49 protein-coding genes, 4 tRNA genes, 1 pseudogene and 1 riboswitch (2 of these 55 cut by a window edge) are annotated in these 57,671 nt (G+C 57.5%); of the genes and pseudogenes, 20 read left to right on the top strand and 34 right to left on the bottom strand.

All coding sequences use genetic code 11. The features are described 5' to 3' along the window. Positions 1 to 913, bottom strand: partial view of a magnesium transporter gene (gene mgtE / locus VLA07_RS07325; protein WP_027612263.1) — the 5' portion only. 530 nt of this gene lie to the left of the window's left edge; the window shows 913 of its 1,443 coding nt (coding positions 1-913); the start codon lies at positions 911 to 913; the stop codon falls past the left edge of the window. Positions 914 to 1,234: 321 nt separating this feature from the next. Here mgtE and VLA07_RS07320 point away from each other — a divergent pair, with 321 nt between their 5' ends. Next, on the top strand, positions 1,235 to 1,753 hold the full coding sequence (locus VLA07_RS07320; protein ID WP_247267113.1) for a cell envelope protein SmpA: 519 nt from the start codon (positions 1,235 to 1,237) through the stop codon (positions 1,751 to 1,753). 18 nt (positions 1,754 to 1,771) lie between these two features. On the opposite strand, the gene VLA07_RS07315 is transcribed toward VLA07_RS07320, so the two are convergent. The 8 genes from VLA07_RS07315 to ltaE form a co-directional block, all read right to left on the bottom strand. Further along, positions 1,772 to 1,848, bottom strand: a tRNA-Arg gene (locus VLA07_RS07315). Positions 1,849 to 1,920: 72 nt separating this feature from the next. After that, positions 1,921 to 1,997 (bottom strand) — tRNA-Arg (locus VLA07_RS07310). Between the two features lie 71 nt (positions 1,998 to 2,068). After that, a tRNA-Arg gene (locus tag VLA07_RS07305) sits at positions 2,069 to 2,145 on the bottom strand. Between the two features lie 107 nt (positions 2,146 to 2,252). Beyond that, positions 2,253 to 2,343: transfer RNA gene (locus VLA07_RS07300), tRNA-Ser, on the bottom strand. 62 nt (positions 2,344 to 2,405) lie between these two features. Beyond that, entirely contained in the window at positions 2,406 to 2,594 is a 189-nt protein-coding gene (gene csrA / locus VLA07_RS07295) for a carbon storage regulator CsrA (protein WP_002554426.1), read from the bottom strand. A 188-nt stretch (positions 2,595 to 2,782) separates the two neighbouring features. After that, on the bottom strand, positions 2,783 to 4,024 hold the full coding sequence (locus tag VLA07_RS07290) for an aspartate kinase (protein WP_025112914.1): 1,242 nt from the start codon (positions 4,022 to 4,024) through the stop codon (positions 2,783 to 2,785). A gap of 90 nt (positions 4,025 to 4,114) precedes the next feature. Beyond that, positions 4,115 to 6,733, bottom strand: a complete 2,619-nt coding sequence (gene alaS, locus VLA07_RS07285; RefSeq protein ID WP_333988777.1) for an alanine--tRNA ligase — start codon at positions 6,731 to 6,733, stop codon at positions 4,115 to 4,117. Between the two features lie 146 nt (positions 6,734 to 6,879). After that, positions 6,880 to 7,884 (bottom strand): low-specificity L-threonine aldolase, encoded by a 1,005-nt coding sequence (gene ltaE, locus VLA07_RS07280; protein ID WP_333988776.1) that lies wholly within the window; start codon positions 7,882 to 7,884, stop codon positions 6,880 to 6,882. A gap of 290 nt (positions 7,885 to 8,174) precedes the next feature. After that, a riboswitch (FMN riboswitch) is annotated at positions 8,175 to 8,346 on the top strand. Between the two features lie 101 nt (positions 8,347 to 8,447). On the opposite strand from ltaE, the gene VLA07_RS07275 reads away from it, so the two are divergent. Beyond that, positions 8,448 to 8,957, top strand: coding sequence for a 6,7-dimethyl-8-ribityllumazine synthase (locus tag VLA07_RS07275; RefSeq protein ID WP_047599675.1), 510 nt, complete (start codon positions 8,448 to 8,450; stop codon positions 8,955 to 8,957). Positions 8,958 to 9,107: 150 nt separating this feature from the next. Here VLA07_RS07275 and astE read toward each other — a convergent pair whose 3' ends face one another. The 7 genes from astE to VLA07_RS07240 all read right to left on the bottom strand — a co-directional run bounded on the left by astE (position 9,108) and on the right by VLA07_RS07240 (position 16,973). Continuing rightward, positions 9,108 to 10,118, bottom strand: a complete 1,011-nt coding sequence (gene astE / locus VLA07_RS07270; RefSeq protein ID WP_333988773.1) for a succinylglutamate desuccinylase — start codon at positions 10,116 to 10,118, stop codon at positions 9,108 to 9,110. Between the two features lie 12 nt (positions 10,119 to 10,130). Then, positions 10,131 to 10,421 carry a topoisomerase II gene (locus VLA07_RS07265; RefSeq protein WP_134787124.1) on the bottom strand — a complete coding sequence of 97 codons (291 nt, stop codon included), beginning with the start codon at positions 10,419 to 10,421 and terminating at the stop codon, positions 10,131 to 10,133. Between the two features lie 57 nt (positions 10,422 to 10,478). Next, on the bottom strand, positions 10,479 to 11,825 hold the full coding sequence (gene astB / locus VLA07_RS07260; protein ID WP_096795019.1) for an N-succinylarginine dihydrolase: 1,347 nt from the start codon (positions 11,823 to 11,825) through the stop codon (positions 10,479 to 10,481). A 163-nt stretch (positions 11,826 to 11,988) separates the two neighbouring features. After that, a complete protein-coding gene (astD, locus tag VLA07_RS07255) occupies positions 11,989 to 13,458 on the bottom strand; it encodes a succinylglutamate-semialdehyde dehydrogenase (protein WP_333989076.1) in 1,470 nt (489 codons plus the stop codon). Continuing rightward, positions 13,455 to 14,480, bottom strand: a complete 1,026-nt coding sequence (gene astA, locus VLA07_RS07250) for an arginine N-succinyltransferase (RefSeq protein WP_027612638.1) — start codon at positions 14,478 to 14,480, stop codon at positions 13,455 to 13,457. The genes astD and astA overlap by 4 nt, the downstream gene beginning before the upstream one ends. A 51-nt stretch (positions 14,481 to 14,531) precedes the next feature. Beyond that, entirely contained in the window at positions 14,532 to 15,551 is a 1,020-nt protein-coding gene (gene aruF, locus VLA07_RS07245; RefSeq protein WP_025112905.1) for an arginine/ornithine succinyltransferase subunit alpha, read from the bottom strand. A gap of 201 nt (positions 15,552 to 15,752) precedes the next feature. Then, positions 15,753 to 16,973 (bottom strand): aspartate aminotransferase family protein, encoded by a 1,221-nt coding sequence (locus VLA07_RS07240; protein ID WP_027612637.1) that lies wholly within the window; start codon positions 16,971 to 16,973, stop codon positions 15,753 to 15,755. Positions 16,974 to 17,283: 310 nt separating this feature from the next. Here VLA07_RS07240 and VLA07_RS07235 point away from each other — a divergent pair, with 310 nt between their 5' ends. Beyond that, entirely contained in the window at positions 17,284 to 22,329 is a 5,046-nt protein-coding gene (locus VLA07_RS07235; RefSeq protein WP_333988770.1) for a dermonecrotic toxin domain-containing protein, read from the top strand. A gap of 26 nt (positions 22,330 to 22,355) precedes the next feature. Here VLA07_RS07235 and argR read toward each other — a convergent pair whose 3' ends face one another. The 7 genes from argR to acs form a co-directional block, all read right to left on the bottom strand. Continuing rightward, entirely contained in the window at positions 22,356 to 23,348 is a 993-nt protein-coding gene (argR, locus tag VLA07_RS07230) for a transcriptional regulator ArgR (RefSeq protein ID WP_027612635.1), read from the bottom strand. 232 nt (positions 23,349 to 23,580) lie between these two features. Continuing rightward, on the bottom strand, positions 23,581 to 24,345 hold the full coding sequence (locus VLA07_RS07225) for an ABC transporter ATP-binding protein (RefSeq protein ID WP_003227281.1): 765 nt from the start codon (positions 24,343 to 24,345) through the stop codon (positions 23,581 to 23,583). 27 nt (positions 24,346 to 24,372) lie between these two features. Then, a complete protein-coding gene (locus VLA07_RS07220) occupies positions 24,373 to 25,485 on the bottom strand; it encodes a M14 family metallopeptidase (protein ID WP_333988763.1) in 1,113 nt (370 codons plus the stop codon). A gap of 1 nt (position 25,486) precedes the next feature. Then, positions 25,487 to 26,185, bottom strand: a complete 699-nt coding sequence (locus VLA07_RS07215) for an ABC transporter permease (protein ID WP_097085837.1) — start codon at positions 26,183 to 26,185, stop codon at positions 25,487 to 25,489. Beyond that, complete coding sequence (locus VLA07_RS07210; RefSeq protein ID WP_003227287.1) at positions 26,182 to 26,871, bottom strand: ABC transporter permease; 690 nt, start codon at positions 26,869 to 26,871, stop codon at positions 26,182 to 26,184. The genes VLA07_RS07215 and VLA07_RS07210 overlap by 4 nt, the downstream gene beginning before the upstream one ends. A 91-nt stretch (positions 26,872 to 26,962) precedes the next feature. Continuing rightward, positions 26,963 to 27,736, bottom strand: a complete 774-nt coding sequence (locus VLA07_RS07205) for an ABC transporter substrate-binding protein (RefSeq protein ID WP_027612633.1) — start codon at positions 27,734 to 27,736, stop codon at positions 26,963 to 26,965. Positions 27,737 to 28,671: 935 nt separating this feature from the next. Then, entirely contained in the window at positions 28,672 to 30,627 is a 1,956-nt protein-coding gene (acs, locus tag VLA07_RS07200) for an acetate--CoA ligase (protein WP_096795023.1), read from the bottom strand. Between the two features lie 475 nt (positions 30,628 to 31,102). Between acs and VLA07_RS07195 the strand changes: the two genes are divergently transcribed. Both VLA07_RS07195 and VLA07_RS07190 read left to right on the top strand, forming a co-directional pair. Beyond that, a complete protein-coding gene (locus VLA07_RS07195; protein ID WP_047599663.1) occupies positions 31,103 to 31,363 on the top strand; it encodes a DUF2790 domain-containing protein in 261 nt (86 codons plus the stop codon). 565 nt (positions 31,364 to 31,928) lie between these two features. Beyond that, positions 31,929 to 33,179: a ribonucleotide-diphosphate reductase subunit beta gene (locus VLA07_RS07190; protein WP_003227292.1), complete on the top strand. Its 1,251-nt coding sequence runs from the start codon at positions 31,929 to 31,931 to the stop codon at positions 33,177 to 33,179. A gap of 63 nt (positions 33,180 to 33,242) precedes the next feature. On the opposite strand, the gene VLA07_RS07185 is transcribed toward VLA07_RS07190, so the two are convergent. From VLA07_RS07185 to VLA07_RS07175, 3 genes are read right to left on the bottom strand one after another with little or no spacing between them, the layout of a single operon-like run. Further along, a complete protein-coding gene (locus VLA07_RS07185; RefSeq protein WP_333988753.1) occupies positions 33,243 to 34,310 on the bottom strand; it encodes a DUF262 domain-containing protein in 1,068 nt (355 codons plus the stop codon). Continuing rightward, entirely contained in the window at positions 34,310 to 34,894 is a 585-nt protein-coding gene (locus VLA07_RS07180) for a hypothetical protein (protein WP_333988750.1), read from the bottom strand. Before VLA07_RS07180 ends, VLA07_RS07185 begins: the two co-directional genes overlap by 1 nt. Positions 34,895 to 34,951: 57 nt before the next feature. Continuing rightward, positions 34,952 to 36,544: a DNA cytosine methyltransferase gene (locus tag VLA07_RS07175; RefSeq protein ID WP_333988748.1), complete on the bottom strand. Its 1,593-nt coding sequence runs from the start codon at positions 36,542 to 36,544 to the stop codon at positions 34,952 to 34,954. A 21-nt stretch (positions 36,545 to 36,565) separates the two neighbouring features. Here VLA07_RS07175 and VLA07_RS07170 point away from each other — a divergent pair, with 21 nt between their 5' ends. Continuing rightward, complete coding sequence (locus VLA07_RS07170; protein ID WP_333988746.1) at positions 36,566 to 37,000, top strand: very short patch repair endonuclease; 435 nt, start codon at positions 36,566 to 36,568, stop codon at positions 36,998 to 37,000. A gap of 80 nt (positions 37,001 to 37,080) precedes the next feature. Here VLA07_RS07170 and VLA07_RS07165 read toward each other — a convergent pair whose 3' ends face one another. Together VLA07_RS07165 and VLA07_RS07160 are read right to left on the bottom strand one after the other, a co-directional pair. Next, complete coding sequence (locus tag VLA07_RS07165; RefSeq protein WP_333988743.1) at positions 37,081 to 38,157, bottom strand: histidine kinase; 1,077 nt, start codon at positions 38,155 to 38,157, stop codon at positions 37,081 to 37,083. Continuing rightward, positions 38,154 to 40,358 (bottom strand): sensor histidine kinase, encoded by a 2,205-nt coding sequence (locus VLA07_RS07160; RefSeq protein WP_333988741.1) that lies wholly within the window; start codon positions 40,356 to 40,358, stop codon positions 38,154 to 38,156. Before VLA07_RS07160 ends, VLA07_RS07165 begins: the two co-directional genes overlap by 4 nt. Before the next feature lie 492 nt (positions 40,359 to 40,850). Between VLA07_RS07160 and VLA07_RS07155 the strand changes: the two genes are divergently transcribed. Both VLA07_RS07155 and VLA07_RS07150 read left to right on the top strand, forming a co-directional pair. Further along, on the top strand, positions 40,851 to 41,360 hold the full coding sequence (locus tag VLA07_RS07155) for a BRO-N domain-containing protein (protein ID WP_330206620.1): 510 nt from the start codon (positions 40,851 to 40,853) through the stop codon (positions 41,358 to 41,360). Between the two features lie 275 nt (positions 41,361 to 41,635). Next, positions 41,636 to 42,619, top strand: coding sequence for a hypothetical protein (locus VLA07_RS07150; protein ID WP_333988737.1), 984 nt, complete (start codon positions 41,636 to 41,638; stop codon positions 42,617 to 42,619). A 3-nt stretch (positions 42,620 to 42,622) separates the two neighbouring features. Here the strand turns inward: VLA07_RS07150 and VLA07_RS07145 are convergent, their stop codons facing one another. Both VLA07_RS07145 and VLA07_RS07140 read right to left on the bottom strand, forming a co-directional pair. Beyond that, positions 42,623 to 43,759, bottom strand: a complete 1,137-nt coding sequence (locus VLA07_RS07145) for a hypothetical protein (RefSeq protein WP_333988735.1) — start codon at positions 43,757 to 43,759, stop codon at positions 42,623 to 42,625. A 63-nt stretch (positions 43,760 to 43,822) separates the two neighbouring features. Next, positions 43,823 to 44,638, bottom strand: a complete 816-nt coding sequence (locus VLA07_RS07140) for a sulfite exporter TauE/SafE family protein (protein ID WP_333988732.1) — start codon at positions 44,636 to 44,638, stop codon at positions 43,823 to 43,825. A gap of 112 nt (positions 44,639 to 44,750) precedes the next feature. Here VLA07_RS07140 and VLA07_RS07135 point away from each other — a divergent pair, with 112 nt between their 5' ends. Further along, on the top strand, positions 44,751 to 45,518 hold the full coding sequence (locus VLA07_RS07135; protein WP_333988730.1) for an AraC family transcriptional regulator: 768 nt from the start codon (positions 44,751 to 44,753) through the stop codon (positions 45,516 to 45,518). Positions 45,519 to 45,611: 93 nt separating this feature from the next. Further along, on the top strand, positions 45,612 to 45,920 hold the full coding sequence (locus VLA07_RS07130; protein ID WP_027612618.1) for a hypothetical protein: 309 nt from the start codon (positions 45,612 to 45,614) through the stop codon (positions 45,918 to 45,920). Positions 45,921 to 45,929: 9 nt separating this feature from the next. Here the strand turns inward: VLA07_RS07130 and VLA07_RS07125 are convergent, their stop codons facing one another. Together VLA07_RS07125 and VLA07_RS07120 are read right to left on the bottom strand one after the other, a co-directional pair. After that, positions 45,930 to 47,447 (bottom strand): amidase family protein, encoded by a 1,518-nt coding sequence (locus VLA07_RS07125; RefSeq protein ID WP_333988728.1) that lies wholly within the window; start codon positions 47,445 to 47,447, stop codon positions 45,930 to 45,932. Positions 47,448 to 47,559: 112 nt separating this feature from the next. Continuing rightward, the gene (locus VLA07_RS07120) at positions 47,560 to 48,636 is read right to left on the bottom strand and encodes an MBL fold metallo-hydrolase (protein WP_333988726.1); all 1,077 of its coding nucleotides are present in this window, start codon (positions 48,634 to 48,636) and stop codon (positions 47,560 to 47,562) included. 215 nt (positions 48,637 to 48,851) lie between these two features. Between VLA07_RS07120 and VLA07_RS07115 the strand changes: the two genes are divergently transcribed. The 5 genes and pseudogenes from VLA07_RS07115 to VLA07_RS07100 all read left to right on the top strand — a co-directional run bounded on the left by VLA07_RS07115 (position 48,852) and on the right by VLA07_RS07100 (position 52,919). After that, positions 48,852 to 49,460, top strand: a complete 609-nt coding sequence (locus tag VLA07_RS07115) for a TetR/AcrR family transcriptional regulator (protein WP_027612615.1) — start codon at positions 48,852 to 48,854, stop codon at positions 49,458 to 49,460. Positions 49,461 to 49,616: 156 nt separating this feature from the next. After that, a complete protein-coding gene (locus tag VLA07_RS07110) occupies positions 49,617 to 50,666 on the top strand; it encodes a diguanylate cyclase (RefSeq protein WP_027612614.1) in 1,050 nt (349 codons plus the stop codon). 126 nt (positions 50,667 to 50,792) lie between these two features. After that, positions 50,793 to 51,653, top strand: a pseudogene (locus VLA07_RS27180) (PAS domain-containing protein); the annotation flags it as partial. Between the two features lie 51 nt (positions 51,654 to 51,704). Beyond that, on the top strand, positions 51,705 to 52,199 hold the full coding sequence (locus VLA07_RS27175; protein ID WP_371260358.1) for a methyl-accepting chemotaxis protein: 495 nt from the start codon (positions 51,705 to 51,707) through the stop codon (positions 52,197 to 52,199). Between the two features lie 186 nt (positions 52,200 to 52,385). After that, positions 52,386 to 52,919, top strand: coding sequence for a DUF1003 domain-containing protein (locus VLA07_RS07100; RefSeq protein ID WP_027612612.1), 534 nt, complete (start codon positions 52,386 to 52,388; stop codon positions 52,917 to 52,919). Here VLA07_RS07100 and VLA07_RS07095 read toward each other — a convergent pair whose 3' ends face one another. Next, positions 52,920 to 53,861 carry a LysR family transcriptional regulator gene (locus VLA07_RS07095; protein WP_330206672.1) on the bottom strand — a complete coding sequence of 314 codons (942 nt, stop codon included), beginning with the start codon at positions 53,859 to 53,861 and terminating at the stop codon, positions 52,920 to 52,922. It lies immediately after the preceding gene. Positions 53,862 to 53,913: 52 nt separating this feature from the next. On the opposite strand from VLA07_RS07095, the gene VLA07_RS07090 reads away from it, so the two are divergent. Together VLA07_RS07090 and VLA07_RS07085 are read left to right on the top strand one after the other, a co-directional pair. Next, positions 53,914 to 54,615: a CTP synthase C-terminal region-related (seleno)protein gene (locus tag VLA07_RS07090; protein ID WP_333988723.1), complete on the top strand. Its 702-nt coding sequence runs from the start codon at positions 53,914 to 53,916 to the stop codon at positions 54,613 to 54,615. Continuing rightward, positions 54,612 to 54,926: an antibiotic biosynthesis monooxygenase family protein gene (locus VLA07_RS07085; RefSeq protein WP_333988722.1), complete on the top strand. Its 315-nt coding sequence runs from the start codon at positions 54,612 to 54,614 to the stop codon at positions 54,924 to 54,926. The genes VLA07_RS07090 and VLA07_RS07085 overlap by 4 nt, the downstream gene beginning before the upstream one ends. Positions 54,927 to 55,121: 195 nt before the next feature. Here the strand turns inward: VLA07_RS07085 and VLA07_RS07080 are convergent, their stop codons facing one another. Further along, entirely contained in the window at positions 55,122 to 55,448 is a 327-nt protein-coding gene (locus VLA07_RS07080) for a DUF2025 family protein (RefSeq protein ID WP_097085861.1), read from the bottom strand. Positions 55,449 to 55,670: 222 nt separating this feature from the next. Between VLA07_RS07080 and VLA07_RS07075 the strand changes: the two genes are divergently transcribed. The 3 genes from VLA07_RS07075 to VLA07_RS07065 all read left to right on the top strand — a co-directional run. Continuing rightward, positions 55,671 to 56,795, top strand: a complete 1,125-nt coding sequence (locus VLA07_RS07075; protein WP_333988720.1) for a glycerophosphodiester phosphodiesterase — start codon at positions 55,671 to 55,673, stop codon at positions 56,793 to 56,795. Between the two features lie 138 nt (positions 56,796 to 56,933). Beyond that, positions 56,934 to 57,239: a PepSY domain-containing protein gene (locus VLA07_RS07070; RefSeq protein WP_007917758.1), complete on the top strand. Its 306-nt coding sequence runs from the start codon at positions 56,934 to 56,936 to the stop codon at positions 57,237 to 57,239. Between the two features lie 160 nt (positions 57,240 to 57,399). Further along, positions 57,400 to 57,671, top strand: partial view of a GAF domain-containing sensor histidine kinase gene (locus VLA07_RS07065; protein ID WP_333988719.1) — the beginning only. The gene runs 904 nt beyond the window's last position; 272 of the gene's 1,176 nt are visible here — the first part of the coding sequence; its start codon is at positions 57,400 to 57,402; its stop codon lies beyond the right edge, outside the window.

Raw genomic sequence — 57,671 nt, 5'->3', positions numbered from 1 at the left:
TGTCTTCCTCTTCGCGCAGACCCGCCATGTTGAGGACTTCGCTTTCGCTCTCCTCACGAATCAGGTCGACCATTTCGTCAATGGTCAGACGGCCGATCAGCTTGCCGTTCTTGTCGACCACCGGGGCCGAGATCAAGTCGTAACGCTCGAACGCCTGAGCCGCGTCATAGGCGTCTTCGTCCGGGTGAAAACTCACCGGATCGCTGGCCATGACTTCAGAAACCTGCTTCTCCGGGTCGTTGACCAACAGACGCTTGATCGGCAGCACGCCCTTGAGCACGCCGTCGTAATCGACCACGAACAGTTTGTCGGTATGGCCCGGCAGCTCTTTGAGCCGACGCAGGTAACGCAGAACCACTTCGAGGCTGACATCCTCACGGATCGTCACCATCTCGAAGTCCATCAGCGCACCGACCTGCTCCTCGTCATAGGACAGGGCCGAACGCACGCGCTCGCGTTGCTGCTGGTCGAGCGTCTCCATCAGCTCATGGACGACGTCTCGCGGCAGCTCGGAGGCCAAGTCAGCAAGTTCGTCGGCGTCCATGTCCTTGGCCGCAGCCAGGAGCTCGTGATCGTCCATGTCGGCGATCAGCGTTTCACGAACGGAATCGGATACTTCGAGAAGAATGTCGCCGTCGCGATCAGCCTTGACCAGTTGCCAGAGCGTCAGACGGTCGTCCAGCGGCAAGGCTTCAAGGATGTAGGCAACGTCGGCGGAGTGCAGATCATCGAGTTTGCGTTGCAGCTCGACGAGGTTTTGCCGGTGAACCAGGTTCTCGACCCGGTCGTGGTGCGCGCCTTCCTGGCGATGAGTCAGGTCTTCGACGACCTTCTGGCGCTGCAGCAGCTCAACGACCTGAGCCAGGCGATCCTGCAGGCTTTCCTGGGTTTTCTTTACTTCGATTTCGGACATAGGCGAACTCCACTCCCAGCAGCGGGGCACGCCGGAAGGATCAATCAGTCAATTCATGATTGGTGAAACGGGCTACTGAGTAACTACTGGGTAAGTCCATGGAGGTTTTCCATAAGCCCCGGCGGGGCTGACGGGCGCAATGATACACCGCCTGACGGTTTTAAACGTTAAAAAATCGCGGTCGAAACAAGTGCTTGCGCGACAAAGTTGAGCGCTGTCCTGACCCGTGCAGATGCGACGACTCATCTTGAAAAGAAAACACACCGGCGTTGAAAAATGTAGCGACTACCCTTGAGCGTAGACCGTCATGGAGGACGTCGAATGCTATCCAGAACATCCCTTTTTGTAGTCGCCAGCCTGCTCTGCCTGCCACCCGCCGGAGCCGCCACCACCCTTCACCGCTGCGAGGCTGCCGACGGCGGCATCACCTTCACGACCCTGAGCTGTGCGAGCGACGAGCAGCTTTCAGAGCAACAGGTTCACCCCTACTCGCCCGGATCCGTCGTACCGATCATGCCGGAACACAACCATGAGGAAATATCCGGTATGACAATCAGAGGACGTGAACCGGGCATCGTTGGCCGCCTGGCGGACAAATGCGGCAACCTGATCGATGCCAGGCAGCGCCGCGCAGCAATCATCAATCAACGAGTGATTGCCGGCATGAGCCAACAGGATGTCGAGAGCGCGCTCGGCAAACCGGACAAGGTGAATATTCGAACGTCGACGACTAGCTATCGCTATGACCTGAAAAGAGGCCGAAGTGCTCAAGTCGATTTTGACGAGAAGGGATGCGTGAAAGGAAAAGCCAAATCGCAGACAACAAAAAGCCCGCGTTAAACGCGGGCTTCTTGAATATGGTGCACTCGACAGGATTCGAACCTGTGACCGCTCGGTTCGTAGCCGAGTACTCTATCCAGCTGAGCTACGAGTGCATTTTGTGTTTTTAGACCAGATCACAACTGGTTGAAGCCGAGTTGCCTGTATTGCTACAAACGACTCTTAAATGGTGCACTCGACAGGATTCGAACCTGTGACCGCTCGGTTCGTAGCCGAGTACTCTATCCAGCTGAGCTACGAGTGCATTTGTGTTTTTAAACCAGACCACAACTGGCTGAAGCCGAGTTCTTTATATCGCTATAAACAACTCTTAAATGGTGCACTCGACAGGATTCGAACCTGTGACCGCTCGGTTCGTAGCCGAGTACTCTATCCAGCTGAGCTACGAGTGCATTTGTTGCGCCGCATTATAGCCCGTCTAATCTCTATTCCAACCACTTTTTCTAATAAATTCAACAACTTACAGAAAAAGCCAGATTACAACGTACTAAGCAAATAATGGCGGAGAACGGGGGATTCGAACCCCCGACACCCTTTTGAGGTGTACTCCCTTAGCAGGGGAGCGCCTTCGGCCACTCGGCCAGCTCTCCGCAACACGGGGCGTATATTAACCACCTTCTTCCCCGTTTGCAAACATAAAAATCGATAAAAATTAATGGCTTGGTTCTTCGTCCTTCTCTTTCTTTATACGCAGGTAAATTTCCTCACGGTGCACGGCAACCTCTTTCGGGGCGTTGACGCCGATGCGCACTTGATTTCCTTTGACGCCGAGCACGGTCACGGTGATTTCGCCATCACCGATAATCAGGCTTTCTGCGCACCGACGAGTCAGAATCAGCATACCTTTCTCCTCACGCATTTCATTTCAGGGACAACAGTCTGCAAAAAAAAGGCACCCGACCTACAACCGGAGCGATCGTAGCCCTACATGCCTGAGTATTGACCAGCGCGAGCAAAAGAACAGTTCAGGGCTCGCGCCATTCAAAAAATAAAGGGCGCGGTCAGACCGCGCCCTTCAGGTGACCGGATTTACTCGCCCTGACGGGCCGGCGCGTCCAGTTCGAAAGCCGTGTGCAGGGCGCGCACGGCCAGCTCCAGATACTTCTCTTCGATCACCACGGAAACCTTGATTTCCGACGTCGAGATCATCTGGATGTTGATGCTTTCCTTGGCCAGGGATTCGAACATGCGGCTGGCCACGCCTGCGTGGGAACGCATGCCGACGCCGACGATCGAGACCTTGGCAATCTTGGTGTCGCCCACCACTTCCCGGGCACCGATCTCGCGAGCGGTGTTTTCCAGCACGGTCTGTGCGGCCTGGTAGTCGTTGCGGTGCACAGTGAAGGTGAAGTCGGTGGTGTTATCGTGCGCAACGTTCTGCACGATCATGTCGACTTCGATGTTCGCGGCACTGATCGGGCCGAGAATCTTGAACGCCACGCCCGGGGTGTCTGGCACGCCACGGATGGTCAGCTTGGCTTCATCGCGGTTGAAAGCGATGCCGGAAATGATCGGCTGTTCCATGGTTTCCTCTTCATCAATAGTAATGAGGGTGCCCGGACCCTCCTTGAAGCTGTGCAGTACGCGCAGCGGAACGTTGTACTTGCCGGCGAATTCCACCGCACGGATCTGCAGCACCTTGGAACCGAGGCTGGCCATTTCCAGCATCTCTTCGAAGGTGATCTTGTCCAGACGCTGAGCGACCGGCACCACACGCGGGTCAGTGGTGTAGACACCATCGACGTCGGTGTAGATCTGGCACTCGTCAGCCTTCAAGGCAGCCGCCAGTGCCACGCCTGTGGTGTCGGAACCGCCACGGCCGAGGGTGGTAATGTTGCCGTGCTCGTCGACGCCCTGGAAACCGGCGACAACCACCACGCGACCTGCTTTCAGATCACCGCGAATCTTCTGGTCATCAATCTGCAAGATACGCGCTTTATTGTGCGCACTGTCCGTCAGGATCCGCACCTGATTACCGGTGTACGACACCGCCGGCACACCGCGCTTGATCAGCGCCATGGCCAACAGGGCAATCGTCACCTGCTCACCGGTGGAAACGATCACGTCCAGCTCACGCGGAACCGGTTGCACGTCGCCACTGATTTGCTTGGCCAGATCGATCAGACGGTTGGTTTCGCCGCTCATTGCAGACAGCACAACCACCAGGTCATCGCCGGCATCGCGGAATTTCTTAACCTTGTCGGCGACCTGCTCGATTCTCTCGACAGTGCCGACCGAGGTGCCTCCAAATTTCTGTACGATCAAAGCCATTTCAAAGCCGCCTCTGCCCATGAAGGGCGCCCAATAATCACTCGAACAGCCGCCGGGCCCGCCACTAGACTGCGGGCCCGACGGGCCGTCTTATAAACCCTGCTCGACGAATGGAACGGTCAGCGCCAGTGCGCCATCCAGTGCGCCGGCGTCGACACCACCGCCCTGCGCCATGTCCGGACGACCACCGCCCTTCCCGCCCACTGCCGCAGCAGCCTGTTTCATCAAATCACCGGCTTTGAGTTGGCCAGTCAGGTCCTTGGTTACACCTGCAACCAGTACGACCTTTTCCTCATGGACACTGCCGAGCAGGATCACTGCGCGGCCGAGTTTGTTTTTCAGCTGATCGACCAGCGCCAGCAGCGCCTTGCCATCCTGACCATCCAGACGTGCGGCCAGAACCTTCACGCCCTTGACGTCGACTGCCGAGTTCGACAGATCGTCGCCCGCGGCGCTGGCAGCCTTGGCCTGCAACTGCTCGAGTTGCTTTTCCAGCGCGCGGTTGCGCTCCAGCACGGCCGACAGCTTGTCGATCAGATTGTCGCGGCTGCCCTTGACCAGGTTGGCCGCTTCCTTGAGTTGTTCTTCTGCAGCGTTCAAGTAGGCCAGTGCCGCAGCACCGGTGACTGCCTCGATACGACGCACACCCGATGCCACACCGCCTTCGCTGATGATCTTCAGCAGGCCGATGTCACCGGTACGGTTGGCGTGGATACCGCCACACAGCTCGACGGAAAAATCGCCGCCCATGCTCAGCACGCGCACGTTGTCGCCGTACTTCTCGCCAAACAGCGCCATCGCGCCTTTCTGCTTGGCGGTTTCGATGTCGGTTTCTTCGGTTTCAACTGCAGAGTTCTTGCGGATCTCGGCGTTGACGATGTCTTCCAGCGCCTTGATCTGCTCAGGCTTGATCGCTTCAAAGTGGCTGAAGTCGAAGCGCAGACGCTGGCTATCCACCAACGAACCCTTCTGCTGAACGTGCTCGCCCAACACCTGACGCAATGCAGCGTGCAGCAAGTGAGTTGCGGAGTGATTCAGCGAGGTCGCGTGACGCACCTCGGCATCGACGTGGGTTTCCACTGGCGCGCCGATGGTCAGGCTGCCGGAATCCAGCACGCCGTGGTGCAGGAAGGCGCCGCCGGTCTTGGTGGTATCACGGACGTCGAAACGCGCGTTGCCCGCCTGGAGGAAACCGCAGTCGCCGATCTGGCCGCCGGATTCAGCGTAGAACGGCGTCTGGTTCAGTACGATCACCGCCTCTTCGCCTTCATTCAAGACGTCGACCGACTGGCCATCTTTATAGATAGCGACGATTTTTGCCGAACCGCTGGTGTCTTTGTAACCGGTGAACTCGGTGGCCACATCAACCTTGACCAGGGTGTTGTAGTCCAGACCGAACGAGCTGGCGGAACGCGCACGAACACGCTGGGCTTCCATTTCACGCTCGAAGCCGACTTCGTCGACGGTCAGGCCGCGCTCGCGAGCGATGTCGGCGGTCAGGTCCATCGGGAAACCGTAGGTGTCGTAGAGTTTGAACACCACGTCGCCCGGCACCACGGTGCCTTTGAGTTCCAGCAGATCCTGTTCGAGAATCTTCAAGCCGTGCTCCAGGGTCTTGGAGAACTGCTCTTCTTCGGCCTTCAGTACGCGCTCGATGTTGCTCTGCTGCTTCTTCAGTTCCGGGAAGGCTTCGCCCATCTCGGCGACCAGCGCAGTGACGATCTTGTAGAAGAAGCTGCCGGTAGCGCCCAGCTTGTTGCCGTGACGGCAGGCGCGACGAATGATCCGGCGCAGCACGTAGCCGCGGCCTTCGTTGGACGGCAGCACGCCGTCGGCGATCAGGAAACCGCAGGAACGGATGTGGTCGGACACCACTTTCAGCGACGACTGGTCGCCATTCTCGCAGCCGATCGCTTCGGCCGAGGCTTTGAGCAGGTTCTTGAACAGGTCGATGTCGTAGTTGGAATTGACGTGCTGCATCACCGCACTGATCCGCTCCAGGCCCATGCCGGTGTCGACCGACGGCGCTGGCAACGGATGCAACACGCCATCGGCGGTGCGGTTGAACTGCATGAACACGTTGTTCCAGATCTCGATGTAACGGTCGCCGTCTTCTTCCGGCGAACCCGGTGGGCCGCCCCAGATGTGCTCGCCGTGATCGTAGAAAATCTCGGTGCACGGGCCGCACGGGCCGGTATCGCCCATGGTCCAGAAGTTGTCGGACGCGTACGGCGCGCCTTTGTTGTCGCCGATGCGGATCATGCGCTCGACCGGCACACCGATCTCTTTGGTCCAGATGTCATACGCTTCGTCGTCGGAGGCGTAGACGGTGACCCAGAGCTTTTCCTTCGGCAGTTTCAGAACGCCGGTCAGGAAGGTCCAGGCGAAGGTAATCGCGTCGTGCTTGAAATAGTCACCGAAGCTGAAGTTACCGAGCATTTCGAAGAAGGTGTGGTGACGAGCGGTATAACCGACGTTTTCCAGGTCGCTGTTCTTGCCACCGGCACGCACGCACTTCTGGCTGCTGGTTGCGCGGGTGTACGCGCGCTTTTCCTGGCCCAGGAAGCAGTCCTTGAACTGGTTCATCCCCGCGTTGGTGAACAGCAGGGTTGGGTCGTTGCCCGGAATCAAAGAGCTGGAGGCTACACGGGTGTGGCCTTGCTCTTCGAAGAAGCGAAGGAAGGCTTCACGGATTTCTGCGCTTTTCATTAGGTTCTTCCACGGAGGCTGCGGCCAAAGGCCTGTACGAAACGTCAACAGACGAAACGACGGCAAAGGGCCGCATTATATCGGCCCTTCGCGCGGGGTACAGCGTGTTTATACGATAGTAACGGTCAATTGGACGGCTAACCCTGTCACTTGCGCGAAAACTCGACGAATGTCGCGATCACTTGCTCGATTTGCGAGCGACTGACGTCCATGTGCGTGACCATGCGCAAGCGCGCCGCGGCGCTCAACTTGATCCCGCGTTCGGCGGCAAACACCTTGAGCGCTTCGGCCTGATCGCCCATTTGCACGTAGACCATGTTGGTCTGCACCGGCTCGACGCTGAACCCGGCCTCGCGCAAGCCTTCGGCCAAAAACCGGGCGTTGGCATGGTCATCCGCCAGGCGCTCAACGTGGTGATCCAGCGCATACAGCCCCGCTGCCGCCAGCAACCCGGCCTGACGCATGCCACCGCCGACCATTTTGCGCAGGCGGCGGGCCTTGCCGATCAACTCGGCTGAACCGCACAGCACCGAACCCACCGGCGCGCCAAGCCCCTTGGACAGGCACACCGACACCGAATCGAAATGTTGCGTGATCTCGCGGGCATCCACCCCAAGTTTGACCGCCGCGTTGTACAGCCGCGCGCCGTCCAGATGCAGGGCCAGACCGTGCTCCCGCGTGAATTGGCGCGCGCGGGCCAGATACTCCAGCGGTAACACTTTGCCCTGCATGGTGTTTTCCAGCGCCAGCAGCCGGGTACGGGCGAAGTGGAAGTCATCCGGCTTGATCGCGGCCGCTACGTGAGCCAGATCCAGCGAACCGTCGGCCTGCACTTCCAGCGGCTGCGGCTGGATCGAGCCGAGTACCGCCGCGCCACCCCCTTCGTACTTATAGGTGTGCGCCTGCTGGCCGACGATGTATTCGTCGCCACGTTCGCAGTGCGCCATCAGGCCCAGCAGATTGCTCATGGTGCCGGTCGGCACGAACAGCGCGGCGGCGAAACCCAGCCTTTTCGCCAATTCGGCTTCCAGACGATTGACCGTCGGATCTTCGCCGTACACGTCGTCACCGGTAGCCGCCGCACTCATCGCGTCGAGCATGGCAAGAGTCGGTTGAGTGACGGTGTCGCTGCGAAGATCGATAACGCTCATGAACCTGGCCTCAGAGTCAGCAGGGGAAATCCCTTTTCGAAGGTGAATTACTGCGGTCATGGCGCCGATTAATCAACCCTTGAATGAGAAAAAGCACATTACTCCTTGAAGGACACAACCCAATGTGGGAGCGGGCTTGCTCGCGAAGGCGGTGTGTCAGCCGGCAAATTGATTGGCTGACACACCGCCTTCGTCGGAACGCCGCCCGGAGCAAGCCCGCTCCCACAGGTTCTGTGCAAGGCCGGAAAATATGTGATAAAAACGCTGCGCCGCCCGAGAAAGGGCGGCAAAAACGTTCTCAGGGCGGGGTGCAATTCCCCACCGGCGGTAATTGCGCGCAATGCGCATAGCCCGCGAGCGCTTGGCGACGAACACGGCAAAGGCTGTGATCGGCGGCAAGGTCAGCAGACCCGGTGTGATTCCGGGGCCGACGGTCATAGTCCGGATGAAGAGAGAACGGGATTGACACCAAAGGGCCGCCCGCGCGCTTGTGTGCTCGTGCGTACCCTTGAATCCCTTTCGATTCATAACGCCCTGTTTTTCACACAAACAGGAGTCAGAACATGCAACCCACCGCTATCGACAGCAAAACCAAACACCCTCACGGCGAGCGCGTCGCGTTCATCCAGGCCTGCTGGCACAAGGAAATCGTCGACCAGAGCCGTAAGGGCTTCGTCGCCGAAATGCTGGCTCAAGGTTATCAGGAATCGGACATCGACTTCTTCGAAGTCGGCGGCGCCTTTGAAATGCCCCTGCACGCCAAGTTGCTGGCCAAAACCGGGCGTTATGCCGGCATCGTCGCGGCCGCTCTGGTCGTGGATGGCGGCATCTATCGTCACGAATTCGTTGCCCAGTCAGTGGTCAGCGGCCTGATGCAGGTGCAACTGGAAACCGAAGTGCCGGTGTTCTCGGTGTCCCTGACCCCGCATCACTTCCATGCCGGTGAAGAACATCAGAAATTCTTCTTCGAGCATTTCGTGCACAAGGGTCAGGAAGCGGCGCGGACTTGCGCGGATACGCTGCAGAAGGTTCGTGCGCTGCGTCGCAGTGAGCCGCGTGCTGTAGCGGTCTGAGTCTGTCTGGGTCGAGCGCGGCCCCAAACCTCACTCAAATCTAAATGTGGGAGCGGGCTTGCTCGCGAAGCGGCGTGTCAGTGACGAATCTGTGTACTGACACACCGCTTTCGCGAGCAAGCCCGCTCCCACATGGGGTCTGAGGTGTTCTCAGGATAAGTGTTCGTCGGTGGTCGGCACGATCAGGATGCCGGCACGCAAGCCGTTCTTGACCTTGGGATTAGGGAAGATGATCCGCGCACCCTCTTCCTCGATGACCCAGCGGGTATTGGCCAGATCTTCGGCCAGCACATAACCCACATCCAATTCAGAAAAGTTCTCGATGTCCGCTGGCAGGTTCAGGCGGAACGCATCGCTGTGCTTGATGATTTCCCGGGCGACGCTGAACAGCTGCAAACCATCCAGTCCCTCTGCTGCCAGATCCGGCTCATTGCCTTCGATGATCTGCTTCAGACGAGTTTCCAGACGTGAAACATCCACCCCTTCGTTCTGCCCGAACGGCCGCGCCTTGCCCAGTTCCAGGGTGAAAGCCTCGGCACCGAGCTTGTCGTAGGTGTAGGAACTGAACACGATCGACGGCTTGTTCTGCAGCAGCACCGCTTCCATCCCGGCGGCGCGCAGACGCGCCAGCTCGCGGCGCGAATGCTGGCGACCTTCCTTCCACGGATACAGCGCGAACTGCTCGATCTTCGAACCACGAATGGCGGTGTGCAGGTCGTAGTGCAGGCGCTGCCGATCCGGCAGGCTGAAGAAGCTCGCCGCCAGCCGTTCCAGCTCGCAGGCGCGGATGGCTTCGGAACCGCTGGTTTGTTCATGCCGGCCGTTGAACAGCCGATTGACGTCCTGCTCGACGAAGCGCTCGCCCTTGCGAATCGCTTCCGGGTTGCCGAACAGGAACAGAATGCGTGCACGCGGCTTCAGATCCCCGCGAGCGATGTCATGCAGCAGCCGATCGAGCAACTCGATCGGCGCTGTTTCATTGCCGTGGATGCCTGCCGACAGCAGCAGGTCCAGGCCATTGTCACGCGCTTCGGGAGGCCGGACTTCCAGCGCACCCTCGCTCAACCAGCGCATGCGCACGCCTTCGACAGTCAGTTGAGTCTTCTCCGCCGGTTCGCGGCCGGCGAGGGTCAGTTCAAGCAGTTTGCCGAGGGCGAGCATAGAGCGGTTTCCTTAGTGATCGTGGTTGCAATCCGGGCCGTGCACGTGGTCTTCGTCGTCGCCGACTTCAGCCGGTTCCATTTCCAGTTGCAGACTTACCAGATTAGTCGCCAATGGGCGCAGCAGCAGGTTGGCGTACTCTTCGTCACCTTCCTCGACGTCCACGCCGATCAGCAGTTGGCCACGGCCGTCCTGCTGGATCCACAGCTCTTTGCCTTGCCACATGACCGCGACGCGGGTGCACGAGGTTTGCAGTTGCGTGCCGTCGGTGTCTTCAAGGATCAGCTGCAGGGAATCGCTCATGTTTTTACTCTCTTGGGGAGACAAGCCGCGCGCCGTATTCAGGCAACGCGCCGGCCATCAATTGATCTGGAATGGATAAACCGCGCCCAGTTTAAGGATTTGCGTCAGTTCATCCAGTGCCGTCCGGCATTCAAGCAGCAACTGCGGGTCCGCCAGATCGGTTTCGCTCAGGCGGTCGCGGTAGTGCTTTTCAACCCATGCGGTCAACGAACCGTACAACGGGGCCGTCATGATAACCCCTGGGTTGACCGCCGCCAGCTCGGTTTCGTTGAGCGCGACGCGCAGTCGCAGGCACGCCGGTCCACCGCCGTTCTGCATGCTTTGCTTGAGGTCGAAGACTTTCACTTCGCGGATCAGCCCGCCGGAGCTGGTCAGCCCTTGCAGGTAGTTCCACACGCGCTCGTTGCCACGGCATTCTTCCGGCACGATCAGCAGCATCGAGCCATCAGGACGCGACAGCAACTGGCTGTTGAACAGATAGGAACGCACGGCGTCATCCACGGTGACCGCCGAACGCGGCACGCAGACCGACTGGAACTTGCCGCCGACCTTGGCCAGTTTGCCCTGCAACTCGGCCAGCATCTGCTCGGTGTCGAGGAACGCGTCCTCGTGATAGAACAGCACCTCGCCGTTACCCACCGCGATCACGTCGTTGTGGAATACGCCCTGGTCGATCACCGCCGGGTTCTGCTGCGCGTAGACCACGCCCTCGTCACGCAGACCGTGCAGACGCGCCACCGCTTGCGACGCTTCTAGGGTCTGGCGCGCCGGGTACTTCTGTGGTGCCGGGTAACGGTTGTCGAACGCACTGCGACCGAACACGAAGAACTCGACACCGGCCTCGCCGTACTCACGGCAGAAACGCGTGTGGTTGGCTGCGCCTTCGTCACCGAACTGCGCCACCGCCGGCAACGCGGCGTGATGGGCGAAGTGCTGCTGATCGGCGAACATCGCACCGAGCACGCGGCTGGTGGTCGGGTGTTCGATGCTGCGGTGGTACTTGCAGTTGAGGTTGGCGGCGGTGAAATGCACGCGACCGTCAGCGGTGTCGGCACTCGGACTGACAGTGGCGGCGTTGGCCACCCACATGCTCGATGCCGAGCAACTGGCGACCAGCAACGGCATGGCTTCCTTCGCGGCGCGCTCGATCACTTGCGCGTCGGTGCCGCTGAAACCCAGACGGCGCAACGCGGCCACGTCCGGACGCTCCTGCGGCGCCAGCACGCCTTGCTGAAAGCCCATTTCCATCAGCGCTTTCATTTTCGCCAGACCTTGCAGCGCCGCTTCCTTCGGGTTCGAGGATTGCTGGCTGTTGCTCTGGGACGCGACGTTGCCGTAGGACAGACCGCCGTAGTTATGGGTCGGCCCCACTAGACCGTCAAAATTGACTTCATAGGATTTCATCAGCGAGGCTCCACGAGAATCTGTTGTTATAGGCTTCAAGTAACAATTCAGTCAGACCGCGTCGCGGCTATCGCGAGCAGGCTCACTCCTACAGGTTTGGCGGGGAACACACATGTTGCGTACGACACAAATCCTGTAGGAGTGAGCCTGCTCGCGATGGCCGTTACGCCATTTTCACGCCAGGCGTCAGGGCCGCAGGCAACACCAGATTTGGGGTTTCCAGCGAGGCCACCGGGTACGCGCAGTAATCCGCCGCGTAGTAGGCGCTGGCGCGATGGTTGCCCGAAGCCCCGACGCCGCCGAACGGCGCGCTGCTCGCCGCACCGGTCAGCTGTTTGTTCCAGTTGACGATACCGGCGCGGCTTTCCAGCCAGAACTGCTGATAACGATCTTCGGAATCCGACAGCAAACCAGCCGCCAAGCCATAAGCGGTGTCGTTGGCCTCAGCGATCGCCGCAGCGAAATCGGCGTAGCGAATCACTTGCAGCAACGGGCCGAACAGTTCTTCGTCCGGACGCTCGGCCACGGCGGTCACATCCAGAATGCCCGGGGTCAGCAAGGCAGACTGCGCTTGCGGCTGAGTCATCGCCAGCAACGACACCGCGCCATTGGCCAGCAGGTGTTGCTGGGCATCCATCAGCGCTTTCGCCGCGCCAAGGGAAATCACCGAGCCCATGAATGGCGCCGGCTGTTGATCGAACGCACCGACTTCAATCGTTGCGCTGACTTCCACCAGACGCTTGAGCAGGCTGTCGCCCCATGCGCCTTGCGGCACCAGCAGACGACGCGCACACGTGCAGCGCTGACCGGCGGAGATGAACGCCGACTGAATGATCGTGTACACCGCCGCGTCCAGATCAGCCACCTGATCGACCACCAGTGGGTTGTTGCCTCCCATTTCCAGCGCGAGGATCTTGTCCGGACGCCCGGCGAACTGCTGGTGCAGGTGATTGCCGGTACGGCTCGAACCGGTGAAGAACAGACCGTCGATGCCCGGGTTCGCCGCCAGCGCGATACCGGTTTCGCGAGCACCTTGCAGCAGGTTCAACACGCCGGCCGGCAGACCGGCTTCGATCCAGCACTTGACCGTCAGCTCGGCGACTTTCGGCGTCAGCTCGCTTGGCTTGAACAGCACGCTGTTACCGGCCAGCAGCGCCGGCACGATGTGCCCGTTCGGCAAATGGCCGGGGAAGTTGTAAGGGCCGAATACCGCCACCACACCATGTGGCTTGTGGCGCAGCACGGCGGTGGCGTCGCCCAGCGGGCCGCTCTTCTCGCCGGTACGTTCGCGGTAGCTCTGCACCGAGATCGCGATCTTGTTGACCATGCTGGTAACTTCGGTCGCGGCTTCCCACAACGGTTTGCCGGTTTCCTCACCGATGGTGCGGGCCAGTTCGTCACTGTGGTTTTTCAGGGCGGCGGCGAAGGCCTCGAGCACGCTGATGCGCTCGTCCAGCGAACGCCGCGCCCAACCCGGAAAGGCCTGACGCGCAGCCTGCACGGCCGACTCGACCTGAGCGGCAGTCGCGCCCTCCCCCGACCACAGCACTTGCTGGGTCACCGGGTTCAGCGACTGAAAGGCTTCGCCCTGACCGGCCAGCCATTCACCTGCGATGTATAGCGAATTCATTATTTCGACTCCCGAGCAGCAGACAACGCCACGGCGCGCACTTGATCGCCGGCGTTGAGTTGAAGACGTTTGGCGGTCAGCGGATCGACCACCAGCGTGCCAGCGGCCAGACGGGCCGGCGCAGCAGTGATGCGGCAGTCTTCGCGCTTGCGGTTATGGATGATGAACGGCGTGGCGTCATCGCCCGGTGTACCGATCGCCAGCACCAGCGCTTCGCTGTCGCGGACTGCGCGGATCTTGCTGGTTTCGCACTCGATGGCCGGGCCGGCGTCGAAGATGTCGACGTAACCCTGATAGCTGAAACCTTCGCTCTTGAGCATCGCCAGCGCCGGCTCGGTGTCGGGGTGTACCTGACCGATCACGTTGCGCGCATCCGGCGACAGGAAGCAGGTGTACAGCGGGAATTTCGGCATCAGTTCGGCGATGAACGCCTTGTTGCCAACGCCGGTCAGGTAATCGGCCTGACTGAATTCCATCTTGAAGAAGTGCCGACCGAGGCTCTCCCAGAACGGCGAGCGTCCGGCTTCATCGGAGACGCCGCGCATCTCGGCGATGATCTTGTTGCCGAACAGCTCAGGGAACTCGGCGATGAACAGCATGCGCGCCTTGGACAGCATGCGGCCGTTCAGACCGGTGCGGTAATCGGCATGCAGGAACAGCGAGCACAGCTCGGAGTTGCCGGTGAGGTCGTTGGCGAGGAACAGCGTCGGAATCTCGCGATAGATGTTCAGCTCTTGCGAGGCGCTGACGGTCAGGCCGACGCGGAAGTTGTACCACGGCTCACGCAGACCGACCGCGCCGGCGATGGCGGAAATCCCCACCACGCGACCGTTGTCGTCTTCGAGCACGAACAGGTAGTCCGCATCGCCACGGCCGGCTTCGCCGCGAAAGGTCTTCTCGGCCCAGCCGACCCGATGGGTCAGGCGCTCTTCGTTGGCCGGCAAGGTGGTCAGGCCGGTGCCGGTGCTGCGGGCCAGGTCGATCAGCGCGGATAAATCGCTGCTGCGTACGGGACGAACAATCATGCTATCTCCTCAAACGGGCCGCCTTCGCCACCCGTGAAACTCGCTAAGGCGTTAAACCGCCACCAGGCGCACGCTGGCACCTTCACCGACGCCCAGGGCTTCGGCTGCTTCAAGATCCAGGGTCACCGGTTTGCCCGGCGCGTAATCGAGTTCCAGCAACACCGCGCGGTAATCCTGCAACTGCGCGTTGGCCACCAGATACTGGCGCCCGGCACCTTTGACCGGCTCGCCGATCTTCACCGGCACCACACGGCTCTGGGCGATCGAACGGATCCCCGAAACACGTGCATGCAGGGTCGGGCCACCGTCGAAAATGTCGATGTAGTGATCGGTCTCGAAGCCTTCGCGCATCAGGATGTCGAAGGTGATCTGCGCACGCGGGTGCACCTGGCCCATCGCTTCTTGAGCGGAATCCGGCAGCAGCGGCACGTAGATCGGGTAATGCGGCATCAGTTCGGCGAGGAACGTGCGGCTCTTCAGGCCACACAGGCGCTCGGCTTCGGCGTAGTTGAGGTCGAAGAAGTTGCGCCCGATCGCGTCCCAGAATGGCGAATCGCCGTTTTCGTCGCTGTAACCGACGATCTCGGTCACCACCGAATCGGCGAAACGCTCCGGGTGGCTGGCGACGAACAGCAGGCGACCACGGGAATTGAGCTCGGCCCACGGCGACCCCACCAGCTCGCGCTGCACGTAGAAACTGGTCAGCAAGCTGTTGCCGGTCAGGTCGTGGCATTGCGAAAGGACGTGGATCTTGTTGTGGATCTTCAGCTCGCGGGAGGCGTGGACGAAGGTCTCGTTGCGGAAGCTGTAGAACGGCTCGGAGTAACCGGCCGAGGCAACGATGGCCGAGCAGCCGACCAGTTTGCCGGTGGCGGTGTCTTCGAGGACGAAAAAGTAGCTCTCCTCGCCGTTGAAACTCACTTCGGCGGCGAACGAGGCTTCGCTTGCGGCGATCTTGTCGCTCAGACGTTCCACGTCATCCGGCAAGGAAGTGACACCAATCGGACTGTCCGCAGCCAGACGCTGTACCTCGCCCAGATCAGCCATTTGCGCAGGGCGCATCACCAGCATGGTGTCACTCCTTTCTCTTATAAATTTACAGAAGAAAAAACACCGGACCTTGTAGGAGTGAGCCTGCTCGCGATTGCGGTCTGTCAGAAACCAATGAGTCGACTGACATACCGCAATCGCGAGCAGGCTCACTCCTACAGTGGATCGGGTCCGGCATAAAATTTTGATCGACGCCCGAATCCTCAGGCGCCGAAGGGTCTATCAGGCTTGCGTCAGTGCTGCTGCCGCGCGTTCGAAGCGGTCGAGGCCGGCGTCGATATCGGCGTCTTCCACCACCAGGCTCGGGGCGAAACGGATCACGTCCGGGCCGGCCTGCAGAATCATCAGGCCTTCTTTTTCAGCGGCGTTGAAGATGTCCTTGGCCTTGCCTTTCCAGGCGTCGCTCAGCACACAACCGATCAACAGACCGAGGCCACGCACCTGAGTGAACAGGCCGTACTTCTCGCCGATCTGCTGCAGGCGGGTCTTGAATTTGTCGTGCTTGGCGTTGACGCCGCTCAGCACCTCAGGGGTGTTGATCACGTCGATCACCGCTTCGGCAACCGCGCACGCCAGCGGGTTACCGCCGTAAGTGGTGCCGTGGGTGCCGACGACCAGATGTTTGGCCAGCGCTTCAGTGGTCAGCATCGCGGCGATTGGGAAACCACCGCCCAGGCTCTTGGCGCTGGTCAGGATGTCCGGGGTTACGCCGTAATGCTGATAGGCGAACAGGTGGCCGGTACGGCCCATGCCCGTCTGCACTTCGTCGAACACCAGCAGCGCGTTGTTCGCGTCGCACAGTTCGCGGGCACCTTGCAGGTAAGCCAGTTCGGCCGGCAGTACACCGCCCTCGCCCTGGATAGGTTCGAGCACGACCGCACAGGTCTTGTCGGACACCGCCGCTTTCAGCGCGGCCAGATCGTTGTAAGGAACGTGGGTGATGCCGGTGATTTTCGGACCGAAACCGTCGGAGTACTTCGACTGGCCACCGACGTTAACGGTGAACAGGGTACGACCGTGGAAGCTGTTGAGCGCAGCGATGATCTCGTACTTCTCGCTGCCGAAACGGTCGAACGCCACGCGGCGGGCCAGCTTGAACGCGGCCTCGTTGGCTTCGGCGCCCGAGTTGCAGAAGAACACGCGCTCGGCGAACGTGGCGTCGATCAGCTTGTGCGCCAGGCGCAGGGCCGGCTCATTGGTGAACACGTTGGACACGTGCCACAGCTTGTTCGCTTGCTCGGTCAAGGCACCGACCAGCGCCGGATGCGCGTGGCCCAATACGTTTACGGCAATCCCGCCGGCGAAGTCGATCAGCTCGCGACCGCTCTGGTCCCAGACGCGGGAACCGGCGCCACGCACCGGAATGAAAGCGGCAGGCGCGTAGTTGGGAACCATTACCTGGTCGAAATCGGCGCGTTGTACCGCAGCGTGCTCAACGGACATCGGAGTCTCCTGAAGAGGAACACCCGCCTGAAACTGGCGAGCGATGGGGGGATTGTAAGGACAGTTTTCAGCCCGGCCTTGCCGCCAAGCGACAACTTCTTATAGCGCAAACCCCGGATTTTCCCGGGTTTACGGCAATGCGACATATAGCGTCGCAAAGGCGCAGTTTAAACTGCACGCCGCCATTTGCGCAGACGTACCGGGGATCTTAATCAAGAGAGTTTTGTGGCGTGCGGTATATATGTACCGCACATCGAATCAACGGTCGGTGTTTGCTAGGGACCTTTCTCCAGGCAAACGGCCTCACCCCATGATTCAAGAAACCACACCCGCCCCCGCGACTCTGCCCGACCCACTGCTGCTACCCCGGCAGGACGCACACTATCAACCGCTGCTCCAGGCTATCCCGACATGGCTGATTCAGGCTGCGGCACACAAGCGCACGGCATTGAAACGGGCCAGTCCGCTGCTGCCCGCCAACCTCAAACAGGCATCACGCACCGAGCATGCAAAACTGCGCGCGCTGAATGCCGCGCACTGGACCGCACACAACCGCGTCGAACGAAGCCTTGCCCGGCTGCAGGATGCCAAAGCGTTCGCCGAACCGCTGCTGCGCGCCGAGATAGAAAACCGTTTTGGCCTCAAACTGGATGTCAGACAGACCTTCCTGCGCCTGTATCTGCCCGACCATGTTCCGTGGCTGCGCATCAAATCCGGCGCCGCACGCACCTGGACTGTCTCGCTGCTGGACGCCGCGCTGCACAATTTTGAAAGCAGCGAGACCAGCGCTGACGCCTTTGAGTCCGCCTCGGGTTATGTCAGTCAGCCCTCACCTGACGGTCAGTTCAGCGTGCTGCCGAACATCCCCAAGGCGATGCCGATCCCTGCCTTCACCCGCCTGTGTCGCGAGCTGGATATCGGCCGCCGCTACAACACTTATCTGCAAGACAATTTGGGCGTCAGCAATCCGCTGGTCGCAGCCGTGCTGCAACCACAGGTTTGCACGAGTGACAAAGCCGCACTGATCGCCGCCCTGCAAATGGCCTACATGCAAAAGCTGCTGGGGGCCGATGTCCATCGCCTGATCCTCGGGCTGCTCGATGGCTTGCAGCATTTGCGCCTCAATCGTCAGGCGTGGCATTGCCATGCGTTGACGATGATGAAAGTCAGCCTGACCGGCATCGTGCTGTTCGCGCCGAATCTTGAAGCTGCACACGCAGCAGCGCGAGTCGTGGTTTATATTCCTGATGACCCGCAACACCCGGTCAAGGAATACGCCAGCAGCGCTGCCTTCGCTGAGGAGCTGGCGCAACGCTTGCGCGATCCGGACTATCAGGTGTTCTTCAGCCGTTTTATCGACCACGCCGAGCGCGGCGCTTTCTTCGGCCAGTTGCGGGCCACGCTCAGCCCCGTCACCTGGCAACCCGTACCGGTCGGCGATCCACGCCCCACCTGGCGCGAGCATCCAACCGTGCGGCCTGCTCTGCAGATCGTCGCGACCCCAATCCGGGGTGAGCTGTGGGTTTACCTCTACCAGCGCAAGCTCGACAAGATGCTCAACGATGCCCGCGTCATCGCCGTCTCGACGGCCATGGTCGATCGCAAGGCGCGCTGGGCGCTCTGGGACTCCTTCACGGACATCGCACAGTCGTTGCTCAACCTCGTCGCGTTCGTCGTTTTGCCATTCGTGCCATTTCTCGGCGAGCTGATGCTTGCCTACACGGCCTACCAACTGCTCGACGAGACGTTCGAAAGCATCGTCGACTGGGCCGAAGGACAACCCCGCGAAGCGTTCGCGCATTTGATCGGCGTCGTGGAGTCCATGGTGCAGGTCGGCACTTTCGCCGCCGGCGGCGCTATCGCCGTCAGCGAGTTTCGCGCGCTGTTGCCTGCCGATGTCGTCCAGTTCATCGACCGCTTCATTCCGGTGAAAACGGCCAATGGCAAGACCCGCTACTGGAAACCCGACCTGCGCCCTTACGAGTGGCCCGGCACGCTGCCCAAAGACATCCGAACCGATGCACTGGGCTTGCAAACCCACCTGGGCAAGAGCCTGCTGGCCCTGGAAGACAAGTTGTATGCCGTCAGCCTTGCCCCCGAAACGGGCGCCCATCGCATCGACCATCCGACGCGCCCCGAGGCTTACAAACCCGCACTCAGGCACAACACCGCAGGCGCCTGGCAAACCGAAATTGACCAGCCACTGGCTTGGGATCGCGCCACCGTGCTGAGCCGCAGCAGTGCGCAGATGCAGCGCCTTCCCGCCGCTCTGCGGGAGCGCCTGCTGAATATCAGTGGCTGCGATGAAAACACCCTGCGCCAGATGCACGTCGAGCGCGATCAATTGCCACCCTTACTCAGTGACACGCTGCAGCGCTGGCAGATCGATCAGGACATTCAATTGTTCATCGAGCAGATTGGCAGCTCGAATGCCGAGGATTACCTCAAGGCCGACCCGGCCACCCAACTGCAACTGCTTTTCGACAACGGCGACTGGCCTGCCGACCGAGGCCTGCAACTGATCGACCGTCAAGGCAGAACCCTGTGGCGCAGCCCCGTCGCCGACGTGCCCTTCATACAAATCGAGGGCTCACGACTGGACGATGGCGACCTGCTCAAGACCTGTCTGCAACGCCTGACAGAATCGCAACGAAGGCGGCTCTTGAGCGAAGCCCTGCATACGCCCGCACCCTCGGCCGAGGCCCGCGCAACTAGCCTGCGGCGCAGCGTCGCCGAGCTGGCACAGCGCAAGCGCCAAAGCCTGTTCGAGGATCGATATCGTCAGTTACAGCGCGGCGCCAGCCCACTGGTACAGATACTGATGAATGTCGAACCCGGCCTGCCGAAGGCGTTGGCGCAATCGATACTGGAAACGGCAAGTGATGCTGAATACCTGCAATTACAGCGTGGAACACTCTCCGAAAGACTGGCCGCTCTGACCCAGGAGACGAGCCTGCAAGTGCGCGCAACTCGAGCCCTCGAAGGGCTGGAGTTGCAAGCGACAGTCAATAATCTGGATACCGATCGGCTGGCCCTACATTCCTTGCCTCGGCTGCCGGGCTGGTCGCCGTCGATACGACTGGAGCTCAGGCACTACAGCCATAGCGGGCAACTGATCGACAGCCTCGGCGCGCAGGACGCGCTCATTCGCAAAGTGCTGGTACTGACCGAACAGGGCGACTATCAGCCGTTCGACGCTACCGGTGAGTCGCTCAGCGCGCCGGGCTCACTGTATTCAAGTCTGCTGCATGCCCTGCCCGACGCAGAACGTTCGGCGCTGAACATCCACATCACGCAAGACCTGCAGCTCAAGCAGTTGATTCGTGACCACGCGCTCGACCGTCAAGCGTTGCTGGATCTGTTGTCGCAAAACCCGATTCGCAAACCCGCTTACGACCCCACCGTGATGCGCCTGCGTGGCGGTACCAGCGGCTATCGGCGCATGCCGACCAATACGCCGACGCTGCACGCCCATGCCCACTGGCTACTGCCGCACTTGCTGCCCGAGGAACTCAATGCATTCGTCGAGCGCCTGCAACGCCATCCGAACGGCCCGCGAGCGGAGCTGAGCCGCTTGATCACTGAACGCAACCGCCTCGACGCGGTGCTGAGTCCGTGGACTGAGGGTATTCCCCTCGTTCATCCGCAGTCCGGCGCCCGCCTCACCACCGAGCAATATGCGATCCAGCGTCATCGCCGACGGCAGATGCGGGTCGACATTCTGGACTGCTGGAAGCAGCAGGTTTCCTTGCCGCAGAACACCGAGCAGACCATCGATCTGCGCCTGTCACAGTCAATCATCGGAGAGCTGCCACAACTTGAGGTGAACTTCAGTCACGTGGACTACCTGACCATCGAAGGGGTCGGCAGCACTCAGGGTATACACGGTTTTCTAAACTGCTTCTCCGGCCTGCGTCGCCTGGCGCTGCGCAATTTCCAGCTGGGCAACCTGCCGGAGTCGATCAGCCGTTCGCCACAACTGCGCGAGCTGATTCTCAGCGACTGCAGCATCACCCTGACAGCCGAGAGCCAAACCACACTGGCGGCGTTGACTCAGCTGAGAACCCTGGACCTGTTCAGGAACCCGCTCGGACTCACCCCCAATGTCGAAAAAATGCCCCGACTCAATTACATCGATGTGTCGGAGACCGGCATTTCCGAACTGCCACCCGGCCTGCTCACGCGCCCGCTATTGCGCACCGCGCTGCTCAACGACAACCAGATCCAGTCGTTGTCTCCCGCCCTTTTCGAGCTGCCCAACAACGTTCCGGAAGGCTTCGATCTGAGCGGCAATCCGATTGCCAGCGCAGACCGGGAGCGCATCAAAAGCCATTTCAACGACACCCGACAGGACTTCGGCGTAATGGCCGAACAGGCTGATTTGCTGCGCGTACAGGCGCTGTACACACACATGGATCTGGAACAGGCCAGTGAATTTTTCTATCTGCTACCCGGCACCCTGGCCGAGGGTCGAATCGAACTTGCACGGCTTGAGCGTGAATACAGCGACTTGAGTAGCAACCTCGCCCACTGGGCGACCGACCATCCTGCCTTGCACCCGATCAGTGGCGAGCCCTTCACGATCGAGCAAGTGCTGAATGAGCACGCCGCACGTCACGAATTCAAATCGCTCATTGAGCAGTGCTGGCGCCGGGAAACCGAGCAAGACGAACCGGATCAGAACCTCCAGCCACTGCATGACTTGAACCTGGCGACAATCATCCGCGGCGACTTGCCCGTACTCAATGCCGATTTCAGCCATGTCACGCATCTGTACCTCAGAAGCCTGCCGGGTCAGACGTTTGGAATCGACAGGTTTGTCGAGACGTTCGCCAGCCTCAGAGGACTGACGATTTATCAATATCGGCTTGAACACATTCCGCCGGCGGTGTTTCGCATGGCTGAGCTGACCTATTTGTCGCTTTCACACTGCGATTTGACGCTCACGCCTCAAGCCGCCCTTGAGCTTGCGCAAATGGAGCGCCTGGATCACCTGGATCTGAGTGATAACCCGCTGGGTGAGACCCCGGATGTCAGCCAGATGCCCCATCTGCAAACGCTGATGCTGGACAACAGCGGCATCACCAGCCTGCCACCGGGCCTGCTGCAACTCGAACACCTGGAAATCGCCGACCTGAGCGACAACGCAATCACCCAGGTTCCCAGCGATATCCTGGAGTTGCCAGAAGAGCGTGCGGACAAATTCAGCCTGCGGGGCAATCCACTCTCTGAGCTGAGCCTGCAACGGCTGATCGCCTACTTCAGAAAGCACCGCATCGATTTTGGCGTGGAAGCCGTCATCGAGCGGGCGGAAATGGAGGTGTCCACGTCCGAAGATTCCGGGGTCGATGAGTAACGCTCAGCGGGTTCTGCCGGGGTGCGTCAACCGCGCTCCGGCGGCACTGACGACAGTTCGAACGGACTGCTGCTGCGCCGCTGGTTGCGGTCTTCGCGCGGCGTGGCGCCGAAGAAGTTGCGATAGGCGCTGGAGAAATGCGGCCCCGAGGAGAAACCGCAGGACAGGCCGATCTGGATGATCGACTTGCTGGTCTGCATCAACATCTGCCGGGCCTTGTTCAGGCGCAATTCCAGGTAGTACTGGCTCGGCACGCGGTTGAGGTATTGCTTGAAGATCCGCTCCAGCTGTCGACGGGACACGCACACGTGCTGGGCGATTTCGTCGGTGGTCAGCGGCTCTTCGATGTTGGCTTCCATCAGCAACACCGCTTGGGTGAGCTTCGGATGGCTGGAACCGAGGCGGTTCTGCAGTGGAATGCGCTGGCGTTCACCGCCCTCGCGGATGCGCTCGACCACCAGTTCTTCGGACACCGCACCGGCCAGTTCTGCCCCATGATCACGGGCCAGCACCGCCAGCAGAAGGTCGAGTACCGACATGCCGCCACACGCGGTCAGGCGATCACGATCCCAGTCGAACAGGTGACTGGTGGCGATGACTTTCGGGAAGCGCTCGGCGAAATCGTCCTGCCAGCGCCAGTGCACGGCCGCGCGATAACCGTCGAGCAGACCGAGCTGCGCCAACGGATAGACACCGGCCGACAGACCACCGATCACGCAACCGGCACGCACCAGTTGCTTGAGCGCGCTGCTGAGGGCCGGGGCCAGAGTGGTCGGAGGCTCGTCGGCGAGCAGGAACAGTTTCTGGAAGTTTTCCAGCTTGCCGGTCCACGCCTCGCCCGGCAGTTGCCACGCCCCCTCGGCCGCAACGTCTGTCACGGTTTCGGCCTGGAGGAACGACAGTTCGTAAACCACCTCCGGATGCACCCGCTGAGCAACACGCAAGGCCTCCTCCGCCAGCGCCAGCGTCAGAGCTTTAGTGCTGGGCCAAATCAGGAAACCAATTCGATGGGCAGTCATGGGCGGGCAATCCGAAACGAAGAACGGTGATGAAGGCATGGGCCAATGCTAGCCCGTAATCGAAGCTGTCGCAGGTCCATTGTGGGAGCGGGCTTGCTCGCGAAGGCGGTGGTTCAGGCAGCAATGATGTTGACTGATCGACCGCTTTCGCGAGCAAGCCCGCTCCCACAGAGGGACCGAGCCAGCCTTCAGGTCGCGAAGCATGACCTAATCTGGTGCATAACGGCAGCGATTACTTGAGGCTACCTGAGAGGAATTGTTGCAAACGCTCGGATTGCGGATTGACCAGCACTTCGCGCGGGTTGCCGCTCTCTTCCACGACCCCTTTGTGCAGGAACACCAACTGGTTCGACACTTCACGGGCGAAGCCCATTTCGTGCGTGACCACGACCATGGTGCGGCCTTCCTGAGCGAGGGCCTGCATGACTTTGAGCACGTCGCCGACCAGTTCCGGGTCGAGCGCCGAAGTCGGTTCGTCGAACAGCATCACTTCCGGTTCCATCGCCAGCGCACGGGCAATCGCCACACGCTGCTGCTCGCCACCGGACATGTGCCCCGGGAACGCGTCTTTGCGATGGGCCACGCCAACCTTGTTCAGGTAGTGCTCGGCTTTCTCGCGGGCTTCGGCCTTGGACACGCCCAGTACGTGGACCGGCGCTTCCATGATGTTTTCCAGCGCAGTCATGTGCGACCACAGGTTGAAATGCTGGAACACCATCGACAGGCGCGAGCGCATGCGCTGCAGCTGTTTCGGATCAGCGGCTTTCAGCGCGCCGTCCTTGTTCGCTACCAGCTTCAGCTCTTCGTTGTTGAGCAGGATCTTGCCCGCGTGCGGCTGCTCAAGCAGGTTGATGCAGCGCAGGAAAGTACTTTTGCCGGAGCCACTGGAGCCGATGATGCTGATCACATCGCCGGCTGCCGCTTTCAGGGACACGCCCTTGAGCACTTCGTGACTGCCATAGCGTTTATGCAGGTCTTGGACTTCAAGTTTGTACATGCGGTCGGTTCTCACAAAAACAGTCAGTCAGTCGTTGAGCAAGCGCCCGTGACGCAGCGCTTCGCGCCCCGCCACCTTGGCCAGCCAGAAACCGGGTTGGGCATAGCGCAGCCGTTCAATGGCAAACAGCACCCCGGACGTACCAGCACACACCGTGCTGACCCGATCGGACACAGGGTCGATCACTTCGAAAATCTCATCCCCGGCTTCAACCCACTCGCCGGGTTTACGCAGAAAACTCACCACACCGGGGTGCGGTGCCAACAGTAATTCAGTGCCTTCGAACGGCATGCCTTCGCACGGCTCGTTGGCCGGCTTCGGCCACTCGCCAGTGATCAGGCCTTGCTCGGCGAGGAACGCCAGAATGCCCTCGGCCCAGGCCACCGCATCCGCGCGGTCGGTATTGGCCTGACCGCCGAGCTCGACGGTAGTCGCCAGGCACGCCAGTGGAATCTGCGCGTCGGGGAACTGCCGCGACAGTCGCAACCACGGCAACGAGCACGCTTCATCGAAGGAGCTGCCGCCAGAATCTTCCGCCAGCAGACCGACCTTCACGTTCAGATGCGCAGCCAGCGAACGCCACTGCGGCCAGTGCTGCGGCAGCGCATACATGTGCAGCGCCGCTTCAGCATCGCAATGCAGATCAAGCACCACATCGGCAGTGCAGGCGTGGCTGAGCAAAACGCGCTGCATGCCTTGCAACTGGCTGCTTGCCTCGGGCAACGCCGCCAGATGATCCGCCATGGCCTGACGAATCAGGCGAATGTTGGCGTGCGGATCGTCAGCAAGACGCTCGGCCAGCGTCGCCGCCACCGGCGCGCTCAGCTCGACGAAATCGCGGTTGAAATTCTTGCCGCTGCCCGCCTCGAAACGCCCCTGATGATTGCCTTGCAGCAACTGGCCGAGGCCCAGCGGGTTGGCGACCGGCACCAGCTCGATCACACCGTTGAGCAGGCCTTGGGCTTCGAGTTCGCCGAGGCGCTTTTTCAGCTCCCAGGCGGTGCGCATGCCCGGCAGTTCGTCAGCGTGCAGGCTGGCCTGGATGTAGGCCTTGCGCTCGCCGCTGCCGAAGCGGAAGACCGAAATCTTGCGCTCGCTGCCCAGATGGCTCCACGGCAATACGTGGTCGATGCGTTCCATATCAGTGCTTCCGTGGGGCCAGATAGCTCAGCCAGCGACGCTCGGCCAGCTTGAACAGGCGCACCAGAATGAAGGTCAGGCACAGGTAGAACACGCCGGCGGTGATGTACGCCTCGAACGGCAGGTAGTACTGCGCGTTGACAGTACGGGCCGCGCCGGTGATGTCGATCAGGGTCACGATGGACGCCAGACTGGTGGTCTGCAGCATCATGATCACTTCGTTGCTGTACTGCGGCAGCGCCCGGCGCAGAGCCGATGGCAACAGGATGCGCTTGTACAGTTTGAAGCGCGACATGCCCATGGCCTTGGCGGCTTCAATCTCGCCGTTCGGCGTGGCCTTGAGGCTGCCGGCAATGATCTCGGCGGTGTAGGCGCTGGTGTTGATCGCGAACGCCAGGCACGCACAGAACGTCGCGCTGGACAGCCACGGCCACAAGAAGCTTTCACGTACCGCTTCGAACTGGGCCAGACCGTAGTAGATCAAAAACAGCTGCACCAGCATCGGCGTGCCGCGGATCACGTAGGTGTAGAGCCACGCGGCGCCGTTAACGATCGGGTTCTTGGAGACGCGCATCAGGCCCAGCGGCAGTGCCGCCAACAGACCGAACAACAGCGACAGCGCGAGCAGTTTGAGGGTGGTCAGCAGGCCGCCGAGGTACAGCGGCATGGCCTCCCAAATGACGTTGTAGTCGAAGATCATAGATCAGCCGCCCTTACGCCTACCGAGTAGCGCTTCTCAAGGTGACGCAGCGCCAGCAACGAGACACTGGTGATCACCAGGTACATCGCCGCCACTGCGAGGAAGAAGGTGAAAGGCTCGCGGGTGGCATCTGCCGCCTGCTTGGCCTTGAACATCATGTCTTGCAGACCGACCACCGAAATCAGCGCGGTGGCCTTGGTCAGCACCAGCCAGTTGTTGGTGAAGCCAGGAATCGCCAGGCGAATCATCTGCGGCACCATCACCCGGAAAAACACCTGAAAACTGCTCATGCCGTACGCCATGCCCGCTTCGGCCTGGCCTTTTGGGATCGCCATGAACGCGCCACGGAAGGTTTCCGAAAGGTACGCACCGAAGATGAAACCGAGGGTGCCGATACCGGCGGCCAGCGGATTCAGGTCGATGTAGTCGTCATAGCCGAGCATCGGCGCGACGCGGTTGAGCAGGTCCTGACCGCCGTAGAAGATCAGCAGGATCAGCACCAGGTCGGGAATCCCGCGGATCACCGTGGAATACAGATCGCCCAGCCACGCCAGCCAGCGAATCGGCGACAGGCGCAAAGCGACCCCGATCAGCCCGAGAACGATGGCCAGGGCCATGGACGACAAGGCGAGCTGAAGCGTCAGCCATGCGCCATCGAGGATGACAGCCCCGTAGCCTTTCAACATGATTCAGGTCCTCGAAAGTTGGGATGAAAAAATGGCGCAAACCGCAGAGATCCTGTTGCTTGCGCCATTTCTGACTTGTCGCAGAGACGTGTTACTTGCCGTAGATATCGAAGGCGAAGTACTTGTCCTGGATGGCTTTGTATTTACCGTTTTCACGGATGGCCGCAATCGCAGCGTTGATCTTGTCTTTCAGCGCGTCGCCCTTGCGCACTGCGATGCCTACGCCGTCGCCGAAGTATTTGACGTCGGTGAACTGCGGGCCAACGAAGGCGAAGCCTTTGCCGGAATCAGTGTTCAGGAAGCCGTCTTGCAGCAGGGTGGCGTCAGCCACAGTACCGTCGAGGCGACCGGCGGCCACGTCGAGGTAGATTTCGTTCTGCGAACCATATGGCTTGATCTCGGCACCCAGCGGGGCCAGGACTTCGCGAGCGAAACGCTCGTGGATCGAACCACGTTGCACGCCGATGTTCTTGCCTTTGAGCTCAGACAGGTTGTCGCTGACAACGGTGCCTTGCTTCATGACCAGACGGGCCGGGGTGTTGTAGTACTTGTTGGTGAAGTCCACGGATTTCTTGCGGTCTTCGGTGATCGACATGGACGACAGGATCGCGTCGATCTTGCGCACTTTCAGTGCCGGGATCAGACCGTCGAACTCTTGCTCGACCCACTGGCACTTGACCTTCATCTCTTCACACAGGGCGTTGCCGATGTCGTAGTCGAAACCGACGATGCTGCCATCCGGCGCTTTCGAAGCGAACGGAGGGTAAGCCGCTTCGATACCGATCTTCAGAGGTTTTTCATCAGCGAAGGAATTCAGCGACAGCACGGACAGTGCCAGGGCGCCAAGCAGCACAAGTTTCTTCATCTTGGGACTCCATCGGTAAAGGGCAAAAACGGCAGAGTGAGCGACAGCCCAATATGCGAATGGGTGAATCGGGAAAGCGGTGCAGCATCGGTGGGAAATTTCCCATTGAAACCCTCGGGGGTTTCAACGTCAGCCACGATGAGCGAGTGATCGGCATTCTAACGACAGGCCCGAAGCCGATATTTCTTCAATGCGACAACTAATTACAGATGCACAGAGAAACCCGCTTGAGCGCATTGACAGCCTTGCAAATTCATGCAAGAGCGAAAGACAGTGAACCGATCTATGCTGCAAATTGCGGGCCTATTATTCGCAAACCCTTCTAATCCGGCAAGCGCAGCGTTGTGTCTTATTTTTCACCGGGGGGTTTAAGGCTCTAAAACGGGGCGATGCGTTTCCCTTCGCCCCGCGGCGGGGCGGGCGGTTACACATTTGGTTACTCGGGTAGGCATGGGTAACAGCGGGAAATGGCTTGCACAGGAAATCGATAATTATTGGTTGGGTGGGTTTGGGTTTCTGACAGGGGATTACTGCGGCGTCTGACAGATTGCCTTCGCGAGCAAGCCCGCTCCCACAGTGGCCCTGCATTCTTTCAGACGGACCGCGATCAACCTGTGGGAGCGAGCCTGCTCGCGAAGAGGCCCCACCACAAACCCACCAGACAAAATAGCCCCGGCTGGACTGCGTTCCTCCAGACAGAACACACCTCAACCTGTGGGAGCGAGCTTGCTCGCGAAGGGGCCAGCAAAACCACCACAACCCCACCAGATAAAATAGCCCCGGCTGGACTGCATTCTTCCAGACAGACCACACATCAACCTGTGGGAGCGGGCTTGCTCGCGAAGGGGCCAGCCCTGCCACCCCAAAAACCTCCAGACACAAAAAAGCCCCACCCGGCAAACACCGGACAGGGCTTTCCAATGCATCAGACCGGCTTAAGCCACATTCATCGTCTTGTGCGTATCAATCAAATGCTGCACCACACCCGGATCCGCCAGGGTCGAGATATCGCCCAACCCATCGTATTCCGCCGTAGCAATCTTGCGCAGAATCCGCCGCATGATTTTGCCCGAACGGGTCTTCGGCAGCCCCGGCGCCCACTGGATCACATCCGGCGAAGCAATCGGGCCGATCTCTTTGCGCACCCAGTTCTTCAGTTCCAGACGCAGTTGCTCGCTCGGCTCTTCGCCATTCTTCAGGGTGACATAGACATAAATGCCCTGCCCCTTGATGTCATGCGGCACACCGACCACCGCCGCTTCGGCGACTTTCGGGTGGGCGACCATCGCGCTTTCGATCTCGGCGGTGCCCATGCGGTGGCCGGAGACGTTGAGCACGTCGTCGACACGCCCGGTGATCCAGTAGTAACCATCGGCATCACGCCGCGCACCGTCACCGGTGAAGTACATGCCACGGAAAGTCTTGAAGTAGGTGTCGACGAAGCGGTCATGGTCGCCATACAGCGTGCGCGCCTGACCCGGCCACGAATCGAGAATCACCAGATTACCCTCGGCCTCGCCCTCGATGATGTTGCCGAGGTTGTCGACCAGCGCCGGTACCACGCCGAAGAACGGACGTGCCGCCGAACCCGGCTTCAGTGCATGCGCCCCCGGCAGCGGGCTCATCATGTTGCCGCCGGTCTCGGTCTGCCACCAGGTATCAACGATCGGGCAACGCGACTTGCCGACATTCTTGTAGTACCAGTCCCAGGCTTCCGGGTTGATCGGCTCGCCCACCGAACCGAGCAGACGCAGGCTGCTGCCATCAGCGCCCTCAACGGCGGCGGTGCCGGAGGCCATCATCGCGCGGATCGCGGTCGGCGCGGTGTAGAGGATGTTGACCTTGTGCTTGTCGACGATCTTCGCCACCCGGGTGATGTCCGGGTAGTTCGGCACGCCTTCGAACAGCAGTGTGGTCGCGCCATTGGCCAGCGGCCCGTAGACGATGTAACTGTGACCGGTGACCCAGCCGACGTCGGCGGTGCACCAGTAGATTTCGCCCGGACGGTAGTCGAACACACGCTCGTGGGTCATTGCCGCATACAGCAGATAACCGCCGGTGGTGTGCTGCACGCCCTTCGGCTTGCCGGTCGAGCCGGAGGTGTAAAGAATGAACAGCGCCTCTTCAGCGCCCATCTCTTTCGGCGCGCAGACGGTGCCCGCCACTTTCATCAGGTCTTCGTACCAGATGTCGCGATGCTGGTTCCACTTGATGTCGCCGCCGGTGCGCTTGCACACGATGACTTTCTGGATGCTGCTGGTTTCCGGGTTGGTCAGCGCGTCGTCGACGTTGGCCTTCAGCGAGATCTTCTTGCCGGCACGGATGCCTTCGTCAGCGGTGATCACCACTTTCGAGCGGCAGTCGATGATCCGCCCCGCCAGCGCTTCCGGCGAGAAACCACCGAACACCACCGAATGAATCGCGCCGATCCGCGTGCAGGCCAGCATGGCGACCACGGCTTCGGGGATCATCGGCATATAGATAGTCACCACATCGCCGCGGTGTACGTCCTGACCACGCAGGGCGTTGGCCAGTTTGCACACTTGTTCGTGCAGTTCGCGATAGGTGATGTTACGGCTTTCGGAAGGATCGTCGCCTTCCCAGATGATTGCGACTTGGTCGCCGCGCTCGGCCAGATGACGGTCGAGGCAGTTGTAGGAAACGTTCAGGGTGCCGTCGGCGAACCATTTGATGTCGACATGGTGATCGTCGAAGGAAGTCTGCTTCACCGTGGTGAAAGGCTTGATCCAGTCGAGGCGCTTGGCTTGCTCGCGCCAGAAACCGTCAGGGTTGACGACCGACTGCTGGTACATGGCTTTGTAGGTCGCCTCGTCAGTCAGCGTATTGGCCAGAACCTCGGGACGAACGGGATACAGAGAAGCCGCACTCATCTTTCTTACCTCGGTGGAATAGTTGTTTTTGTATGACCCCGTTGTAGCCGGGCCGGGCCCATAGAACCATTCGACGATGGTAGTAACAAGCCCCTACAAAACATGGCGATACCCAGACAGCAAGCCCGACGCACTACCCCCAAACACCCCAACCCCCTTGTAGGAGCTTGCCTGCAAGCGATCCAGACAACTCGGTTCCCCAGACAAATTGCATCGCCAGAAAACGCTCTTCCCCACCCTAACGACCGATTGTTACCAAAACCGCCAAAAGTGTTTATCAAAACCCCACCTGTTTACCCCCACCCCACCTGCCTAAAATCCACCTCGCCGACAAGGCAAACGCGATTAACAACGTTACAGCCCCCACGAAGGCCGTTAATCCAGCTCTCAAGTAATAACTGCAAATGATGAAGTTCCACACGCAACCCTAAAAAGGTTGCGTGACCCCACTCGACCTCAAAAAGGTAAATCTGAAATGAAAGCTTTATTGGTTCTGGCCCTCAGCAGTCTGTGCGCAACCGCCATGGCAGACGAGGTCCCGACTGATGTCGCACAGCAACAACCGGCTATCGAGGAATACACTTACTCCACTCACCTGGACATCGCCAAAGTTGTATCGATGAGCGAAGTGCCGAATGTCTGCGAAGTGGTACCGGCCAAAATGGAGTACGACGACTCCAAGGGTCAGCGCCACATCCTGCGTTACAGCGTCATGGGCAACGGCTGCACCAATTGATGATTGAGACTGCACCGAATCGGACCGCTCAGCGCCTCATTTGAGGGTCGATTCCAGCCCGGCTTCGGTCGGGCTCAGTTGTGTCTGGAGTCGCTCAAAAGGCTTGCAAAACACAAGATATAGTGAAAAGCCCGGTTTTTTGCTCATTTCTTGAGCAACCGAAGCCTCGCAAAAAAATTAATGAAAAAAAATTCTCGCCGGCCAATCCCAGCGAAAGCCCTGTAAACCCTCGCTCCGATCGAAATCACCCGGCCAATCGAACGGCCTGCGGTGTTTCGCCCTCCCCCACGCCCGTGTTTTTTTCCCTATAATGCCGCCCTAATCGGGTCAGCAATATTCCCTTACAGGGAGCAAAAGCCATTCTGAAGCCCCGCAGCAGCGTCAACGCTGATCTGCGCCCGTCAGAGGCTCTCGGAAACCCGTACAAAATTCTGTTTTATTGCCTGCCTTGGCTGCCGCAAAAAACGATTCCTTAAGATCCAACGCGGTCTGTACGACCGTGTGAAAAACCAACCAATCAGGTTTCACACGGGGCGACAGGCCCTCACGCAGGAGACGACACGTCATGCTGAGCTGGGACGAATTCGACAAAGAAGACAGTGAAGTAGCAACCGTGAAAGGCGCCAACGCCGGCCACGCTACTGAAGCCAACATGGACCGCCTCGACAGCGCCGGCGGTGCCGCAGCGCTGGAAGCCCGCGCCGTGACCGCCGACGACTCGGCCGCCGTGGCCCGCGCCAAGGCTGCACTGGATTCCCTCGACGTCGCCGAAGGCCTCGCCGAACTCGAAGGCGCCTCCGCCCGTGTCGCTGTTGACGAAAAGCGCATGATCAACTGCCGCGCCGACCTCAACCAACTCGTACCCTTCAAGTACGACTGGGCCTGGCAGAAGTACCTGGACGGCTGCGCAAACCACTGGATGCCGCAAGAAGTCAACATGACCGCCGACATCGCCCTCTGGAAAAACCCGGAAGGCCTGACCGACGACGAACGCCGCATCGTGATGCGCAACCTCGGCTTCTTCTCCACCGCCGACTCCCTGGTTGCCAACAACCTGGTGCTGGCCGTGTACCGCCTGATCACCAACCCGGAATGCCGCCAGTACATCCTGCGCCAGGCCTTCGAAGAGGCGATCCACACCCACGCCTACCAGTACTGCATCGAATCGCTGGCCATGGATGAAGGCGAGATCTTCAACATGTACCACGAGATCCCATCGGTCGCCAAAAAGGCAGCCTGGGGCCTGAAATACACCCGTTCGATCTCCGATCCGAAGTTCGAAACCGGCACCCCGGACACCGACAAAGAACTGCTGCGCAACCTGATCGCCTACTACTGCGTTCTGGAAGGCATCTTCTTCTACTGCGGCTTCACCCAGATCCTCTCCATGGGCCGCCGCAACAAAATGACCGGCGTCGCCGAGCAGTTCCAGTACATCCTGCGCGACGAATCCATGCACCTGAACTTCGGCATCGACGTGATCAACCAGATCAAAATCGAAAACCCACACCTGTGGGATGCCGAAATGAAGGAAGAAGCGACCCAGATGATCCTGCAGGGTACGCAGCTGGAAATCGAATACGCCCGCGACACCATGCCTCGCGGCGTACTGGGCATGAACGCGGCGATGATGGAGGACTACCTGAAGTTCATCGCTAACCGTCGTCTGTCGCAGATCGGTTTGAAAGAGGAATACCCAGGGACCACTAACCCGTTCCCTTGGATGAGCGAGATTATGGACTTGAAGAAAGAGAAGAATTTCTTTGAGACTCGGGTTATTGAGTATCAGACTGGTGGTGCTTTGAGCTGGGATTAATACTCACACCCGCAAAAAAGGCCTCTATAGAGGCCTTTTTTATATGTTTAGTCAAAACATATCTCACTTAATACCACGACTCAGCTGATCGATCAGATACTTATTTCTCAATTGGCGTGCTCTAGTGCTATTAACCGCCTCAGTCGCCGCCAACTTATAATCCTCAGGAAGAGTACGCTCGAAAGACTCGAGAATCAATTTCACCTTAGAGGGATCTAAAACAACGCCTTGTTCCTGAAGCGCCACGACGGCAATAATCAAAGAAAAGAAATTAGCTTTATTCAACCAGTACGACTTCCCTCTAAAACCAATTTTCAGGATAAAGTCGGCAGCTCTCTCTAAAGCATCGACAACTACATCTCGCTCCTTGAATGACGTAGCGTAATCATCTAGGTGTTGGATCGCTTTCTCATTTCGATTTGAAAACCCTCCAATCACTGCAGAAATTATATTCAAAACGTGCATCAAGTTTGTTTTTCGCGCTATCTCATGACTATTAAACACACCCTTCTCATTAACCAACTTTGAAAAATTTTTAATATTTTTAGAATTGGCCCATAGATAAAACTCCTCTGGAACATTAGGATCCTCTCGGAAGTCATCCTCTTCTTTTCTATCCAAAGAAATGTGATCAGAGAGAAACTTCGCCACCAACATAAAATCTGATGTAGAGTATTGCGAAGCCAATTTCTCAATAGACGTTAACGAGTTCGAAGTGCGATTGATACGTTGAAATATCTCTTGAACTTTTGGATCATCATTCTCTAGGTCGAGTTCAATTACAGCGATTTCATATTTTAGAAACTCAGACTTCTGCTTTTCAGGAAGATCGCTATATTTAGCGCCTTCAACCTCAAGCTTATCCGCAATAAAACTTACAATTGCATCGCTTCTCTGCTGCCCATCGACTATGCATGAAACTGTAGACATAGTCTCAACATCAACTTTACCTTTCGATATGAAGATTTGCGGAAATGGAAAGCCCAGAAGAATCGTTTTTATAAAATCTTTTTTATGAACATCTCGCCATACCAGGTTTCTTTGAAAATAAGCATCCGGAATCAAACGCCCCGCCTTAATGTCATTCACCAAATTCAAAAGCGAAACTGACCGCACTCTATACTCAACCATCAGTAAACCCCACCTTTAACAACATTCGCTATAACAGATCGTTGTTTATTCTCAAAGAACGCTTCGGACAGATATACAGCAGCATTTATCGAACTAAAAAGACCACTATATTTCGAAGATAAAACGCCAAAAAAATTATTAATTTCTGCTCGTTTCTCCCCATTGACCATCAAATCAGGTCGAAAAATTCCTTTTGATAAATACCTCAAATAAGACTCACAAGTAGAAGTAATTCCCATCATAGGAAACCTAGTCAAATCCGAGTAATTTTTTGAAACCTTACAAACATATTCCATATACTTTAAAAACAAGCGAGAATCAATAATTGCGATGTCTAAATCCGAAATGCCGGGTTCAAAATCACGACCCTTATGAATGCTTTTACCTATTTTCGCCGATCCTGCAACGTGAATAGAGCTAATTGGAACATCAAAAAATTTAGAGATCTCATTATAAACGGTATACTGATGCTCCTCACTCCCTATAAATACATGGGTAGGAAATGTCAAAAAAATTTTTCGCGCAATTTCGTTATAAGGAGTGTTCGCATCCTTACCTATCTTTATAGCCTTTAAGTAATCCATTAAAAATCGCTCAAAGTTCAACTTCAAAAAAACAAGTTAGCACGTTAAGATCAGCTCTTACACTCCAACCCCATTTAAAACCTCAGAAACCACAGAAGCTATTTTATAAGCAAGCAGAGGAGGAACCGCGTTACCTACTTGGTGATACTGCTGAGACCTATTCCCCTGAAAAAAATAGTTATCAGGGAATGTCTGTAGACGGGCAGCTTCCCGAACACTCAAGCTTCGGCATTGAGCGGGATCGTAGTGGATGAAGTAATGGCCATCTTTAGAGATATGACTGGTTATTGTCGTGGAGGGAAGTTGGGCACACTGAACCCTGAAGCGATCACTAAACTTTCCAGATTCCCAATTTTTATGCGCCGGGGCCAGACCAGGTAAGTTAAATTCCAAATGACCTTTTGGGGAGTAACCATTGGCCTTGGCAAAAGATGCTGCATATATATACCGACGAAGATCAGAGGTCATATGACCACGCGCGTCATGGTTTAACCATCGCTCTAATGCATTATCATGAAACCAACCTCCTAGCGAGCTACCGGCATCTGGGTTATAATCGGGAAAACGCAACGCCCCCACGCTCAAATCACCGTTAGTTAAATCACTACGCGCTACATCTAATTCCAAAGATAAACTTCCACTTCTCTTTGCATCAACACTGGTTATGAGCTGATCCAACTCTTTCAAAACTACGCTTCGCCAGATATCATCACTATCAGTCTGCTTCGTTAGCCGGCTTCTAATCTTCGGAAGGTCTTTAATAACATCACGAACGCTCAGGGGTTCAGAAAAGTTTTCAAGCTTTGTATAAGCTGGCACCTCTTCATTACTATCAACAGCGATACCAAGCAGAATAACTCGATGCCTAGCTTGAGGAATACCGTATTTTTCCGCCCGTATTATATATTCCCGAGGATCAATTTCGTGACCTACGCCCGCACCTGCGGCGCTATCACTGACAAAAGAGCAAATTCTATACTTCTTACCTGAACGAGAAACACCTAAAGCCCTATCGGGATCTGAGAGATCTTGTAGAATTTTCTGGAAAATACTCTCACCATCAATCTTCGAAGATAGTATACCTTTCACATTTTCCATAACGAAAACCGTGGGCTGACGTTCCTGAATTATTCTTAAATACTCTTTATACAAAAAATGGCGATGATCTCCCTCAGGAGTATAGTTTGCTTTACTCTTATTTCTTGATCTTCCTGCCAGAGAATATGCTTGACAAGGTGGACCACCTATTAGCACCCAAGGTCTACTCTCATCTAGCTTAAAATCAAGAATATTATCAAGTTCGTCATCTCCCGCTTTTGTGCCTAGCGTAATACACCTCGCCTCCTCTCCAGCCTTTTCCCACTCATCCTCGCTAGCAGAAGTCCATGGCTGGGGAGAGTAACCATTACAGAAATCGTAATAGTCCTTTAGAGCAGGTGATTTTTTATTTCGTAGAAGTCGATAAAATGCTCGTAGCCTAAGGGTATCTCTTGCGACCGGATCCGCCTCTGCTGAAACAATAATATTGAAGCGTTGCCCTTCGTAGAAAGACGAAAAACCCTCACCCAGGCCTCCCGGCCCCGCAAAAAGATCTACAATTTGAATTGGATTCGGTGACTTCATATTACCTTCAAAAATCTTACTACTCATAAACCAACTTAGGAGTTAATCATGGATATCGTTAGCACTGCGAACAGATCGAAATTAATGGCTAACATAAAAAACAAAAACACTTCGCCAGAAATCAAAGTAAGAAAATTTATATATTCGCGCGGCTTTAGGTACAGACTCCATCAAACAGACATCCCTGGAAAACCCGACATCGTCATAAAGCGGTATCGTCTTTGCATATTTGTAAATGGATGCTTTTGGCACCGACATCCACGATGCAGGTTAAGCTCAACACCTGTAACCAGAAAAGAATTCTGGTCAAAAAAATTCTCAGACAATATAGCTCGAGACATCAAAAATAGAAACATTTTACTCAGAAATGGCTGGCGTGTGATTGACATATGGGAGTGTGGCACAAGAGGTAAACCATTAAATTTAGAATGGCTAATTGCGGTGATACCTAATATGGAAATACATTATCAATCTTGGCCATAGCCCACCCTCTCCCTATACAAATTGTAGAAACATAGAACAATGCACCCATAATGAATGCATCATTCTTTGCTCATACTTGTTTACTCGCTTGAAAACCCGGGTGTACCTATCCGACTAAAATACCCTCCGAAACGTTCAACTAATGACGGCACAAACATAGGTGACAATGACGCAAACCTTAATGGAACTAACTCGGCTAAAGCCCTCTCTGAAGGCAACGCACAAATATCATCAAACTGAACCATCCAAGGCCCCTGCGGAACTGAAGAAACGTCGCGCATCGGCAACAAAAAATGCTGTTTCAGAGATCCATCATGCTGAATGAGCTTCTTAATTTTTTCCCGAGAAGCATTTGAATTAGCAGCTATTAATGCCGCCCACTTTTCCGATATATTTTCCAAGGCAGCCATGAGAATAGTTTTTACTTTTCCTTGATTCGCTAAATCGCATCGAGGAGAAACAACTATCCACTTCCTCCCTTCGAAATCAACCAAATCTCCAGTATCCAAACGCTCTTTCATAGGAGGAACGAAATATGTCTCCTCAGGATGAGTCGCATCTCCACCAGCGACCAAGAGCGCATCATGCACATGCGCAATTACATGCCTTGCTACTACTTCTGTTAGATCTTGGGATAAATCTGATGTCCAGTGCTGCCAGCGAGGCCAAATTGACTTATAGAAAATCTTCGCGGTTTCTCTATTATACGTCGCCTTAACACCACGCAACTTTAAGAACACATCTTTATTATTTGTCAGCCAATTAAAAACCTGATCAAAACCGTCTCCCTTATCCATAACTTCAACCTGAGGGCTACCATAGCTACCTACATCAGCGTCTACACGCTGACCGGTATATACCGCAACCCCCATTGGCAGTGCGCTTATCAGGTGACGCACGAATATGTTCCCGTCACTGTTATTTGCAGCTACACCTACCTCAGTCTGCAAACGCAAGTCAACCACCGCAGCATCAAACCGGTGGAGATCTAACAGCTCTTTAGCACCAGCAACTGTTTTAGAGGCTAAAAAATCAATAGAGAACCCTTTAGCTTCAGAATCTGCATTATGCGAATCTATTGCATCTTGCCATTCCACCAGCTTTGAATCTTCATCTTCTACAATTAAAATTTTTAAAGTAATCGCTGGTGAATTCATTCTATAGAAGCCCTCTGCATTTCAATTACAAAAGTCGTTTGATCTGCTAGAGGATCAAATGCGACATCTCCTTTACTTGCTCTCATTGCTTCCCTTGCGATAGCCAGCCCAATACCCGACCCCTCTGTCTTAAGGGAGAATCCTGGATGAAATAAATTCCCGTGAAAGCGATCCGCAATCAGAGGGCCATTATTCGAAACAGCAATCCTCACATATTTCTTAGACATACTTACAGAAAAAGCCAGTTGCCTCGGATACTCAGGACTAACACTTAACCAATGGATCGCATTATCTATAATATTTATCAGCGCTGCCATCAAGTCTGATTCAAAGCCCATTACATGGGGGTGTAGTTCTTCGTCCGGCATATCGAGTGCGATTGATGCTTCAGCAATACTGTCGCTAAAAAAACCAATACACCGATCCAATACAGAATTTACTTTAAAAATTTGGCTCCGACCTCTTCTCTTTCCTGAGATCGGATCGAGAGCTTTGAACAACTTACTTAACTGTCCGGAAGAATGATGTATGGAATAAGCCTCTTTTCCAAAAGCAGAGCGGAAATGTTCGCCAAATTTTGACTCCTCCCTCAACCGAGGTGCGCCGTCAGACAATCGTTTAGATCGCGTGGCGATATCCGATAGAAACCGTCTACCGTCATGCAGTATCTGTGCAACGACAAGCCCCAGCGTTGATCTAGAGGAAAGCGCTTGCTGGTAAGTTTCTAGCTCTGCAATAGACGTTTTCAAAGCTAAGCTATCAGCTTTCATTGCCCGCTCAATTTTGTTTCTGTACTGGGCAGGAAGAGTCGCGACAGCACGGGTAGTTGCACTCAAGTTAGCCTTACTGCGTACTGACTCAGTATCAGTTGCGGACTTCCTACTTAATCCAGCAGTCTGCCTAAAGTCCTGACGCATTGCTTCAATATGAGTTAACAGCTCAGCTACGAGTCGCTTCAGTCGTAGAAACGCCCCATTATGCTCCAATCCCTCCCGACTACTTCTCTCTACTAAGCCAGACTCTTTTTCATCTTTTATTTCAACCAATCCCCAGACTTGATTCAAACCCAGCTTTTTAGAAGGATTTTGAACACGCATCCGTTCTAGCTCTAGCCAATCCGATTCGGCATCGCCATATGGCCTGATTCGAAAACCTCCGCGATATATACCAATCCCAATATTCTCATCTAACACTCGTTTTGCATCTAGGCGGCCAATCCCCCCTAGGCCTAGCTTTTCAAATAGCTCAACTACCGCCTCACTCTCGCGATCATATATATTTAAGCGCAATGAAACCACACCACATTTAGACTCTTCGGAAGTTGGCTCCGTCGCTGAAATCTTTACTTCTTGGCGAACACCATCACCTCTTTGATTTATAAAATATCCTGCGAATCCACCATCGCTATCAAACTGCCCTTCAACCATATAGTGAAAAATTTTATTAATCGCGAATGGCTTTATTTCTTGCGGATCAAACGATTCTTCTTCGGCACCTTCCACTCCTTCTAGAGCTCCGGCAACAATAGTTTGCCCGTCAAACCCATGAACGTCTTTTTTAAAGGAGCTTATATCTAGGTATATCTTAAACTCATCTTCTCGAGCCTTTATTGGTGAAGCTAGGCGCCGCAACTCCCTCACGAGCAACTCAAGTTGCTTTTTTGTCCACTGATCCCGTAGCCCGGTGATTTCCAGAGAAACACCTGGACACTCCTCCTTGCTTCCAAGCCTAGTAGAAATATCAATATCAACTTGATCGAGATAAAGAGTCTTATCAAATAAGTCCCAATCAACGACTATTTCACTTACTTCTAATGAAGCATTCGAGTCCATGCTTTTAGTTTTTAGATGCAACTTCTTGCCCAATCGCGCCGTTGCGAATCGACCAACTCCTTTGGCACCTAGCATGGTTCGTTTTTTTTCGGGGCTTGACTTCCTAGTAACCTTGTCACTTGTGGCTGGTTCAAACCACTTATCAAGGAGATCAGCCGCACTCATACCGTGCCCAGCGTCTACGACCGTAATCGATCCCTCGTCATCGTTTCCTTTGCCATCCTCCGGCGGAGCTATCTTGATATGCACGGAAGGAGAATCCGCGTCGAAAGCATTTTTCACCAATTCAATCAGAGCTGCTTCTGGGCCGCTTATTAATTGGTCTCCAATTGTTCGTACGATCCTTGCTCTGGGCCTTAGCTTTGCCATCTTCACTCCCTATGAACCGTTACATAGCCATGCAACGTTTAGCCTCGCCGGCTAACCATCAGTTTGGTGTCGTCCGACAATGTACATCAAGTGCCATCATTGCAAAACGCCGAAGCAACAACAGTAATGCTCTAGTCAGGGACCGTTTGCTTGACCCCCTTTTTTTCTTAGGCTAACCTCAGCTCCGAGCCTAAGAAACTCTACAAACCAGAGCGGTCCTCCGCACCCGACAGTCATGCGGCTTTTTTTCGTCTGCGGTTTCTCTACGCCTGCGAAAAATCCCGTTATGTCGGGAGTGGGCGAATACAAGACCCGAAAGGGGAATATGTCCGGCCCGTCTCTGGTGGGTTTCTTAGCTCCCGACACCCTAACGAATGCCCTAAGAAAGCAGCCAGAGGTAAATGGAAATGCCTGACTATCCAACCTTCATGATGAAGGTGAATCGCTGTACTCGCCATTCGAATCCCGTGCTTTCAGGTCTGGAGGCATGCCATGTCTGAACCACTTCTCCCGACTCGTTTCACCCGCAACAAAACCCACCTGCACGCCCTTCTGGTCGAGAACCAGGCGTGGTTCTGCGTCCATGAGCTGGGGCGATTGATGGGCAAACATCTCGATGAGCGCCAGTTGCGCAAACTCGACTCTGATCAGCGTCAGATGATGTGCGTGGAGATCTATGGCGAAACCGAGGACCACATGATGGTGAGTGAGTCCGGTGTGTATGCACTGCTGATCTATCACTACTGTCCTGAGTATCGACAGCTTCGCGAGTGGCTGACGCATCATGTCGTGCCTGCGCTGCGCGATGCTCGTCCGGCGCGCTCGGTTGAGCGGCCGACGCTGAGTGTCTTGAGTTGGCCGCAGATGTCGCTTAGTACGCTGCACTGGCAGGACGAGCCGTGGATTCGGTTGCGGGATATGCCTCGTTTGCTGGCGGAGGATCCGTTCAATCGACAGGAGACCTGGTGGCGTAAGGCTTCGCGATTGTTGCGTGGTTGCTGAGGGTTTCAAGATCCGCTGTTTGAGGTTCAAGCAGCGGTTTTTTTGTGCCTCAAAATGCTTGGGGCTGCTTCGCAGCCCAGCGGGAGCAAGCTCCCTCGCCACAGGGGGGATGTGTGGCCCGCAGTTGCGGGGTGAGGATTGAAATCTGGTTGATGCCTGGAATCGCCAGCAGGCTGGCTCCCACAGATTCCGCATCATCCTGAAAACAATCAGTGCAACCCGCGCCGCCTCCCGCTATTAATACCCCTCCCCCACTCAAGGATCCGAGCCCCGCCATGAAATTCGATCTCGCCTACTGCCTCAGCCTCGACGACAAGTTGTCGATCTATGACGTTCGCGATCTCAATTTCGATGAGACAGTGGCGTTCGATTCGGCCAAGGAGCATTTCCAGTGCCCCAACGATGCCTGTCGTTTGGCGTTTGATGCATCAAACGAGTTGGGCACGTTCAACGCCAAGAACGTGAATTACGTGCGCACGCCGCACTTCAAGAATCTGCCCACGACGCAGCATGTGGCGGGTTGTCCGTATGTGAGTTTGAAGGCGTCGGCATCCGGGGTTGAGGCGGTGGATGGCGAAACGGATGACGGGCGGGAGGAGCATTTTCCGTCGGAGTTGTTGCTGACGCGGCGTGAGTATGTGCGCAAGCCTGTTGCGCCTGCGGGGGCGGCGGATGTGTTGCGGGATGATCCTGTGCGGGTGGCGCAGGTGAGTTCCAAGGAGTCGCCGGGGCGTGAGACGGCGCCGGACAAGACCAGTGTGTTTGCGCATCCGGTGGAGTGTTTTGTGTCGAACTTCGCCGACAAGGAGTTGCTTAAGCGCATGCCGTTGAAGATCGGTGAGCACACGGCGCCTTATGGCTCGTTCTTCAAGAAGATCGAGTATCTGACGGACAACAAGGGGCTGATTTACTGGGGCAAGATCAAGGAGATCAAGGATTACACCCAGAGTTTTCGCATCGATTTCGAGCAGAAGGTCTGGTTCAAGCAGGCGGATGAGGCGAAGAAGAAGCCGTATTCGGTGAACGTGTACTTGAGCAAGAAGTTGATCGACAACTACCGCAAGCGCAAGGCGTTTCTGGAAGAGATCAAGCATGCGATCGACAGCGATAAGGAGTTGTTCTGTTTCTTCTATGGCGTGACGCCGGAGTTGAAGCAGGTGCCGAGCAAGAAGAACCCCGAACAGACGTTCGGGGTGTTCAGTGCCAACATCGAGAATCTGGATCACTTTATTGTGCGGGAGGCGCCGGGGTTGGTGTGATGGTTAGCCTTTGGGCAATTGCAGTTTGGCTGCGCCACGGTGCTGGTTGACCAGCGAGTACGGCAGCACTGACCAATCGGGGTTGTCGCAGTTACGTTGGTAACGGGCGAAGTAAGCGCCCAGGTAAATCCCCTTCGGCGTGAAGTGCCAGTTGGAATAACCCCAGACGCTTTCATCGGTGTAATCGCAGCCGCCGTCGTCTTCGGCAGGCTTCTTCATCTCTTCGGGATAGAGCGTGGTGAACTGTTTGACCAGCCACGGCGCCATGACTTTCAGCTGATCGTATTCGGTGGCCGCGCTATTCGGTTCACCAATCCACAGTACATCTTTGAGTTTCAACAATTCGCCGGTGTGGACGTCGAGGTTGATTGGCGAACTGCCGAAATCCGGGTGGGCACCGCCGCAGCTGTAACCGGTGGAAATGTCCAGGCTGACCACATCCGGCGAGAGAAACTCCGGGGCAGCCCCTTGATCGAACTCGGCATATTCCCCGCCATCCATCATGCAGCGGTGATAGTCGATGACTTCAGTCCAGAGCCGTCCGAGCAAGTGGTTATTAATCCGCTGCTGCTCTTCTTTCGTATAACCAGACTCTACACTAAACAAAGATATCTTCGACTCAGACTCCGTCCACCATTGCAGGTCGTAGCCCATGAAGTTTTCTTTCTTCTCCGGTTTGAGCTTGAGCCCCTGCAAGCGCAAATACTCGTAGGGATCGTCTTTCGGCAATGTGGCAATAAAGGGCAACGTCGTTGCAGTCGGCGCGGGAAGTTTGGCTTCGGTCAGTTGTACCGGCAGCTTCTTGCCTTTGGGGTTTTGCCATTCGCCCTGCCAACCGTTGGCGGTGGATTTCAACTTCAAGGTTGGCAACGGTTTGTCGTCGCCATAGCGGTTGTTGCCTTCAACAAGGTTCAACGTGCTGTCTTGCAGCGAGCCGCTCAGCTCCAGGTCGCGGTGATACTTCTCATAGAAGTAGCGGCCGGTAACTTCGTCCTGCTGCGTGGTGTTGAGCTCCACCACAATCGGCATCTTGCCCAGCGTACCGGTGAACACGCGTCGGCCATCTTCGGCATGGGCGGTGGAAATCAGTGTGAACAGCGCCGCAGCGTATGGCGCCAGGCGCAGCAGTCCCTTGAGCATGGATCGATCCCTGAATGAATGAGGCTGCGAAGTATGCAGAGGATGCGTGCAGGAATCGAGGCTCTACTTGAGCAGCATGCCCAACATCACGATGATCAGCAGCGCGATATAAACCCAAGCATGCGCCCGATCCGGTATCCGCCCGATCCACGGCGTGGCCAACCGAATCCCGACCAACGACCCCAGCGTCAGCACCGCAAACGCCAGCAAATCCACATACCCGACAAACCACACGCCCAGATCCGTCTCGCTGAAACCGGCCAGTGCCATGTAGGTCAGCGTCCCGGCCACCGCCACCGGCACGCTCAACGGGTTCGCCATGGACGTGGCCTGGGACATGCTCAGTCCGCAGCGGCGCAGGAGCGGTACGGTCATGACGCTTCCTCCTACACCGAGGAACGTGGCGATGGCGCCGATGCCTACGCCGCCGGCGGATATTTCCTTACGATCCAAACGGCGTGGGATGACGCCTTCACTGCGTGTGAGGAAGCCGCGTCTGAGCAAGCAGTCGATGATGGTCACGCCGAGGTAGGCAATGAAGGCGTAGCGAATGACCTCGCCGCTGACCCACACCGCGGCGATCGCGCCGATGATCGCGCCCAGGGCGATGAAGCCGCCGAGGGGCCACAGGTAATGGCGGATCAGGTTGCCGGCGCGGCGGTGTTTGTCGGTAGCGATCAGGGCGTTGACGATCATCACGCAGGTCGAGGTGGCGACGGCGATGTGCATGGCCGATTGGCCGACGGGGTCGTCGGCGCCGTGGCTGGCGCTGAGCATGCGATAGAGCAGCGGCACGACGACGAAGCCGCCGCCGAAGCCGAAGAGCACGGCGGTGATGCCGGTCATACAGCCGAAGAGGGTCAGCAGAAGGTAGAACATGGCGCGTCTTCCGGTGGTGGCGAGCGGTCGACGATAGAACGACGCGGCTTGGCCTGCTTCAGCAACTCAGCCAATAATGTTTGCGTTTACGCCAATCACCGGGACGCCCTCGATGCGCAATATTTCGATCAGTCAGTTGGATGACACGCCGCGCCCGGTGGTGGCGATCGGTACGGATTATTCCCACGGCCATCTGTTGCCATTTCATACCCACCGGCGGGCGCAGTTGTTGTACGGCGCGACTGGGGTGATGCAGGTTCGTACTCATGACGGCAATTGGGTGGTGCCGCCGCAGCGGGCGGTGTGGATTCCGCCGGGAGTGGCGCATGAGGTGCTGATGCTCGGCGTGAGTACGCGCAGTTTGTACATCGAGCCGGGGGCGGTAGATTTGGGCCAGCGTTGTCAGGTGATCAGCGTTTCATCGTTGATGCGGCACTTGTTGATGGAAGCCGTGGAAGTGCCGCTGACTTATGACCTCGAAGGACGCGACGGCGTATTGATCGACCTGCTGCTGCATGAACTGACGCGCAGTGCACCCCTGCCCTTGCACATTCCGCTGCCGACTGACGGAAAGCTCCTGGCTTTGTGTCAGAACTTTCTGCATCAGCCGAACGCCCATCAGTCACCGCAACACTGGGCCGGGCAGTTGCACATAAGCTTGCGCACCTTCAACAGATTGTTTCGGCAGCAGACCGGGTTGAGCTTCAGCCAATGGCGGCAACAGGCCTGCGTGGTGCTGGCGCTGGCGCGGCTGGCGGCCGGTGAAGCGGTGACGCGGATCGCCCTGGACTTCGGTTATGAGAGCCCGGCGGCGTTCTCGACGATGTTCCGGCGCATCCTCGGACAGGCACCGTCCGTCTGGTTGGAGGCGGCGAACTAGGGCAAATCAAAAAATGCGTTTGATCCCGGCCGAAAACAACTGTACAAAAACACAGTACATTTTCAATCAGCACTCTTGAGCCCGGAGCACACCATGGCCTCTCTTGCGATGAACCACATCCTCGAACGCATTGCCCTTTTCCAGTTCACCCCGACGCACTGCGTCCAGGCCCGAGCGATGCTGGGCTGGAGCGTGGAACAACTGTCGCGCGAGGCGGAGGTTGCGGTGGATGATATCCAGCGGTTTGAAGCGCAGCAGGACGTGGCGGATGCGACGCGGCTGGCGTTGGCTTATCGGTTTGAGGCACAAGGGTTGGTGTTCTTTCCCGGGTTTGCGCCGGGTCGCAAGTTGAATCCCCAGGCCATGCAGCAGAACGTTGCAGAGCGTGGGGATTTTGCTTAGGTGGAATGATTACTTGAACGCAGGGTGCCGCAGCTCGGCCGAGGCTTGTTCATAGCTGTAGGCCATGGCGAACAATTGCGGCTCGCTCCATGCTTTGCCGAAAAAGAACACGGACGTGGGTATACCGTTAGCGCTCATGCCCGATGGCAGGGTTACCGCCGGATAACCAGCCACTGCGGCAGAAAATTGCGAGTAACCATCCGCTTCGGCAACCATTGCGTCGAGGTTGTGTTCGCGCAGTTGCTCGTCAATGGCGTCCTTGAAGTTTTTGCTGATGCTCAAGATCGATCCGCTGGCCTGTTCGTGAGTCATATCCAGCGCATTCATCGCTTCGAGCGTGGCCTGCCCATAGCCCTCCTTGCCGGGATTGAGCTGATTGAAGTCGATCAGGTCCTGCAACGACTGGATCGGCAGACCGGAACGGCTGACGAGATATTCAGGCAATTCGTACTTCATCGCGCCCATCAGACCGGGTACGAAATTATCGATATCAGGTAAACGAACGGTCACTGGCACGAGCGTCGCACCTTGTTTCTCGAGTGTGATCATTGCCTTCTGAAACTCCACTCCGGGAGTCAGAACCACGCCGTCCGTTCCCTCGTAAGCGGCGGGATAACCGATACGCTTGCCTTGCAGGGCATCGTTTGCCAGTAAAGCGGTGTAGTCGATTCCTGTCGGGGCGATCGATGTCGCGGAGTCTGTCGCATCCGTGCCTTGCAACACGTTGAACATCAACGCTGCGTCACGGACAGTACGTGTCAAAGTACCAGGGGTATCTTGCAGACGGGTGATTGGCACCACCCCGGTGCGACTGAACAGACCCAAGGTGGGTTTGACGCCGATTACGCCATTGGCCGATGCCGGGCAAGTGATCGAACCGTTGGTTTCCGTGCCCAAGGAGATCGGCGCGAAACCGGCAGCCACGGCAGCGGCCGATCCAGAACTGGAACCGCAGATCTCCTCGCTCAGTGCATGTGGGTTTTTCCCTTGCCCACCACGTCCGCTCCAACCATGGGGCAAACCCATTTCCCGCACATAAGCCCATTCGCTCATGTTGGCTTTACCCAGAATAATCGCGCCGGCATCCCGCAGCTGTTTAACCACAAAGGCATCGTTGGCTGCCGGCTGGCCGACCATGGCCAAGGAGCCGGCGCTGGTTTGCAGGCTGTCGGCGGTATCAAAATTGTCTTTGAGCAGCACCGGAATACCATGCAACGGGCCACGCGACTGTCCCTCGTTACGCTCGTTATCCAGCGCGGTAGCTATTTCGATGGCTTGTGAATTCAGTTCGACGATGGCGTGGATAGCAGGGCCTTGCTTGTCCAGCTCGGCAATTCGCTGATGGAAGTGTTCAACCAGTTCAACAGCAGTGAGCTCATTGTCGGCCATCATTTGGCTGAGTTCACTGACGCTGGCGTAATGAAGATCAGTGGCCGAATGGGCGGTGGCAGCGACACCTGTCGCTGCCAGTGCGACCAATATGGATTTCGTCAGCGTATTCACGCGACGTTTGAAGAAATGCGTCATGTCTATCGTCCTTGTTTAGGCTAATCACGAGTGATTCATTCACTCGCGACCAAGCCTACCGAGGACATAGGAAAGAGCTGTCAGCCAGCTGGACTACCGACAGTAGGAAAAGTCATCCCGACTTGTAGCCGCTACCAGCAATTGGGGCGTTTTCCGACACATCCTGCTCCATATTCAGCCACCACGTGTGCCCCCGCTGCGGCTGCATCAAATTAAACGCCTCGCCCATTCGCGGCGTGGTAATCGAAACACTACGCTCCCAGGCCAGCGCCAGAATCCGGTCAAACGGCTCATGCCAGGCGTGCATCGCCAGGTCGAAGGTGCCGTTGTGGATCGGAAACAGCCAGCGGCCCTTGAGGTCGAGGTGCGCCTGCAGGGTTTCTTCGGGTTGCATGTGCACGTGTGGCCATTCGACGTTGTAGGCGCCGGTTTCCATCAGGGTCAGATCGAACGGGCCGTATTGTTCGCCGATGCGTTTGAAGCCGTCGAAGTAGCCGCTGTCGCCGCTGAAGAAGATCCGCGTATCGCCATCGATCATCACCCACGAGGCCCACAGGGTGCTGTTACTGTCGAACAGGCTGCGGCCGGAGAAGTGCTGCGAGGGAGTGGCAACGAAGCGGATGTCGGCGACTTCGGTGCCCTGCCACCAGTCGTACTGGCGAACTTTATTGGCGTCGATGCCCCATTTGATCAGGGTATCGCCCACGCCCAGCGGGGTCAGGAAATAGTTGGTTTTGGCCGCCAGTTTCAGTACCGCCTGGTAATCGAGGTGGTCGTAATGGTTGTGCGACAGGATCACCGCTTCGATCGGTGGCAACTGGTCTATGCTGATCGGCGGCTGGTGAAAGCGTTTGGGCCCGGCCCACTGCACCGGTGAGGCGCGCTCGGCGAAGACCGGGTCGGTGATCCAGAATTTGTCGCGCATTTTCAGCAGCAAGGTTGAATGACCGAGGCGGTAGACGCTGTGGTTGGGTGCCGCCAGCAGGTCTTCACGGGTCAGCGGTTGCACGGGGATCGCGGCGGCCGGGCGGGTATTGCGCGGCTTGTGGAAGATCATGTTCCACATGATCCGGACCATCTTGCGAAAGCCTTCGCGCTGCACTGGCGCATGGTTACGGAACAGCCCTTGATCCTGGCGAGAGGCTTCAGGCGTGGAAGTTTGATCCGCAGAAAAATCTGGATTGGCCATGACTGAGAGACTCCAGAAAAACCGCGCAATTCACGGTTTTTCACGGTGGGACGATAAATGGCCAAGGCACGCACGCATCAGCCGAACTGTCTGTTTTTAGGTTGCGCGGATTAACGCAACATTACACTGGGCGGTGTAGTTTCTAGGTTGCATGAAACGTGATGACAAGTAAACTGCCAAGTGTAATTCCACCCCTTCTCTGCCGAAGCGTACTTATGACAGCTCCACAACGCCTCACCGACCGCAAACGCGAAGCCATCATCCAGGCGGCAATTGCCGAATTCCGTGCCAACGGGTTCGAGGTCACCAGCATGGACAAGATCGCGGCCACCGCCGGGGTGTCGAAGCGCACGGTGTACAACCACTTTCCCAGCAAGGAAGAGCTGTTCGCCGAAATTCTCAACCAACTCTGGGCTCGGATTACCGACGAGCAAGCCGTGACCTATCGCGCGGATCAGCCGCTGCGCGAGCAACTGCTGCCCATGTTGCTGGCTAAACTGCAGATGATGGCCGATGACAACTTTCTCGGGCTGGCGCGGGTGGCGATCGCTGCCACCATCCATTCCCCGGAGCGCGCGCAGGACATGGTGGCGCGCATGGGCGAGCGGGAGGAAGGCCTGACGGTGTGGATTCGCGCTGCGTTGGCGGATGGTCGGCTGAAAACCGTAAACGCAGAATTCGCTGCACAGCAGGTGCAAGGGCTGTTGAAATCGTTCGGTTTCTGGCCGCAGATTTCCATGGGCCTGCCGCCGCTGGACGCAGACACGCAAAAAGCCGTGGCCGAGTCGGCAATGGAGATGTTTCTAGCCAGATACCAGCTCTAAACCGGCCCTCTCCTGCGCCCCGCCACGATTAAATGGCTCGGAAGGACACTGATTATTCCCGGTGGAATAAATGACAATGTCCGACAATTGACCGACGAACGGTCAACCTGAAAAAACACTTCAAAGTATTTCAGGATGAATCTGGCGCAGGACATCATGGAAAATCAACGCGGCAAAGGCTTGTCATTCGCCAGACGCATTTATCTGCCCAGGATCATCGGTCTGGGCGTCGGCTTTTTCAGCGTCGCGGCCGCGCTGTATCCGTTGCACATGCCGAACTGGCTCTGGGCGCTGCTGGTGTTCAACGGTTTTATCTGGCCGCATCTGGCCTATCAGATTTCGACCCGCTCGACCTTCCCCTACCACGCCGAACGCCGCAACCTGTTGTACGACTCGTTGTGCGGGGGCTTCTGGACCGCGTGCTTTCAGTTCAATCCGCTGACCACCGTGACCATCCTGTCGATGATGACCATGAACAATGTCGCCGCTGGTGGACGACGTCTGTTCCTGCTGGGCGCTCTCGCCCAAATCGCCGGCGTGCTGCTGGGCTGTTTACTGTTCGGCTTCAAGTTCAGCCTGACGATGACGCAAATCGAGGTTTGGGCCTGCCTGCCGATGCTGACCTTGTACCCCTTGGCCTTGGGCATGGTCAGTTACCAACTGGCGATCAAACTTGCACAACACAAACGTGCACTCAGAGACCTGAGCCGCACCGACAGCCTCACCGGGCTGCTCAATCACGGCGCCTGGAAGGATCTGCTCCATACGCGTTTCACCCGCTGCCGAGATAACAACACCCAGGACATTCTGGCGCTGATCGACATCGATCATTTCAAGACCATCAACGACAACTATGGGCACATCGTTGGCGACGCCGTGCTGCGCGAGTTGAGCCAGGCACTCAAAGGGCTGCTGGCCGAAGGTGAACGGGCCGGCCGTTATGGCGGCGACGAGTTTTGCCTGATCCTGCCCGACCAGCCACTCAATAAAGCCGAGGCGCAAATGGAACGATTGCGTCAGGCGATGGATCAATATCGGCACCCGGATGTGCCAGAGCTGCGCGTCAGCCTGAGTATCGGTCTGGCCCGGTTTCAGCCGTCGTACAGCGACGCGGTTGCCTGGCTGGATGACGCCGACAAAGCGCTGTACACCGCCAAACACACGGGGCGCAACACCATCAGCGTGGCGCTGAGCAGTCCGGGCTAAGAAGACGCCCCCCCCTCTCTCAGCCTTGAAAAGGCTGCAAACAGGTTGATTCGCAATTTCTTGTACAACTCAACGCAGTTTGTATAAGATCAGCTCGTCAGCCTGGATGCTGGCACTTTGCAGTCAATGACAAATGCTCATCCAGCATTTGCTCTGCCAGCGCGGAAACAGGGACACAAACCTCGTCTTTCCCTACTTCCAGGTACTGCCCCTATGTTTTTCAAACGCCACCAGTCCGAACTCAACGACCTTCAACACACCATCACCGAACAGAACGGCCTGCTTGAAGCGATCAATCGCTCCATGGCGGTGATCGAGTTCGACCTTGAAGGCGTAGTGTTAAAGGCCAATGACAACTTCCTCAAAACCATGGGTTACCGCGCCGAACAGGTGATCGGCCAGCCGCATCGCTTGTTCTGCACCGCGGAGTTTGGCCGCAGCGCGCAATACACCGAACTGTGGTCGCGCCTGAAAAACGGCCAGTTCCAGTCCGGTACCTTCGAGCGGATCAACAGCCAGGGCCAGCCGGTCTGGCTGGAAGCCAATTACAACCCGATCAAGGATGCGTCGGGGCGCGTGGTCAAGGTGGTCAAGTTCGCCATGGACGTGACGACCAAAGTCCAGCAGGAAAGCGAGGCCAACGCCAAGCTGCAGGCGATCGACCGGGCAATGGCGGTGATCGAATTCGACCTCAACGGCGGCATTCTCACCGCCAACCAGAATTTTCTGACGCGCATGGGTTACACGCTCGCTGAACTCAAGGGTAAACATCACCGTTTGTTCTGCCGGGCGGAGCTGGTCAACAGCAGCGCCTATGAGGATTTCTGGCGGCGGTTGAATCAGGGTGAGCTGTTTCAGGGTCAGTTCGAACGCGTCGACAAGCGCGGCCAGAGTGTGTGGCTGGAGGCCAACTACAACCCGGTGTACGACGCTGCCGGGCGGTTGTGCAAAGTGGTGAAATTCGCCACGGACGTCACCGCCCGCGTCGAGCAGCACGAGCACGATGCGCGCAGCGCCAGCGCTGCTTATCACATCTCGGTGGAAACCCGGAAAGTCGCCGAGCAAGGCACTCAGGTGATCCAGCAGGCGGCCAGTGAGATGCGCGAAATCGCTGACGATATCGCGCAGTCATCAACGCTGATCGCGCAACTTGGCGAACGCTCGGAGCAGATCACGGCGATCGTCAACACCATCCGTGCGATTGCCGACCAGACCAATCTGCTGGCGCTCAACGCAGCGATTGAAGCAGCGCGCGCCGGGGATCAGGGGCGCGGGTTTGCCGTGGTGGCGGACGAAGTGCGGCAACTGGCGGCGCGGACCAGCGGCTCGACGGCGGAGATATCCAACATGATCGGTTTGATCCAGAGCGAAACCCGCCAGGCGATCAAGAGCATGGAAGGCACACGCGGGCGGGCGGCACAAGGCGTTGAACTGGCGGATCAGGCCGGCAGCGTGATTCTGCAGATCCGCGATGGCGCCAGTGAAGCGGTGCAGGCGGTGAGCATGTTTGCCAATGAGCGGGCGCCGGGCTGATCGATATGTCGGGCCGTTGGACCGCGTCGCGGCTTTCGCGAGCAAGCCCGCTCCCACAGGGATTGAGTCGATCTCTTAACTTGTGATCAACCATTAACCTGTGGGAGCGGGCTTGCTCGCGAAAGGGCCATAAGCCGCGATGCAGGACTATAGTGACCCTCAGTCCCAAATCCTGCCGAGCCCATCATGACCACAGAAAAACCCGACGTCCCCGCGCCCGCCCCCGTCGACCACTTGCGCTTCCACCGCCCCCACGCCCACCTCAACACCACCTTCGGCAACGACACGTTCGCCTTGCGGGCCGAGGCCTTCGCGCGGTTCTTCGGCACGCCGACCTTTCTTGGCGCACAAACCCTGATCGTGCTGTTGTGGGTGTGCCTCAATGCGACGGGGATCACCACTTTCGACGTGTACCCGTTCATTCTGCTGAACCTCGCGTTCAGCCTGCAATCGGCCTACGCCGCACCGTTGATCCTGCTGGCACAAACCCGGCAAGCCGCGCGGGACAAGGCGCAATCGGACGCCGACGCGCAACACCGTGAAGCGCTGGCGGTGGCCAACAGTGAGCGCCAGGCGCAGGCCGCGCAGACCACCGCGCAACTGCTCGAACTGCTGGAGCAGAACACCCGCCTCACCGAAATGACCAAGAGCCTGACCGAACGCATCGAAGGCCTGACCCGCGAACTGCATGCGCACATCTGCCAGAACCCGCAACGCTGATCATGGCAACCGCAGTGCCCGCCCCAGTTCATCGAACAGCGTGACCACCGAGCGCAATGCTCGGCAATCTGGGCGGGTCAGCAACCACAGCGCGGTGTCGTAGCCGTGCAGCGGTTCGCTGAGGGCCTGCAAACCTTCAGTGATCAGAAAATCCGGCAACGCCGCCACACCGAGTCCGCCGCGCACCAGTTCAGTCACCGACAGCATGCTGTTGCAGCGATAAGCCGGGGTCACGCCGGGCAACTGCTGGCGGCGCCAGGCAACGGTCGGGTGATCCGGCAGAAACTCGTCCGGGGCGATCCAGGTCAGCGTCGCCAGATCCGTTGCATCGACGTTTTGCAGATAACGCGCACTGGCGCAGACCCGGTAGGAAATCTTCGCCAGTTGCCGTCCGACCAGATGCTCTGGCGGCGTACGCGTCAGGCGCAGGGCGATGTCGGCATCGCGGCGGTTGAGGTTGGCGAAATCGTTGGAGGTGCTCAGCTCGAGAGTCAGTGCCGGATAGTTCGGCATGAACTGCGCCAGCGCCGGCAACAGCAGGCCTTGCAGCACCGAGTCGGTGCAGGTCAGGCGCACCGTGCCGCTGACCACTTCGCCGCCCTGCTCGACACCGATCCGCGCCGCTTCCAGTGCCTGCTCGGCGCGTTCGGCCTGCTCGGCGAGGGTCTGCGCGAGGGTAGTTGGCAGGTACCCGGCGCGACTCTTTTCGAACAATTGCTGACCCAGTGCTGACTCCAGACGACGCACCGCGCGAAACACCGTCGACACATCGACTCTGAGCAGCTGCGACGCCCGGGCCAGAGAGCCGCCGCGCACCAACGCAAGGATCAGCGCCAGGTCCGGGTAATCGAGTCGATAGTGCGTCGCTGCATTGATCACTTGGGGAAACGCCAATATTGAGTGCGTGAACGCCAATCTATAGTGAGCCCCGGTGATCGACAACTGCACACCCTCACCACAGAGGTTCATCACTCACTCAAATCAAGGAAATCCCATGGACGCCATTTCCATCGCCCTGATCGGCGATCACGATCCGCAAGTCACCGCCCACCAGGCGATCCCCGTTGCCCTCGGCTTGATCGCCGAGCAGTCCGGCCACAATGTGCAATTCGAATGGCTGCCCACCGAGCAGATACACGCCGACACTGCGCTGGATCACTTTGACGGCTTCTGGTGCGTCCCGGCCAGCCCCTACAAAAGTGAGGCCGGTGCACTCAGGGCCATCCGTTTTGCCCGCGAACAACAGCGCCCTTTCCTCGGCACCTGCGGTGGTTTTCAGCATGCGCTGCTGGAGTTTTCCCGCAATGTGCTGGGCTGGGCCGATGCCGAGCATGGCGAAACATCGCCGGATTCACCGCGAGCCGTGCTCACACCGCTGACCTGTTCGTTGGTGGAGGCGGTGGACAGCATTTATCTGGTCGCCGATTCGTTGATCGCCAAGGCGTACGAAACGTCCGAAATTCTTGAAGGCTATCGCTGCCGGTTCGGGGTGAATCCGCGGTTCGAACGAGAGTTGTTGACCCATCGGCTACACGCTGTCGGCCATGATTCGGCGGGCGACTTGCGCGCGATCGAATTGACTGACCATGTGTTTTTTGTCGCCACGTTGTTTCAACCAGAACGCGCGGCGCTAAAGGGCCAGGTTCCGCCGCTGGTGCGAGCATTTGTCGATGCGTGTGCGGAGCAACGTCCATGAAGCCGAACGAGCCTTGCTTTGCGGTGATTTTCACCTCGACCCGCACCGAGGGTGACAACGGTTATGCGGCGGCGTCGGAACGGATGATGGAACTGGTCAGCCAGCAGCCGGGGTTTCTCGGCATTGATACGATTCGCGGGGAAGACGGGGTCGGGATCACCATTTCCCACTGGCAGAGTGAAGCGGCGATTCTGGCCTGGCGCGAGCATCCCGAGCACCGGGTGATCCAGGCGCGCGGCCGGGCGCAGTGGTATTCGAAGTTTCAGACCCGGGTGTGTCGGGTGGAGCGGGAGTATCGGTTTGGGCAGTGACTTTGGCGGCGCGCTGACTGGCCCCTTCGCGAGCAAGCCCGCTCCCACAGGTACCGCGTTTGGGTTTTGAATTTGGTTGTGTGCTCACTGGCCTCATCGCCAGCAGGCTGGCTCCCACAGGGATTTGTGAACGCCACAGATCCAATGTGGGAGCGGGCTTGCTCGCGAAGAGGCCGGCACAGCCACTACAAAACTTCAGCCCTGCACCAGACTGCGCACCGCCACAATCTCCGGCACCTCAACCTTGCTCATGTACACCCGCAACGGCTCACTGATGTTGATCCGCTCATCGATGTTCTGATCCAGCAGCAACTGAATCAGCTCGCGCTTCAAGGTCATGGTCGTCTCAGAAGCCGGCGCCCAGACAAACTCGCTGGTGGGAATGATGCCGTCATCCGCCACGTCCATACCGAACGAATCTTCGCTGAAACGCACGATGTACTGGCCGGTCTTGCGGTTGAGGCCGACAAAACCCTTGAGGTCATCGGCGGCCTGACAGATGAGTTGGGAAGTGATGCGCATGGTAAACCTCACGAAAAATCATCGATGGTTTACACGCAGGGCAACAGAATCGGCGCGCCCTCTGCCGGAGCGTCTGCCGAGGGCAAGCGTACTGCAAACCGCGCCACAAAAGTGCAGGAAAAATCGCTTTTAATACGTTTATGTCGGTCTGGCGATAGCACCCAATCGATTCAGTTGTTAAAAGGTACGTCTTTGAAAATGCCCTGCGAAAGGAACTCGAACATGCCCGCCACTTTCACCAAAAGCGCCCTCATGCTGAGCCTGCTGCTCGGTCTCGGCCAGGCCCACGCCGCCCAGACTGACATCAACGCACTGGCAGCCGCCCATGGCATCCCGCATCCAGCCGTGATCGCGCACCGTGGCGCGTCCTTCGATGCTCCGGAGTCCACCGCTGCCTCCTACAAACTGGCCCGCGACCTCGGCGCCGACTACCTGGAAATGGATTTGCAGCGCAGCAAGGACGGCGTGCTGTTCGCCCTGCACGACAACAACCTGCAACGCACCACCGACGTCGCGACCAAGTTTCCGGAGCGCAAGGACAGCCCGGCCACCGCCTTCACCATGGCCGAACTGAAAACCCTCGACGCCGGCAGCTGGTACAACAAGGCTTACCCGGATCGCGCGCGTCCGTCCTACGCCGGGCTGAAAATCCTCACCCTCGATGAAATCATCGACATCGCCCAGGCCAACCCGAAACACAAGCCGGGTCTTTACATCGAAACCAAGGAGCCGCAGCTGTTTCCGGGCATCGAGCATGACCTGAAAGAGAAGCTGCAAGATCGCGGCTGGCTGAGCCCGGCCGGTTCGAAACTGGCGAAAAGCGAGTTGGCCGTCGGCCAGGGCAAAGGCAAGGTGATCCTGCAGACCTTCGAGAAGAACAGCCTCGAACTACTGCAAAAGGAAATGCCGCAAGTGCCGAAAATCCTGCTGCTGTGGGTCGGTGAAGGCAGCATCGAGCCGAAATCGAAGGTGACCTTTGCCGAGTCCGGCGAGAAGGACAAGAACGTGTTCTACGGCAAGCAGGAGCCGAAGTCCGAAGCCGAATTCAAGCAATGGGTTGATTTCGCCAAGTCGCAGGGCGCCATCGGCACCGGCCCTTCGGCCAGGCTGACCAAGGGCGGCGACCAGAGCTATTCGGATCTGGTGCAACCGTGGATGAACCAGTACACCCACGATCAGGGCATGCTGGTGCACGTCTACACCGTCGATGAGCCGGTGGATTTCGAGAAAGTCATGGCGGCCGGCGTTGATGGCATCTTCACCAACCGCGCCAGCGAACTGTTGAAGTTCTACAAGCGCCCGGCCAGTGCCAGTGTTGATCAGGTGTTGAAGAACAACGGGTTCTGATCAGCAGACCGGGTTGTCCGCATCGCGAGCGGGCTCGCTCCCACAAGAGCGCTGCACGCGATGTGGGGTTTTAAGGGTGAATTAAGTTGTGGTGGTTAACCTGAGCCCACTTCAACGAACAACCCAAGGAATGACCCGATGAAAACTTTGACTGCCCTGTTTACCGCCGCTGCCCTGACCCTGACTGCTGGCCTGGCCCAAGCCGATGTGCGTGTCGACCAGATCCCTGAGTTGGTCAAATCCGGCAAGATCAAGTCGCTGGAGTCGATGAACGCCGAAGCGCTGAAACTGCACCCGGGTGCGACCATCACCGACACCGATCTGGATAACCACTTCAACGGTTACGAGTACGAAGTCGAGCTGAAAACCGCCGACGGCAAAGAGTTCGACGTCGACTTCGATGCCACCACCGGCAAAGTGCTGAGCAACAAGCAAGACACCTGATACACCGCCAAAGCAAAGCCGCACGATCAGCGATCGTGCGGCTTTTTTGCGTCCGTTGCCCGGCGAATCACGCGGATGCAGCCTGAAGGGATGCCAAAACCGCCATCAGACCGCTAGTATGGCGACCATCAGATAACGATTGCAGCCGAGAACGATGGGCATGAGGCAGACAGCGGCAGCAGACATCGCGACAATCGGACGGATCAGCGCGGTTCCGGCGATCCTTCAAGTGATCCGCGAACTGACCGGCCTGCGCTTTGCCGCCGTAGCGCGGGTTACCGAGGATTCGTGGACAGCCTGCGCGGTCCTCGATCAGCTGGATTTCGGCCTGCAGGTTGGTGGCGAGCTGGATGTGGTCACCACGCTGTGCCACGAAATCCGTGCTGCGCACACCTCGGTGGTGATCGACAAGGCCAGCGAAGACCCGCTCTA

This window comes from Pseudomonas sp. S3(2024), assembly GCF_036861315.1.
Taxonomy (GTDB): Bacteria; Pseudomonadota; Gammaproteobacteria; order Pseudomonadales; family Pseudomonadaceae; genus Aquipseudomonas; species Aquipseudomonas putida_A.
This window is presented reverse-complemented; position numbering and strand designations above follow the sequence as displayed.

Coding starts and splice junctions, on each gene's coding strand:
- VLA07_RS07275 (WP_047599675.1), top strand. CDS start 8,448: ATGCAACCCACCGCTATCGACAGCAAAACCAAACACCCTCACGGCGAG.
- VLA07_RS07125 (WP_333988728.1), bottom strand. CDS start 47,447: ATGACGCATTTCTTCAAACGTCGCGTGAATACGCTGACGAAATCCATA.
- VLA07_RS07170 (WP_333988746.1), top strand. CDS start 36,566: ATGGATATCGTTAGCACTGCGAACAGATCGAAATTAATGGCTAACATA.
- VLA07_RS07075 (WP_333988720.1), top strand. CDS start 55,671: ATGCCCGCCACTTTCACCAAAAGCGCCCTCATGCTGAGCCTGCTGCTC.
- astB (WP_096795019.1), bottom strand. CDS start 11,825: ATGAAATCCTATGAAGTCAATTTTGACGGTCTAGTGGGGCCGACCCAT.
- VLA07_RS07220 (WP_333988763.1), bottom strand. CDS start 25,485: ATGGAACGCATCGACCACGTATTGCCGTGGAGCCATCTGGGCAGCGAG.
- aruF (WP_025112905.1), bottom strand. CDS start 15,551: ATGCTGGTGATGCGCCCTGCGCAAATGGCTGATCTGGGCGAGGTACAG.
- VLA07_RS07165 (WP_333988743.1), bottom strand. CDS start 38,157: ATGAATTCACCAGCGATTACTTTAAAAATTTTAATTGTAGAAGATGAA.
- VLA07_RS07080 (WP_097085861.1), bottom strand. CDS start 55,448: ATGCGCATCACTTCCCAACTCATCTGTCAGGCCGCCGATGACCTCAAG.
- VLA07_RS07195 (WP_047599663.1), top strand. CDS start 31,103: ATGAAAGCTTTATTGGTTCTGGCCCTCAGCAGTCTGTGCGCAACCGCC.
- VLA07_RS07070 (WP_007917758.1), top strand. CDS start 56,934: ATGAAAACTTTGACTGCCCTGTTTACCGCCGCTGCCCTGACCCTGACT.
- VLA07_RS07180 (WP_333988750.1), bottom strand. CDS start 34,894: ATGGATTACTTAAAGGCTATAAAGATAGGTAAGGATGCGAACACTCCT.
- VLA07_RS07160 (WP_333988741.1), bottom strand. CDS start 40,358: ATGGCAAAGCTAAGGCCCAGAGCAAGGATCGTACGAACAATTGGAGAC.
- VLA07_RS07100 (WP_027612612.1), top strand. CDS start 52,386: ATGACCACAGAAAAACCCGACGTCCCCGCGCCCGCCCCCGTCGACCAC.
- VLA07_RS07210 (WP_003227287.1), bottom strand. CDS start 26,871: ATGTTGAAAGGCTACGGGGCTGTCATCCTCGATGGCGCATGGCTGACG.
- acs (WP_096795023.1), bottom strand. CDS start 30,627: ATGAGTGCGGCTTCTCTGTATCCCGTTCGTCCCGAGGTTCTGGCCAAT.
- VLA07_RS07240 (WP_027612637.1), bottom strand. CDS start 16,973: ATGTCCGTTGAGCACGCTGCGGTACAACGCGCCGATTTCGACCAGGTA.
- VLA07_RS07140 (WP_333988732.1), bottom strand. CDS start 44,638: ATGTTCTACCTTCTGCTGACCCTCTTCGGCTGTATGACCGGCATCACC.
- VLA07_RS07120 (WP_333988726.1), bottom strand. CDS start 48,636: ATGGCCAATCCAGATTTTTCTGCGGATCAAACTTCCACGCCTGAAGCC.
- VLA07_RS07265 (WP_134787124.1), bottom strand. CDS start 10,421: ATGAGCGATTCCCTGCAGCTGATCCTTGAAGACACCGACGGCACGCAA.
- VLA07_RS07155 (WP_330206620.1), top strand. CDS start 40,851: ATGTCTGAACCACTTCTCCCGACTCGTTTCACCCGCAACAAAACCCAC.
- VLA07_RS07225 (WP_003227281.1), bottom strand. CDS start 24,345: ATGTACAAACTTGAAGTCCAAGACCTGCATAAACGCTATGGCAGTCAC.
- VLA07_RS07290 (WP_025112914.1), bottom strand. CDS start 4,024: ATGGCTTTGATCGTACAGAAATTTGGAGGCACCTCGGTCGGCACTGTC.
- VLA07_RS07320 (WP_247267113.1), top strand. CDS start 1,235: ATGCTATCCAGAACATCCCTTTTTGTAGTCGCCAGCCTGCTCTGCCTG.
- VLA07_RS07090 (WP_333988723.1), top strand. CDS start 53,914: ATGGACGCCATTTCCATCGCCCTGATCGGCGATCACGATCCGCAAGTC.
- VLA07_RS07185 (WP_333988753.1), bottom strand. CDS start 34,310: ATGGTTGAGTATAGAGTGCGGTCAGTTTCGCTTTTGAATTTGGTGAAT.
- VLA07_RS07110 (WP_027612614.1), top strand. CDS start 49,617: ATGGAAAATCAACGCGGCAAAGGCTTGTCATTCGCCAGACGCATTTAT.
- VLA07_RS07150 (WP_333988737.1), top strand. CDS start 41,636: ATGAAATTCGATCTCGCCTACTGCCTCAGCCTCGACGACAAGTTGTCG.
- VLA07_RS07130 (WP_027612618.1), top strand. CDS start 45,612: ATGGCCTCTCTTGCGATGAACCACATCCTCGAACGCATTGCCCTTTTC.
- VLA07_RS07175 (WP_333988748.1), bottom strand. CDS start 36,544: ATGAGTAGTAAGATTTTTGAAGGTAATATGAAGTCACCGAATCCAATT.
- alaS (WP_333988777.1), bottom strand. CDS start 6,733: ATGAAAAGCGCAGAAATCCGTGAAGCCTTCCTTCGCTTCTTCGAAGAG.
- VLA07_RS07190 (WP_003227292.1), top strand. CDS start 31,929: ATGCTGAGCTGGGACGAATTCGACAAAGAAGACAGTGAAGTAGCAACC.
- VLA07_RS07085 (WP_333988722.1), top strand. CDS start 54,612: ATGAAGCCGAACGAGCCTTGCTTTGCGGTGATTTTCACCTCGACCCGC.
- ltaE (WP_333988776.1), bottom strand. CDS start 7,884: ATGAGCGTTATCGATCTTCGCAGCGACACCGTCACTCAACCGACTCTT.
- VLA07_RS07115 (WP_027612615.1), top strand. CDS start 48,852: ATGACAGCTCCACAACGCCTCACCGACCGCAAACGCGAAGCCATCATC.
- astA (WP_027612638.1), bottom strand. CDS start 14,480: ATGATTGTTCGTCCCGTACGCAGCAGCGATTTATCCGCGCTGATCGAC.
- csrA (WP_002554426.1), bottom strand. CDS start 2,594: ATGCTGATTCTGACTCGTCGGTGCGCAGAAAGCCTGATTATCGGTGAT.
- argR (WP_027612635.1), bottom strand. CDS start 23,348: ATGACTGCCCATCGAATTGGTTTCCTGATTTGGCCCAGCACTAAAGCT.
- VLA07_RS07135 (WP_333988730.1), top strand. CDS start 44,751: ATGCGCAATATTTCGATCAGTCAGTTGGATGACACGCCGCGCCCGGTG.
- VLA07_RS07205 (WP_027612633.1), bottom strand. CDS start 27,736: ATGAAGAAACTTGTGCTGCTTGGCGCCCTGGCACTGTCCGTGCTGTCG.
- VLA07_RS07215 (WP_097085837.1), bottom strand. CDS start 26,185: ATGATCTTCGACTACAACGTCATTTGGGAGGCCATGCCGCTGTACCTC.
- VLA07_RS07235 (WP_333988770.1), top strand. CDS start 17,284: ATGATTCAAGAAACCACACCCGCCCCCGCGACTCTGCCCGACCCACTG.
- astE (WP_333988773.1), bottom strand. CDS start 10,118: ATGCTCGCCCTCGGCAAACTGCTTGAACTGACCCTCGCCGGCCGCGAA.
- VLA07_RS07145 (WP_333988735.1), bottom strand. CDS start 43,759: ATGCTCAAGGGACTGCTGCGCCTGGCGCCATACGCTGCGGCGCTGTTC.